This window comes from Pseudoalteromonas sp. T1lg65, from assembly GCF_051930985.1.
In the GTDB taxonomy this organism is placed as follows: Bacteria; Pseudomonadota; Gammaproteobacteria; order Enterobacterales; family Alteromonadaceae; genus Pseudoalteromonas.
This window is the reverse complement of record NZ_CP196837.1, coordinates 112,501-170,171: the sequence shown is the minus strand read 5'-3', so window position 1 is coordinate 170,171 and position 57,671 is coordinate 112,501. Positions and strand designations below refer to the sequence as shown.

Annotated in this window: 48 protein-coding genes and 2 rRNA genes (2 of these 50 only partly in view); 22 read left to right on the top strand and 28 right to left on the bottom strand. The window is 45.0% G+C overall.

What is annotated here, in order from left to right; all coding sequences use genetic code 11:
- Positions 1 to 515, top strand: partial view of an S-methyl-5-thioribose kinase gene (gene mtnK, locus ACSLBF_RS00755; protein WP_440054741.1) — the 3' end only. Its footprint begins 712 nt before the window's first position; 515 of the gene's 1,227 nt are visible here — the last part of the coding sequence; the start codon falls outside the window, past its left edge; it ends in the stop codon at positions 513 to 515.
- 75 nt (positions 516 to 590) lie between these two features.
- Here the strand turns inward: mtnK and ACSLBF_RS00750 are convergent, their stop codons facing one another.
- Positions 591 to 2,309: a DUF885 domain-containing protein gene (locus tag ACSLBF_RS00750; RefSeq protein WP_440056171.1), complete on the bottom strand. Its 1,719-nt coding sequence runs from the start codon at positions 2,307 to 2,309 to the stop codon at positions 591 to 593.
- 601 nt (positions 2,310 to 2,910) lie between these two features.
- On the opposite strand from ACSLBF_RS00750, the gene ACSLBF_RS00745 reads away from it, so the two are divergent.
- The 11 genes from ACSLBF_RS00745 (at position 2,911) to hemB (ending at position 12,553) form a co-directional block, all read left to right on the top strand.
- Positions 2,911 to 3,912 (top strand): GGDEF domain-containing protein, encoded by a 1,002-nt coding sequence (locus tag ACSLBF_RS00745; protein ID WP_440054740.1) that lies wholly within the window; start codon positions 2,911 to 2,913, stop codon positions 3,910 to 3,912.
- A gap of 154 nt (positions 3,913 to 4,066) precedes the next feature.
- Positions 4,067 to 4,822, top strand: a complete 756-nt coding sequence (ubiE, locus tag ACSLBF_RS00740) for a bifunctional demethylmenaquinone methyltransferase/2-methoxy-6-polyprenyl-1,4-benzoquinol methylase UbiE (protein ID WP_440054739.1) — start codon at positions 4,067 to 4,069, stop codon at positions 4,820 to 4,822.
- Between the two features lie 9 nt (positions 4,823 to 4,831).
- Positions 4,832 to 5,443 (top strand): ubiquinone biosynthesis accessory factor UbiJ, encoded by a 612-nt coding sequence (locus ACSLBF_RS00735; protein ID WP_440054738.1) that lies wholly within the window; start codon positions 4,832 to 4,834, stop codon positions 5,441 to 5,443.
- Position 5,444: 1 nt separating this feature from the next.
- On the top strand, positions 5,445 to 7,049 hold the full coding sequence (gene ubiB, locus ACSLBF_RS00730; RefSeq protein WP_440054737.1) for a ubiquinone biosynthesis regulatory protein kinase UbiB: 1,605 nt from the start codon (positions 5,445 to 5,447) through the stop codon (positions 7,047 to 7,049).
- Between the two features lie 58 nt (positions 7,050 to 7,107).
- On the top strand, positions 7,108 to 7,341 hold the full coding sequence (gene tatA, locus ACSLBF_RS00725) for a Sec-independent protein translocase subunit TatA (RefSeq protein WP_440054736.1): 234 nt from the start codon (positions 7,108 to 7,110) through the stop codon (positions 7,339 to 7,341).
- A gap of 26 nt (positions 7,342 to 7,367) precedes the next feature.
- A complete protein-coding gene (gene tatB, locus ACSLBF_RS00720; RefSeq protein ID WP_440054735.1) occupies positions 7,368 to 7,655 on the top strand; it encodes a Sec-independent protein translocase protein TatB in 288 nt (95 codons plus the stop codon).
- Between the two features lie 22 nt (positions 7,656 to 7,677).
- Positions 7,678 to 8,421: a twin-arginine translocase subunit TatC gene (tatC, locus tag ACSLBF_RS00715; RefSeq protein ID WP_440054734.1), complete on the top strand. Its 744-nt coding sequence runs from the start codon at positions 7,678 to 7,680 to the stop codon at positions 8,419 to 8,421.
- Positions 8,418 to 8,930 (top strand): hypothetical protein, encoded by a 513-nt coding sequence (locus ACSLBF_RS00710; RefSeq protein ID WP_440054733.1) that lies wholly within the window; start codon positions 8,418 to 8,420, stop codon positions 8,928 to 8,930. Before tatC ends, ACSLBF_RS00710 begins: the two co-directional genes overlap by 4 nt.
- Positions 8,930 to 9,709 (top strand): TatD family hydrolase, encoded by a 780-nt coding sequence (locus tag ACSLBF_RS00705; RefSeq protein WP_440054732.1) that lies wholly within the window; start codon positions 8,930 to 8,932, stop codon positions 9,707 to 9,709. The genes ACSLBF_RS00710 and ACSLBF_RS00705 overlap by 1 nt, the downstream gene beginning before the upstream one ends.
- A 2-nt stretch (positions 9,710 to 9,711) precedes the next feature.
- On the top strand, positions 9,712 to 11,541 hold the full coding sequence (locus ACSLBF_RS00700; protein ID WP_440054731.1) for a diguanylate cyclase domain-containing protein: 1,830 nt from the start codon (positions 9,712 to 9,714) through the stop codon (positions 11,539 to 11,541).
- Position 11,542: 1 nt separating this feature from the next.
- Positions 11,543 to 12,553: a porphobilinogen synthase gene (gene hemB, locus ACSLBF_RS00695; protein ID WP_440054730.1), complete on the top strand. Its 1,011-nt coding sequence runs from the start codon at positions 11,543 to 11,545 to the stop codon at positions 12,551 to 12,553.
- 59 nt (positions 12,554 to 12,612) lie between these two features.
- On the opposite strand, the gene ACSLBF_RS00690 is transcribed toward hemB, so the two are convergent.
- The 5 genes from ACSLBF_RS00690 to ACSLBF_RS00670 form a co-directional block, all read right to left on the bottom strand.
- Positions 12,613 to 13,005: a hypothetical protein gene (locus ACSLBF_RS00690; RefSeq protein ID WP_440054729.1), complete on the bottom strand. Its 393-nt coding sequence runs from the start codon at positions 13,003 to 13,005 to the stop codon at positions 12,613 to 12,615.
- Between the two features lie 485 nt (positions 13,006 to 13,490).
- Positions 13,491 to 14,537: an OmpA family protein gene (locus ACSLBF_RS00685; RefSeq protein WP_440056170.1), complete on the bottom strand. Its 1,047-nt coding sequence runs from the start codon at positions 14,535 to 14,537 to the stop codon at positions 13,491 to 13,493.
- Between the two features lie 148 nt (positions 14,538 to 14,685).
- Complete coding sequence (locus ACSLBF_RS00680) at positions 14,686 to 16,470, bottom strand: ABC transporter ATP-binding protein (protein ID WP_440056169.1); 1,785 nt, start codon at positions 16,468 to 16,470, stop codon at positions 14,686 to 14,688.
- Between the two features lie 4 nt (positions 16,471 to 16,474).
- Positions 16,475 to 17,914, bottom strand: coding sequence for a protein adenylyltransferase SelO family protein (locus ACSLBF_RS00675; RefSeq protein WP_440054728.1), 1,440 nt, complete (start codon positions 17,912 to 17,914; stop codon positions 16,475 to 16,477).
- Positions 17,915 to 17,952: 38 nt separating this feature from the next.
- Positions 17,953 to 18,633: a DNA-3-methyladenine glycosylase I gene (locus ACSLBF_RS00670; RefSeq protein WP_440056167.1), complete on the bottom strand. Its 681-nt coding sequence runs from the start codon at positions 18,631 to 18,633 to the stop codon at positions 17,953 to 17,955.
- 199 nt (positions 18,634 to 18,832) lie between these two features.
- Here ACSLBF_RS00670 and ACSLBF_RS00665 point away from each other — a divergent pair, with 199 nt between their 5' ends.
- On the top strand, positions 18,833 to 20,047 hold the full coding sequence (locus ACSLBF_RS00665; protein WP_440054727.1) for an isochorismate synthase: 1,215 nt from the start codon (positions 18,833 to 18,835) through the stop codon (positions 20,045 to 20,047).
- 60 nt (positions 20,048 to 20,107) lie between these two features.
- On the opposite strand, the gene ACSLBF_RS00660 is transcribed toward ACSLBF_RS00665, so the two are convergent.
- Positions 20,108 to 22,264: a TonB-dependent receptor domain-containing protein gene (locus ACSLBF_RS00660; RefSeq protein ID WP_440054726.1), complete on the bottom strand. Its 2,157-nt coding sequence runs from the start codon at positions 22,262 to 22,264 to the stop codon at positions 20,108 to 20,110.
- 132 nt (positions 22,265 to 22,396) lie between these two features.
- Between ACSLBF_RS00660 and ACSLBF_RS00655 the strand changes: the two genes are divergently transcribed.
- Positions 22,397 to 23,356: a helix-turn-helix transcriptional regulator gene (locus ACSLBF_RS00655; RefSeq protein ID WP_440054725.1), complete on the top strand. Its 960-nt coding sequence runs from the start codon at positions 22,397 to 22,399 to the stop codon at positions 23,354 to 23,356.
- Between the two features lie 9 nt (positions 23,357 to 23,365).
- Here ACSLBF_RS00655 and ACSLBF_RS00650 read toward each other — a convergent pair whose 3' ends face one another.
- The 8 genes from ACSLBF_RS00650 to ACSLBF_RS00615 are packed head-to-tail and all read right to left on the bottom strand — an operon-like array spanning position 23,366 to position 35,825.
- Positions 23,366 to 24,547 carry an MFS transporter gene (locus tag ACSLBF_RS00650; protein ID WP_440054724.1) on the bottom strand — a complete coding sequence of 394 codons (1,182 nt, stop codon included), beginning with the start codon at positions 24,545 to 24,547 and terminating at the stop codon, positions 23,366 to 23,368.
- Positions 24,544 to 26,106 carry an amidohydrolase family protein gene (locus ACSLBF_RS00645; protein WP_440054723.1) on the bottom strand — a complete coding sequence of 521 codons (1,563 nt, stop codon included), beginning with the start codon at positions 26,104 to 26,106 and terminating at the stop codon, positions 24,544 to 24,546. Before ACSLBF_RS00645 ends, ACSLBF_RS00650 begins: the two co-directional genes overlap by 4 nt.
- Positions 26,106 to 27,359 (bottom strand): aspartate aminotransferase family protein, encoded by a 1,254-nt coding sequence (locus tag ACSLBF_RS00640; protein WP_440054722.1) that lies wholly within the window; start codon positions 27,357 to 27,359, stop codon positions 26,106 to 26,108. The genes ACSLBF_RS00645 and ACSLBF_RS00640 overlap by 1 nt, the downstream gene beginning before the upstream one ends.
- Before the next feature lie 15 nt (positions 27,360 to 27,374).
- On the bottom strand, positions 27,375 to 28,148 hold the full coding sequence (gene dhbA, locus ACSLBF_RS00635) for a 2,3-dihydro-2,3-dihydroxybenzoate dehydrogenase (protein WP_440054721.1): 774 nt from the start codon (positions 28,146 to 28,148) through the stop codon (positions 27,375 to 27,377).
- Positions 28,148 to 28,969 (bottom strand): siderophore-interacting protein, encoded by an 822-nt coding sequence (locus ACSLBF_RS00630; RefSeq protein WP_440054720.1) that lies wholly within the window; start codon positions 28,967 to 28,969, stop codon positions 28,148 to 28,150. Before ACSLBF_RS00630 ends, dhbA begins: the two co-directional genes overlap by 1 nt.
- Complete coding sequence (locus tag ACSLBF_RS00625; RefSeq protein WP_440054719.1) at positions 28,966 to 33,273, bottom strand: non-ribosomal peptide synthetase family protein; 4,308 nt, start codon at positions 33,271 to 33,273, stop codon at positions 28,966 to 28,968. Before ACSLBF_RS00625 ends, ACSLBF_RS00630 begins: the two co-directional genes overlap by 4 nt.
- Entirely contained in the window at positions 33,270 to 34,154 is an 885-nt protein-coding gene (locus ACSLBF_RS00620) for an isochorismatase family protein (protein ID WP_440054718.1), read from the bottom strand. The genes ACSLBF_RS00625 and ACSLBF_RS00620 overlap by 4 nt, the downstream gene beginning before the upstream one ends.
- A gap of 18 nt (positions 34,155 to 34,172) precedes the next feature.
- Positions 34,173 to 35,825, bottom strand: coding sequence for a (2,3-dihydroxybenzoyl)adenylate synthase (locus tag ACSLBF_RS00615; RefSeq protein WP_440054717.1), 1,653 nt, complete (start codon positions 35,823 to 35,825; stop codon positions 34,173 to 34,175).
- Positions 35,826 to 36,150: 325 nt separating this feature from the next.
- Here ACSLBF_RS00615 and ACSLBF_RS00610 point away from each other — a divergent pair, with 325 nt between their 5' ends.
- Positions 36,151 to 36,681, top strand: a complete 531-nt coding sequence (locus tag ACSLBF_RS00610) for an RNA polymerase sigma factor (RefSeq protein ID WP_440054716.1) — start codon at positions 36,151 to 36,153, stop codon at positions 36,679 to 36,681.
- A gap of 18 nt (positions 36,682 to 36,699) precedes the next feature.
- On the opposite strand, the gene ACSLBF_RS00605 is transcribed toward ACSLBF_RS00610, so the two are convergent.
- Complete coding sequence (locus tag ACSLBF_RS00605) at positions 36,700 to 37,143, bottom strand: TerB family tellurite resistance protein (RefSeq protein ID WP_440056166.1); 444 nt, start codon at positions 37,141 to 37,143, stop codon at positions 36,700 to 36,702.
- Positions 37,144 to 37,203: 60 nt separating this feature from the next.
- On the opposite strand from ACSLBF_RS00605, the gene ACSLBF_RS00600 reads away from it, so the two are divergent.
- Complete coding sequence (locus ACSLBF_RS00600) at positions 37,204 to 37,596, top strand: hypothetical protein (RefSeq protein WP_440054715.1); 393 nt, start codon at positions 37,204 to 37,206, stop codon at positions 37,594 to 37,596.
- A 141-nt stretch (positions 37,597 to 37,737) separates the two neighbouring features.
- On the opposite strand, the gene ACSLBF_RS00595 is transcribed toward ACSLBF_RS00600, so the two are convergent.
- From ACSLBF_RS00595 to fabR, 6 genes are all read right to left on the bottom strand, one after another.
- On the bottom strand, positions 37,738 to 38,328 hold the full coding sequence (locus ACSLBF_RS00595) for a hypothetical protein (RefSeq protein WP_440054714.1): 591 nt from the start codon (positions 38,326 to 38,328) through the stop codon (positions 37,738 to 37,740).
- Positions 38,329 to 38,414: 86 nt separating this feature from the next.
- Entirely contained in the window at positions 38,415 to 39,014 is a 600-nt protein-coding gene (gene leuD, locus ACSLBF_RS00590; protein WP_440054713.1) for a 3-isopropylmalate dehydratase small subunit, read from the bottom strand.
- Positions 39,014 to 40,414, bottom strand: a complete 1,401-nt coding sequence (gene leuC / locus ACSLBF_RS00585) for a 3-isopropylmalate dehydratase large subunit (protein WP_440054712.1) — start codon at positions 40,412 to 40,414, stop codon at positions 39,014 to 39,016. The genes leuD and leuC overlap by 1 nt, the downstream gene beginning before the upstream one ends.
- Positions 40,415 to 40,428: 14 nt before the next feature.
- Positions 40,429 to 41,502 carry a 3-isopropylmalate dehydrogenase gene (leuB, locus tag ACSLBF_RS00580; RefSeq protein ID WP_440054711.1) on the bottom strand — a complete coding sequence of 358 codons (1,074 nt, stop codon included), beginning with the start codon at positions 41,500 to 41,502 and terminating at the stop codon, positions 40,429 to 40,431.
- A complete protein-coding gene (gene leuA / locus ACSLBF_RS00575) occupies positions 41,499 to 43,052 on the bottom strand; it encodes a 2-isopropylmalate synthase (RefSeq protein ID WP_440054710.1) in 1,554 nt (517 codons plus the stop codon). The genes leuB and leuA overlap by 4 nt, the downstream gene beginning before the upstream one ends.
- A 366-nt stretch (positions 43,053 to 43,418) precedes the next feature.
- Positions 43,419 to 44,036, bottom strand: coding sequence for an HTH-type transcriptional repressor FabR (gene fabR / locus ACSLBF_RS00570; RefSeq protein WP_440054709.1), 618 nt, complete (start codon positions 44,034 to 44,036; stop codon positions 43,419 to 43,421).
- 126 nt (positions 44,037 to 44,162) lie between these two features.
- Here fabR and ACSLBF_RS00565 point away from each other — a divergent pair, with 126 nt between their 5' ends.
- The gene (locus ACSLBF_RS00565) at positions 44,163 to 45,296 is read left to right on the top strand and encodes an acyl-CoA desaturase (RefSeq protein WP_440054708.1); all 1,134 of its coding nucleotides are present in this window, start codon (positions 44,163 to 44,165) and stop codon (positions 45,294 to 45,296) included.
- A 61-nt stretch (positions 45,297 to 45,357) separates the two neighbouring features.
- Positions 45,358 to 46,794 carry a Si-specific NAD(P)(+) transhydrogenase gene (sthA, locus tag ACSLBF_RS00560; protein ID WP_440054707.1) on the top strand — a complete coding sequence of 479 codons (1,437 nt, stop codon included), beginning with the start codon at positions 45,358 to 45,360 and terminating at the stop codon, positions 46,792 to 46,794.
- 48 nt (positions 46,795 to 46,842) lie between these two features.
- On the opposite strand, the gene ACSLBF_RS00555 is transcribed toward sthA, so the two are convergent.
- Both ACSLBF_RS00555 and ACSLBF_RS00550 read right to left on the bottom strand, forming a co-directional pair.
- Entirely contained in the window at positions 46,843 to 48,078 is a 1,236-nt protein-coding gene (locus ACSLBF_RS00555) for a hypothetical protein (protein WP_440054706.1), read from the bottom strand.
- Positions 48,059 to 48,709 (bottom strand): methylamine utilization protein, encoded by a 651-nt coding sequence (locus ACSLBF_RS00550; protein WP_440054705.1) that lies wholly within the window; start codon positions 48,707 to 48,709, stop codon positions 48,059 to 48,061. Before ACSLBF_RS00550 ends, ACSLBF_RS00555 begins: the two co-directional genes overlap by 20 nt.
- Before the next feature lie 177 nt (positions 48,710 to 48,886).
- Here ACSLBF_RS00550 and ACSLBF_RS00545 point away from each other — a divergent pair, with 177 nt between their 5' ends.
- Positions 48,887 to 50,920: a glycoside hydrolase family 97 protein gene (locus ACSLBF_RS00545; RefSeq protein WP_440056165.1), complete on the top strand. Its 2,034-nt coding sequence runs from the start codon at positions 48,887 to 48,889 to the stop codon at positions 50,918 to 50,920.
- Between the two features lie 115 nt (positions 50,921 to 51,035).
- Positions 51,036 to 51,233 carry a hypothetical protein gene (locus tag ACSLBF_RS00540; protein WP_440054704.1) on the top strand — a complete coding sequence of 66 codons (198 nt, stop codon included), beginning with the start codon at positions 51,036 to 51,038 and terminating at the stop codon, positions 51,231 to 51,233.
- 109 nt (positions 51,234 to 51,342) lie between these two features.
- Here ACSLBF_RS00540 and ACSLBF_RS00535 read toward each other — a convergent pair whose 3' ends face one another.
- The gene (locus ACSLBF_RS00535) at positions 51,343 to 52,755 is read right to left on the bottom strand and encodes a glycosyl hydrolase family 18 protein (protein WP_440054703.1); all 1,413 of its coding nucleotides are present in this window, start codon (positions 52,753 to 52,755) and stop codon (positions 51,343 to 51,345) included.
- 244 nt (positions 52,756 to 52,999) lie between these two features.
- On the opposite strand from ACSLBF_RS00535, the gene ACSLBF_RS00530 reads away from it, so the two are divergent.
- On the top strand, positions 53,000 to 53,656 hold the full coding sequence (locus tag ACSLBF_RS00530; protein WP_440054702.1) for an XRE family transcriptional regulator: 657 nt from the start codon (positions 53,000 to 53,002) through the stop codon (positions 53,654 to 53,656).
- Between the two features lie 15 nt (positions 53,657 to 53,671).
- Here the strand turns inward: ACSLBF_RS00530 and ACSLBF_RS00525 are convergent, their stop codons facing one another.
- Positions 53,672 to 54,847 (bottom strand): MFS transporter, encoded by a 1,176-nt coding sequence (locus tag ACSLBF_RS00525; RefSeq protein ID WP_440054701.1) that lies wholly within the window; start codon positions 54,845 to 54,847, stop codon positions 53,672 to 53,674.
- Between the two features lie 186 nt (positions 54,848 to 55,033).
- Here ACSLBF_RS00525 and ACSLBF_RS00520 point away from each other — a divergent pair, with 186 nt between their 5' ends.
- Positions 55,034 to 55,735, top strand: coding sequence for an AraC family transcriptional regulator (locus ACSLBF_RS00520; protein WP_440054700.1), 702 nt, complete (start codon positions 55,034 to 55,036; stop codon positions 55,733 to 55,735).
- 409 nt (positions 55,736 to 56,144) lie between these two features.
- On the opposite strand, the gene rrf is transcribed toward ACSLBF_RS00520, so the two are convergent.
- Both rrf and ACSLBF_RS00510 read right to left on the bottom strand, forming a co-directional pair.
- Positions 56,145 to 56,259 (bottom strand): 5S ribosomal RNA (gene rrf / locus ACSLBF_RS00515).
- Between the two features lie 116 nt (positions 56,260 to 56,375).
- Positions 56,376 to 57,671, bottom strand: a 23S ribosomal RNA gene (locus ACSLBF_RS00510); it runs 1,586 nt beyond the window's last position.

The following is a 57,671-nucleotide window of genomic DNA, read 5'->3' as shown; positions in this document are numbered from 1 at the left end:
CCCATGAAACCAAGGTGATAGACCCTGAATTTGGCTTTTTTGGCCCTATTGGTTTTGATTTAGGCTCTTTTATCGGCAATTTACTTCTAAACTATTGTGCACAACAAGGTCGGATAAAAGCGCTTCCACAACGGCGCAAAATGCAGATCTACTTACTCGACACCATCTCAGTGTGTTTGCGAGAGTTTTACGTCAATTGGCTTAGTCTTGCTCAGCAAGATACCAAAGATCTGGCCCTACAAGCTTCAGGATTTGCAGAGCACTTTTTAATCTCAGTACTTCAAGACAGCGTGGGTTACTGCGGTAGTGAGCTGATCCGTCGAACCATAGGTCTAGCTCATGTTGCCGACATTGACGAAATCGAAGATGAGCAAACTCGATTATTGGTACAGCAACAAGCGCTGTTGCTAGGAGAGCAACAAGCGCTGTTGCTAGGAGAGCAACTGATCCTGAACGCTAAAAACTGCCAATCCGTTGAGGACATCTACCAGTTAATCATCGGCTCTGTGCAATAGTTTGCGCGGTTGAAAATCACATTAGGTCGCTCAAAACATCCCAATCAATGGTGGACATTTTGAGCGACAATACGATTACCTTTTTGCTTTCTCTGCTTGAATATATTTATCAATCTGTGCTTCAAGTACATATAGTGGCACCGAGCCGCTTTTTAACACTTGATAATGAAATTCTCTGATATCAAAATCCTCACCTAGAGCTTGTTCTGCTTTTTTACGCAATCGCTTAATCGTCAATTCACCGATTTTGTATGACAACGCTTGGGCAGGCCAAGAAATATAGCGATCGGTTTCAGTTTTTACGTTATGCAGCGACAAAGCGGTATTGTCTTTCATAAAATTCATCGCTCGCTCACGACTCCAACCAAACATGTGCATGCCAGTATCAACGACAAGTCTAGCAGCTCTCCACATCTCGTAAGTTAAGCGGCCAAAATCACGGTAAGGGTCCTGATAAAAACCCGCTTCAATACCTAAATATTCGGAGTATAATCCCCAACCTTCGCCAAAAGCTGAGATATACTCATTTCTTCGGTAATCAGGCAAATGCTCAAGCTCGGCATTTAAGGCAATCTGCAGGTGATGCCCAGGCACTGCTTCATGCAATGTTAACGCTTCTAATACATACAGAGGACGTTTGTCTAAAGCATACGTATTCACCCAATAATAGCCAGCTTCGGTATCGTTGCGCGGCCCTAAGTATCGGCCAGTGGTGTATTTAGGAGCAATGCTTTCTGGAACAGGAGCAACCCCATACGGCTGTCTTGGTAAGGTATGGAAAAGCATGGGTAACTTAGCATCCATTTTTTTGGCAATGAACGACGCTTCCTTGAGCAACTCCTCTGGCGTTTTTGCATAAAACTGAGGATCTGTTCTTAAGAAATGTACAAAATCAGCAAACGAGCCTGTAAAACCCACCTTTTCAATGATCTCTTCCATTTCTCCACGTATTCGCGCAACTTCTTGTAAACCAAGCTCATGAATTGCTTTCGCTGTCATCTCTGTCGTGGTGTAGTACTTAGCACGATTGGCGTAAAATGCTCGACCATTTGGAACACTTGAAATAGCGATATTCTCTCTCGCTGCTGGGCGATATTCATTTACAAAAAAATCTCGATATTGACGATATGAGGCTATGACTTGACCAGCAATGATGTTTTTCGCCTTTTCTTGTAGTTGCTTAAATTCACTTTCAGGTATGCCGGCTTGGTTCTCTTTAAACGGAGCAAAAAACTCAGATTGCGTGACATCATCGACGATAAAAGCTTCGATAGAGCTTTCATACCCCTCTAATACCACCTTAGGTTGCGTCCAGCCTGTTTCTATGCCTTTTCTCATCCAAGCAATATTCTGGGCGAAAAAACGCGGAGTCTGCGCAAGTCTAGCCAGATAGAGCTCATACCCGTCGCGTTTATTAAAGTTGTGCGCACTAATGTAAAATGCCAGCTCTGAATGGAAGCCATATTCCGAAGTCAAGGGCATATAGTGGCTGTTGAATTGATACTCATCCACCTTATTTTGAATTTGAGCTCGCAAGATAGCCAAGTTAATCTGGTTTTCGTCGCTAAGTTGTGATTTTTCCAAATTATCTAGTCGTTCAAGAAAACTGACTCGCTGTAAATTCACATCCGTAAGGTAGTCGGCTGTCAAGTTGGGCAACAAATACGCTTCATCAGGCTGTGAGCGACCGTAAGCATTTTGCTGTCCTCTAAACGCCATAATTTGCTGAGCGATTTCACTAAATTGTTGATCATGGTCAACTGAGGTTGTTACACATCCAGCCATCGAAAACATCAAGCCAAGCGCCAAGCTTGTATGAATTCCCCAACGTTTAATTTTTAATTTTAGCACTCTAGCTTCCTCATTCTTTTGATCATATCAATGGGTATAAACGTCTAACATCGTTGACGTGTGACCGTTAAGTATTTGTGTTTACAACAGTCAAATTGAATAAGCTCAATCTCGTTAGCAACACTGTGTAAACTCCCAACAAGCCCACTTCTGTAATAACAGTTGCCATCAGTGACGAGTTTGTCACTGAGCTCCCCAAAAGCGAGAAATTAATATCCAAGATACAGTTGGAAAACAAATCGTAAACGAGGAGACTCATCTATCCACGAGTGCACGCTAAGCAAGCTTAAGCTTAGATGCAACTTAAATCGATAGACTGACAATGCTAAAAACTGAACGCAAATCACACAAACTACGAAAAACAGCTTATAAAAAAGCCGATTAAACAAAAAAATGTAAATTTTCTATTTCAAACACCAACATTTTGCTTTTAAATTGGGACAAGAGCGATTAATGTAGCTTTAAACGAGTAGGACAGTTTGTACGCCCAAGGATATGTTGGTAGTTTGTAAACGTTTTATATTCCATTGTTGCGGTAACCTAAATGATGTTTCATGACTCTATGTCTATTGCCCAAGAAAAAATGACACAAGTTTGCCTGTTTTTAGAGCAACATCAGCTGCCGCCCACACCGATGAACTATCAGGTTGCGTATACGCACGTCAGTAAAGTCAATAAAGACTTAGACAACGCTATAGAAAGATTTATAAACAGCAAACAAAAAATCGATTGTATCTTTATGGAGCAGCTTTATTATCAATTTTTAGATAAAGGCCAACAGTTGCAAACAGATATAATCGATGGTGTTGACTCGGTGATGAACAAATTAGACGAGTCTACACAACGTTCACAGCAGCACATCGCCCAATTTGCTAATCAGGTTAGTCATTGTGTACACAGTTTAGATGCAAATAATGTCGAGAAAAGCAGACGAGCTCTTAATGCTCTAACCAAACATACCGAAACTCTCCTGCGTCAGCATAAGCAATACAAAGTTGACCTACTTCAGGTTCAACAGTTGCAAGAAAAGAATCAGCGTCTATTAAAACTGCTCCGTAAAGAGCATTTGTTAGACCCTCAAACTGGTTTATACAAGCGTCATTATCTGTCTAAAAAAGTTGAGCTATGGCAATCTCAGCAAAAATCCGTTTGTGCACTCTCTATTCAAGTTGAAAACTTAGATGAATTTATCTCCAAATTTGGCGACGTTGTAGGCGAGATCGTGCTTAATCGAGTAGCAAATAACATAAAGCGCTATGTTACCGAAAGTGGCTTTCCTGGTAGAACTGGTAAGCAAGAATTCACCGTACTACTGGCCGATGTCGATCTCGATACTGCGGAAATGATTGCTGAAAAAGTGAGAAAAGGAGTAGAAAAACTCAAGTTCGTCAGTGCTAAAGGAAAGCTACCGTTACCTCAAGTTACTATATCTCAAGGCATTGCTAAAATGCATGAAAGCCAAGGCTTTGACACGTTAGCTAAAAGGGCTGGCAGCGCAGCACAAAAAGCGTTATCCATGGGCACTTCTTGCTACATTGGGCATTAACAGTTAACTCGCTCTAAGTATCGCAGCCACGGTACCATCGGCTCCATTGACATATCTGCGCTGAAATCTAAGCTAATCGTTGCTAAGAAATTGCACCTACGTCCGCCAATCAAGTACACTAAGCACAATCAAGCTGAACTACGATGAGAAGCCAATGAAAGAGTCGCACGAGAACACTACCCACTTCGGTTATCAAACTGTCGCCACTGACGAGAAAGCATCCCTCGTTGCTGATGTTTTTCACTCCGTTGCTGCCAAATATGACGTTATGAACGACTTAATGTCGCTAGGTATACATCGCTTGTGGAAGCGTCAAACAATTGCTTGCTCGGGTGTAAGAAGCGGACACAAAGTACTCGACTTAGCCGGTGGAACTGGTGACTTAACAGCAAAGTTCAGCGATCTAGTCGGAGAAAAAGGACAAGTCATCCTAGGTGATATCAATGATTCAATGCTTAAAGTGGGCAGAGATAAACTGCGTGATTTAGGCTTAGTCAGTAATATCGAATACGTTCAAATGAACGCAGAAATGCTGCCCTTCCCGGATAATACCTTTGATGTCATCACCATCGCTTTCGGACTCCGCAACGTCACAGATAAAGATAAAGCCTTACGTTCTATGTACCGAGTGTTAAAGCCAGGTGGTCGCCTATTGATTCTTGAGTTTTCTAAAACAGATAACGAGATGCTATCTAAGCTATATGATCTCTACTCATTCACGTTACTTCCAGCAATGGGTAAGATAGTCGCCAACGACAGCGAATCCTACAAGTACCTTGCTGAGTCCATTCGTATGCACCCTGATCAGGAAACCCTAAAATCCATGATGGATGAAGCCGGATTCGAGCAAACCGATTACCAAAATATGACCGGTGGTATTGTTGCCTTACACCGTGGTTTCAAATTCTAGGAGTAAATTGTGCTCATTACCGCTGTTGCTGCGTTACTTGAAGGGACATTGAGACAAGCGCTGAAACTTGATCCTGCACTTCACGTTTCTCTAGAGCCTGTTGCTAATAAAATATTATGCATAGAAATTAGAGACTTAAATACGCACATGGCTTTCCAGTACAGTGCTCAACGTATGCACGTATTGGCGCCGTTTGATGGGCTGGCGGATTGCGCGATTAGTGCTGACTTAAATACCTTAACTCAACTAAAAGATCCGAGCTCACTGACAACGCTGATTCGCAGTAATAAGCTCGATTTAGAGGGTGATTTACATATTGCTCAGCACTACAGCAAAGCATTTGCCAATATTGATATTGACTGGGCCGAGCATTTTGCTGCGTATTTAGGCGACGGCCCTGCACAAGCCCTACTAGACAAACTTAACCGACTGACTGATAGAGCGAAGAAAGACACTGCGGTGTTGCAGGAAACATTTTCTTCGCTATTACAAGATGAGTTAAAAACCGCGCCTCATCCAAATGAGTTTATTAATTTCAAACAAGATCTTAGAGCACTAAACAGCGACCTAAATGCGATATCTGCTCGTATCGATACATTAACCACGCAAAAAGGAAAGTAGCTTGTCTTTACTTCGCTTGCACCAGATAACCAAAACCTTTCTTAATTACGGTCTTGATGAACTCTTACCTGACAGCAAAAAGCCGTGGTATGGAAAGCTTGTCCGTAGCAGCTTGTTCTGGATGCGTAACCAACATAAAGACAAGCCAACAGGCGCAAGATTACGTTTAGCCTTACAAAGCTTAGGCCCAGTATGGATCAAGTTTGGACAAATGCTATCAACACGTCGCGACTTGTTACCACACGAAGTAGCGCTAGAACTGGCGCTATTACAAGATAAAGTACCACCTTTTGACTCAGAACAAGCTCAAACACTGATAGAAAAAGCGCTAGAAATTGACAACATACATCAATATTTTATTGAATTCGAGCAAACTCCATTAGCTTCCGCTTCTATTGCGCAAGTACATGCAGCCAAACTACAAATTGCTGACGAAATAAAAGATGTGGTCATTAAAGTCATTCGTCCTGACATTGAAAAACAGATCCTCGCCGATCTATCACTGATGGAACGATTTGCCAAATTGGTCGCAAACTTGTTTAACGAAGGAAAACGATTACGTCCTGTAGAAGTGGTTCGTGAATACCGAAAAACCTTACTTGATGAATTAGATCTAATGCGCGAAGCCGCTAATGCTATTCAGCTGAGACGAAATTTCGAGGGCTCTGATTCTCTTTATATTCCAGAAGTATATAGCGACTTATCTCGTAAAAATGTACTGGTGATGGAGCGCATTTACGGTATCCCCGTATCTGACACCGACGCACTACTAGAGCAAGGCACTAATATGAAACTGCTGGCTGAACGCGGCGTAGAAGTGTTTTTCACCCAAGTGTTCAGAGACAGCTTTTTCCATGCAGATATGCATCCTGGAAATATTTTTGTGTCACGAGAAAATCCGCATAACCCCCAATATATAGGAATTGACTGCGGAATTGTCGGTACCCTAAACCGCGAGGATAAACGCTATTTAGCGGAGAATTTTATCGCATTTTTTAATCGCGATTATCGTCAGGTCGCACAATTACACGTCGATTCAGGTTGGGTACCTGCTGACACCTGTGTAGAAGAATTCGAATTTGCCATTCGCACTGTATGCGAGCCTATATTCAATAAACCACTGGCAGAAATATCATTCGGGCATGTGCTGGTGAATCTGTTTAACACCGCACGTCGGTTTAACATGGAAGTACAACCCCAGTTGGTATTGTTACAAAAAACACTGTTATATGTTGAAGGTTTAGGGCGCCAACTTTACCCTCAGTTAGACCTGTGGAAAACAGCAAAGCCATTTTTGGAGCAATGGGTGCAAGATCAAGTCGGCCCCATTGCCGTCGCGAAAAAGCTCTATGCAAACTTACCTTTTTGGGCTGAGAAAATGCCTGAACTGCCAGATTTGATTTATCAAAGTCTTAAACGCCCAGTACCTCATACTGTAACACAACAGCAATATAATTCAGCTAAACCTATTTTGTTAGGTATTGCTGCGAGCACATTTGCACTGCTGGCAGGGTTATGCTTTGTTGAAGAAAAGGCGGTTGCAAGTGGGCTTTTTGCATTTACCTCAATCGTGAGCTTTCTCTTTGCATGGCGTAAAACAGGGTGATTTTTTACCCACTCAGCGTATAATCACTAATTAGTAGTACTTAAATTTCGGAGATCCCATGGGTATTGGTGGAATTAGCATCTGGCAACTCTTAATTATTCTAGCAATCATCGTTCTTATTTTCGGCACGAAAAAGCTACGAGGTATTGGTAGTGACTTAGGTGGAGCGGTTAAAGGCTTTAAAAATGCAGTCTCTGAGTCTGATAACGATGAACCTGAGAAATTAAAAGACAATACGACCCACAGTTCTCAAAACGCGTCTGAAAAAGAACAACACAAAGACAAGGCTTAACTCTAATGGGCATGTGGGAGTTAGTAGTGGTTCTGATTGTCGGGTTGATAGTGCTTGGTCCCGAGCGATTACCCGTTGCCATCAGAACCGTATCTCGATGGATTAAAACCGTAAAGTCTGTCGCCAATTCGGTTAAAGCAGAAGTCAATGAAGAACTCAGAGTTCATGAGTTGCACCAAAACTTAAAAAAGGCCGAACAACAAGGCATGCAAGATCTTGATCCTAGTTTGCGCCAATCTGTAGAAGAATTGCAACAAGCAGCAGAGTCTGTCAGACATTCTTATAAATCTAGCAGCCCAGAAAACAAAAAATAACCTCTATACGAGTCTTAATTTCATGACCGAATCTGTTCAAAGTGGCTTTATTTCACACCTCGTCGAGCTTCGTAACCGTTTGATGAAAGCGTTGATAAGCATCTTGCTTATTTTTGTGGCATTAGTCTATTTTGCCAATGATATCTATGCCTTTGTAGCAGCCCCATTGGTTGAGAGCTTACCAAGTAACGCCAGCATGATCGCAACCGACGTAACAGCCCCTTTTTTCGCGCCATTTAAACTCACCCTCTTTGTCGCGTTATTTGCCGCCATTCCATTTATTTTACACCAAATCTGGGGGTTTATTGCTCCGGGCTTATATAAGCATGAGAAGCGCATGCTGATCCCTATTCTACTCTCTAGTGTTTTATTGTTTTACTCAGGAATCGCTTTTTGCTACTTCGTTGTCATGCCAATTATATTGAGCTTTTTTACCAGCGTGGGACCTGAAATGATGACGTTAAGCCCTGATATTAGTAGTTATTTAGGGTTTATCCTGAAACTGTTTTTTGCTTTCGGCGTGGCATTTGAAATTCCTGTTGCAATCATGCTGTTATGTTGGAGCGGCGCGACAACAACAACCAGCTTGAGGGAAAAGCGACCCTATATTGTGGTCGGCGCTTTTGTGGTTGCAATGTTTTTAACACCGCCAGACGTTTTGTCACAGACACTTCTCGCTTTACCTATGTTATTGTTATTTGAGCTGGGCTTGATCTTAGCCGCTTTTTACACAAAAAAACCAATTCAACAGGAATCAGAAAAATGAAAAAAATAATAGTAGCCACAGTTACGGTTGGCTTTTCTGTATTCAGCCATGCGCAATCAGTGAACGTTCAAGCCCTAGAGGTGTGTACATTAATCGACAATGATTTCAAAAGACTGCATTGTTTCGATAAAGTGATGGCCAACCAGCCAATTAGCCACTCTGATCTAAAGCAAGTGCCTGCAAATTCTAGTCAGCAGGCACAACATCATACCGCCCCAACTTCAGCAGTTCAGCGAAACGATACTACAAAAGATTTTGGTTTGGAAAACCGCAGTGACAAAACAGAAGCACTTGATAGCTTGGTAGCCACCATTTCAATGCTCAAAGATAATGGCCGAGGTACTCATACTTTCACCCTAGACAATGGCCAAATATGGAAACAAATCGGCTCAGATCGCTTTCCTGCTAGTAAAGGGGACAAAGTTGAAATTAACCGTGCTTCATTCGGCTCTTTTTTGATGAACAAAGTGGGCGCAAACAGAAGCATTCGAGTAAAAAGAGTCAATTAATGAGCGAGCTTATTGACGCCGGTGTCAATCTCACCAGCGCTCAGTTTGATGATGATTTAGAAGACGTTATTCAACGCGCTACGGATAGCGGCGTAGTCTCAATGCTCGCGATTGGCTGTGACATAGAAAGTAGTAAGCGTAGCTTACTGCTTGCCAACCGCTATAACTTGCTAACGACCGCTGGTATTCATCCTCATGACGCTAAAAGTGCACCCGAGAACTTTGTTGATCAACTGAAGCCGTTGCTAGATAAGCCCGAAGTCGTAGCCGTTGGAGAGTGCGGACTAGATTTTAATCGCGATTTTTCTCCACGCAGTGTTCAACAAGATATCTGCCAGCAGCAGCTTGAACTTGCAAACGCATTAAATATGCCAGTGTACCTACATGAACGAGAAGCACATAATGCCTTATTTACGTTACTAAAAGGCACGCATGTTTCGGGTTTGCTACACTGTTTTACTGGTAATAAAGAGGCGCTTAAAAATTACCTAGATTATGGCTTGAGTGTCGGGATTACAGGCTGGCTATGTGATGAACGCAGAGGTCTTGAGCTACAAGAGTTGGTCCGTTATCTTCCGTTAGAACGTATGCTATTGGAAACTGATGCGCCGTACTTAATCCCACGGAATATCCAGCCCAAACCCAAAACTCGTCGTAATGAGCCGGCTTATCTTCATTATATTGTCGCTAAAGTCGCCGAGTTAAAAGGCATCTCTGCGGAGCAGGTTATTCAGCAGACCACTCATAATTTCACTCAATTATTCGTTCGGCAGGGATAAAAATGCAGCGTTTTTTCCTGATCCTAGTATTGTTTTTTACACCCGCGAGTTCAGCCGTTGTCGAGATCAATGAACGCTTTGGCCATCTCAATGAATTTCAACTGGCATACAGTTTTTCAGAGCATGAGAACATCTCCCAATTACTCGATGCTGACACTCAATGGCAAACTCACAAAGCGCTGCCACTAGGCTTGCGAACGAATGATACGGCTATTTGGGTACGTTTTCCACTGCGCAATACCAGCAGTAGGGATCTGTCTATTTTGGTTAGCGTTGACAATAATTTGCTCGATTCTGTGACCGCATTCCATGTTGTGCCAGATCATCCCATTTTGAAAATTGGCATGGGCGATACCCTACCGTTGCTAAAACGACCAATAAAAAACGAATCGCTGATTATTCCATTAACACTCGCAGCGTATGGTGAATCAATGCTGTATCTGCGTATCAAACATCATGGTGTTGTCTACGCGCCTATAAGCATATGGCAGCCTAACGAGTACCTAAAATTCAAAAGCAAATTTAATTTGTTATATGGGATTTTAGCTGGTTTTGTATTAGCGCTAATGGTAACTAACCTTACCCTCTTTACGTTAAGCAAACAGCATTTCTTCCTTGTTGGTACCGCTTTTGTCGCCAGCGTTTGGTTGCTTAACGCGCATCTATATGGTTTTAGTTACCGCTACCTTTATGGTCAATGGCTTTGGCTACAACAACATGGACAGGGGTTATTAGCCACGCTTTCGACCTTATTATTGCTCTTTATTTCCAGACAAGCGCTCAAACTATCACTATCACAAAGCTATGCTCGTCTGCTGCAACTCAGCGTAGTCTGTGGACTGATATTGAGTATCGTGTTGCCAGTTAACCTTGTCAGTATTACCACTCTAGCGCTATGTACCCTTGTTTCAGCCATACTCTTTTATCTTGTGGCTCGTCACAGCCAGCAATATCGCGGTTTAGGGATCTGTATTGTACTCTTACAATCGCTCACGATTAGCTATCAATTGGTTGTCGAATTGGGTATTCAGCCAGGCAAGCTGTTAATTCAACCCGGCGTTTATTTGTTATATTTGCTACAGTGCACCGTGATTAGTTACTTACTTGCAAGAAGCTATATGGCGAAACGCGATAATGCATTAATGAAACAGCAGCAACGACTCGCTCATACGCAAGCAGAAGATGCACTACTTAAAGAAAAGCTCAAACTACAAGAGCAATCTCAGCAACTGCTTGAAAACAACATTGAAGAACGCACCTTCGAACTCCAAGTAACATTGCGTGAACTAGAAGAAAAAAACCGCGAGTTAGAAAAGCTCAATACGGAAGATCCATTAACTAAAGTCAAAAATCGCGGTTACTTCGATAAGCGCTTGCAAATGGAAGCAAGACGTTCTCGACGAGAACAAACTTGCCTAAGCTTAATCATTTTTGATATCGACCACTTTAAAAAAATTAATGATACCTATGGTCACCTCGCAGGCGATCATGCAATCTGTCAGTTTGCCAACCTCATCAAACAACACCTTCGTAGACCTTCTGACGAAATTTTCAGATATGGTGGTGAGGAGTTTATTATTTTACTGCCAAACACCTCATCTGAGGGGGCTTATGAGCTTGCAGAGCGGATCAGAATCTATACCGCCGAACAAACTTTGTCAGTTGGTGAGCAAAACATTAAATTTACCGCTAGCGCAGGTATTTATAGCGCCATAGTTAGCGATCCCAATACCCCAAGTATTTTTACCGACAACGCTGATAAAGCATTATATCAGGCCAAACAAAATGGCCGTGATCAAGTTGTCGTTTTCAACCCCGAACAGGAGATATAACGTGGCTCAGTCAGGTTTAGACCTATTCCCACTTACACGTATGCGCAGAATGCGCCGCGATGACTTTTCAAGACGCTTAATGAGTGAAAACGTTTTATCAGTCAATGACCTTATTTACCCAGTATTTGTGTTAGAGGGAGAAAACTGTCGCGAATCAATCCCCTCAATGCCAGGGATCGAGCGCCTTTCTATTGACCTACTAGTTGAAGAAGCAAAGCAACTGGTAAGCTTAGGCGTACCTGCGGTTGCTATCTTCCCGGTCACACCTGCTGAGCAAAAGTCACTGCTTGCGGAAGAAGCATACAACCCTGAAGGACTCGCGCAGCGCACCGTTCGAGCTTTAAAGGCAGCTTGTCCAGAGCTTGGTGTGATCACCGATGTCGCCTTAGATCCATTCACCGTACACGGTCAAGACGGCATTATTGACGAAGATGGCTATGTGCAGAATGAAGAAACCATTGAAGTGCTTGTCAAACAAGCGCTGTCTCACGCCGAAGCAGGCGCGGATATCGTTGCGCCATCAGACATGATGGATGGCCGCATTGGCGCTATTCGTGAAGCACTAGAAGAATGTGGCTTTATTCACACGCGTATCATGGCGTACTCTGCTAAATATGCCTCAAGCTATTATGGTCCATTTCGTGACGCCGTTGGTTCAGCCGGAAACCTAAAAGGCGCGGATAAAAAGACCTATCAGATGGATCCCGCAAATTCTGACGAAGCGTTGCGTGAAGTTGCCCTCGATTTACAAGAGGGTGCAGATATGGTCATGGTGAAACCGGGCATGCCTTATCTTGATGTAGTGAGACGCGTCAAAGACGAGTTTGGCGTACCAACCTTTGCCTATCAAGTTAGCGGTGAATATGCGATGCATAAAGCTGCGATAGAAAATGGCTGGCTAGCAGAAAAGCCTGTGGTAATGGAATCACTACTAGCCTTTAAACGCGCAGGGGCAGACGGCATTTTGACCTATTTTGCTAAACAAGCCGCTATTTGGCTAAATGAGAAGTAGCAGATAAAGAAAAAGGAGCACTTGTGCTCCTTTGATAACGCGCGTTTAAAAATAAAAATTTAATCAGAGAGCAATGTGCTTGCTCGCTGTTGTTGTTGGTCGGTAATAGACCAGCTATAAAATGTCTTACATTTACCATCAACTAAATGGACCCGTGGCACTTTAACCAACCCTAACGAAACCTGTTCAACTTTCACTACGTCTTCTTTTGCCAAATATCGGGTTCTACCCAACCATCTATAGCTTACCCCTGCTCTATCTACATGCAAAAAACGCTTGTGGGTTAAGCCCAAAATCAAAAACAATAATACAAATGCAGCCCCAGCCATTGCCAATACTTTCATTAAAGTCACAGCAACACCAACAGACATACCAACGCTATAAACAAAGAAAACAACACTAAATGCAACTACAAAGAACAACCAGTTGACATTTAAATCCAGGGTTTTCATTTCGGATCCTTATACAGCAGCTTAGACAAAACGCTTTCACCAACACTGAATGAAAAAGCATCATTATTGTTATTATCTAATGATAAAGTTCTTAAGTACCTAAATCAACAACTTTAAGGTGAACAAAATGAAAGCAAAAAGTTTCATTGGGTTACATTTATCCACATCTACAAACGCAGTGATTTAAAGTTAATTAAGCGCCATTAAAACAATAAATTACAAACATGAAAATTACATGGGATTACACAACTATCAGATTCTGATTGGTGACAGTGTAGGGAAAGTGGATAAAGTCGTCGCCAACCAGCAGACCTGGAATAATACCACAACAAGCAACAAAAATACTCAGCCAATAATTAGCAATTAACTTATGAATAAACCAAATGGATGCACCAACACATCACATACCAGAAATAAAAAATGCCAGCTCGAATTACAGGCTGGCATTGTTGTTAGTACGATTTCTCGTGAATTGAAATATGTTGCTATTTGCGTTTAACTTTTACTTTTTCAGATGCAATAGCCTGAGCTTCAACACGGCGGTTTTCGGCATGGGCCTCTAGTGTATTGGCTGTATTTTTAAGGCGCTCTTCGCCAAACCCGATGGTGGTAATGCGCGATGCGTCAATTCCCTTCTCCATCAATTGTTTTGCTACCGCTTTAGCACGACGCTCAGAAAGCCCTTGATTATATTCAGCATCGCCAACCGCTGAAGCATGACCTTCGAGTACGACATCTGACGCAGTGTGGGCCTTTAAGAATCGAGCCACTTCAGAAATGTCGTCCATATATTGCTTCGAGACTTTACTACCATCGTGAGCAAAACGGACAAGTAAAGTGACCGACTCTTCCTTCATCTCGTACAATGTACAACCTGACGCATCGACAGCGTCACTAATAGGCGTGTTTGCACACTTGTCTTCACCATCCATAATGCCATCTTTATCACTGTCTTGCGGCGCCTTCTTCACAGCTGGCGCAGGAGCAGCCTCTACAGGCGCCGTTTTTGCAGCTGAGCCAAATGAATAGTTCAACCCAAGCTTACCACCAACATCGGTATAGCTTGCTTCTAAGCCTTGATATACTGCGGCTTCGGCATTGACGAAAAAGTTTTCGGTAAAATAGTGACGATACCCAGCTCCTAAATTCACAAACGTATTATCGCTGATGACGTCTAAGTCCATTTTTTTAACCCCAGCAATCCCGTAAAAAGGACCACCGTCAAAATGATACAACGCATCTAAACCAAAACGCTTGCCATCAAGAGAGCCATTGCTGATACCTGACAAATCAAAGTCCATATCCGCATACTCAAAACGGCCAGTCCAGCTTTTATTGAAACGATAGCCTAACTCAGCACCCCAAGACGTAGAGTCTTCAACATTTAAACCCGCGAAATCTCGCACGTTTTGCCATTCTGCCTCGTATCTTTCACCGAATACGCCAACATGAAACCCTTCTGTTGGTTCACTTGCATGTGCACCTGCAACAGATGCCATCGCAACCAGTAAGCTCAAAGTTTTAATTTTCATCATTCCTTCCCATTTCTATTGTCGACAGTAACTTGTGCCGCTAAAGGCGAAGTCTAGCAGAAAAGTCACCGTTACGATTAAGTTGCCTCGATAATAGTAGTCATTCTCTTAATCTTTACTTAATGATAAAGCAGAATATTTTATTACCTTAATATCCTTCATTGCCATACAAGACCTGATAGAGGCCTTCTTCACCTAATAACTCGTTGTGCTTGCCTGATTGAGTGACCCGACCATCATCTAGCACATAAATGATGTCCGCTTGCTTTATCGCACTGAGACGGTGAGCAATTATTAACGTCGTTCTGCCAGCTAGAAAGGTTTTTAGGTTTCGATGGATACGTGCCTCGGTTTCAATGTCTAATGCGGACGTCGCCTCATCTAAAACCACCACTTTAGGATCAGACACGACCATTCTGGCAATTGCCAAACGTTGCTTTTGACCACCTGATAATCGAATTCCACTGCGGCCTACAATGGTATCAAGTTGGTCTGGCATATCTTCCACCGTATGTTGTAATTCTGCCACTTGCAGGGCTTGCCAAAGCTGCTCATCCGTCACCTCTGTGCCCATCGTAAGATTGTCGCGGATGCTGGCATTAAACAAAATAGGTTGCTGTAGAACTGTCGCGATATTTTCACGCACCTGTTCGTAACCGATCTGCTCAACAGGCACTTGATTGATTTTGATGTCTCCTGCTTGCTTTTGGTATAAGCCGAGTAATAGTTGTACCAAGGTCGACTTACCTCCGCCAGACACGGCAACAAGTGCCACTTTTTTTCCAGCAGGAATGGATAAAGACACTTTTTTAAGTACTGGCTGATTTTCTACATATTCAAAATCAACGTCACAAAAATCAATTGTGACTGCGTTATTCTCAAAAACCGGAACCGGACTCTGAGTTCTTGTTTCCGTTTCAAAAGCAAATACTTGATTTAATCGACCCAATGCGGCAGTTGCACCATAATACGAATACTGGATACCCAAAAGCTCCTGAATTGGTCCCATCATAAACCACATGTAACCAAACACAGCAAAGATCTGCCCAACGGTCAGATCTGAAAACACCACCATTAACATGGCAATAGCACGAAAAACTTCAAAACCCAGCAAAAACGCGGTAAAGCTTAACCGATTGACCGCATCGGTCTTCCATTGTGACTGAATCGCATAATGTTTAAGGTCTTTGGCCGCTCCTTTTACCGTGTCAAAGTAGCTCGACTCTCGGCGGATGGCTTTGAGCTGAGAGATAGCATCCAGTGTCTCAACCAGTGAAGTTTGCAATGCTTCGAACGCGGCATTTTCTTCTTTTTTCAGCTTCTTAACTTGTTTGCCAAAGCGATTTGCGAAGTAAATAACGGCAGGATTCAGAGTTAAAATAATTAACCCCAGCATCCAATCCAACCACAGCAAGATAATAGCGGTGCCAATAATGCTGAGCATACCAATTAAAAAGCGCGATAGGGTCTGACTAATAAACGAGTCTAGCGTTTCGACATCGGTAATACAGCGAGAGCTGATAGCAGCAGCCCCTTGCGTTTCATATTCCTTTAACTGAACCAACGGTAAGTGGTCTAGTAGTCGCTTTCGGATCTCGTAGCTAATATCTTTACCTATGATAGTAAACTGTCTCGCCTGCAAAACGCCCAACACCAAGGTTGCTAAACGCATCACAATAATTAGACCAAGAATGGTAAAAATATAGGCTGTTGGTCCATGCCAAGATTCAGGTAGCCACTGATCCATTAAAGCAACCGCCGTGCCCGGTTGCTGAAGTAATACTTCATCAATAATCAACGGCATCATCAATGGCACAGGCACACTAACAAGTGCTGCAAAAAATGCCACGATATGCGCGATGATCAGCGCTCGTTTGTGCGCCAAAATTTTGGTTTTCAGTTCTTGCCATGTTAAATCACTAGAGTGCGCCATTAGCTTAAGTCCCGCAAAATGTTTGATAGCCTTTGGCTGAAGTTGAGTACAACCAATTACTCGGATAGTTTTGATAATCATAAGGTGATTGCAGTGCATCAAGCCAGGGGGCCAATGTGTCACTTTCACCCTGCTGAATAAATCGTTCAATCTCAGCTTCAAGTAACGCATTTCTGGGTACCAGAATCGGGTTTGCGTTACGCATCAACTCGCCAGAAATCGTTTTGTCGACGCGCCGTTTAAGCCATTTCGAGCGCCAATCATTTAATACACTGGGTATGACTAATTCCCCATTGGGCTGGTCGAGTGTCAAATTAGTCAGTGCGGCGAAGGTATTGGTAAAGTCTAGCTGCTCTTTTTGCATTATATCCAGCAGCGACTGCAACAGCAGCTGATCCCCCTCATGCCAATTCTCTATACCAAGTTTTGCGGCCCACATAGTTTGATATTTAGCATGAAAGACATTATCAAAATCATTCAAAATTCCGCTAAAAACTTCCACTGCTTGCTGCTCGTCATCCCACAACACCAATAGCGCTTCCGCTAAACGCGCACAGTTCCACTTCATGATATTGGCTTGATTACCATAGGCGTATCGACCTTGCTGATCGATAGAACTAAATACGGTGTTGAAGTCAAACGCTTCCATCATGGCGCAAGGACCGTAATCAATGGTTTCACCGCTAAGTAAAATATTGTCTGTGTTCATCACGCCATGGATGAACCCAACTCTCAGCCACTCAACAACCAACCCTATCAAGCGTTCGCAAATCAAACGAAACAGTTCTGCGACCTGAGTTAACGTTTCAACTTTGAGATCATAAAAGCGCTCGCCCAGCTCATTTAACTGCGACCACATTTCTTGCGTTTGTTGTTGCATCGCTAAATACTGTATCGTGCCTATACGCACGTGACTTTGCGCTACTCGGCACACTACGGCTCCCGGCTGCTCCCCCTTTCTCAACACGGTCTCTCCAGTCGTCACAACCGATACACAACGTGTGGTCGGAATATTTAAGCTATCCATAGCTTGGCTCATCACAAACTCACGCACCGCCGGACCAATACCGCACAACCCATCACCACCTCGAGAAAACCGTGTGGCCCCAGAGCCTTTGAGTTGCAATTCGTACTGTTCGCTAGCGGATGATTTAATCCCCCCGATCAGATGTGCTCGGCCATCACCTAATGTTGGATTAAAATGACCAAATTGATGACCGGAATATGCCAAACTGGATGGAGCAATCGCTCCTAGTTTGCTCTGTCCGCTCAAAATCGACGCTAATGCTTGAGGGTCATACACATCTAGTGCTAATTGCTTTAATAATGCCTGATTAGTTAACAGCAACGACGGTTTAATAAACCGTTTGGGATGCTCAGAAAAACTCAGCGCTGAGTTTTCGTAAGGTTGAAAATATTTACTTTCTGCTTGTTGAGAAGACATGTTTAACCTTATCTATTTGAGTTGTTTACCTTTTTACGCTAGCGAACATTTTCACCGACACTCATGGACACAATTTGACTAAGTTCTTGTAAGCTAAGACCACTTTGTTGTTGTAGCTCGTTAAAGAAATGCTGTGCCGCGGTCAATGATTTTTTGCTCTGTAAACCACCCTCGATAATTTCTTCTGAGCGCAATACGGTTTCCACATCTTTGCTTAACAAAAACGTATCTTTGCCCATCATTCTTAATGCATAAGGACCCGTGTTCCCACCCAACCGATCACCGTGTTTCTTTAAATACAGCCACAAACCAACAATGTCGTTTTCTGGCCAATCAGCGATAAACTGGCTAAAGCTGCCATGCTGCTGTTGCACCTCGAAAATCATTTGGCAGTTATGCGCAATGCTTTTTACTTTTTTAGCATTACGAATAATACGTTCATCTTGGCTACGTTGTTCATACATTTCGGGTGACATCATCAATAACTTTTCAATAGAAAAGTCCCAAAATACTTCTCTAAAGCCCGGCCATTTATTATCAACTACTGACCAATAAAAGCCGCTTTGGAACACTTTGCGGGTAAATTCATCAAGCCACGCGTCATCGCTTAATGACAACAATTGTTTTGCTTCTAAGGGCTTTGTTAAACGCAGTGCTAATTGTGCTTCTCCACCCTTACGCTGTGCTGCACGCTGATAGATTTTTTCAAATAACGTCATCTTGTTTTTCTTCATAGCTCCCTGTTGCCTACAGGGTAACTGATCTCACCATTGGATGTGAGGCTTTTATTGAATTTCTTAGTGATTTTCAATAGCAAAAAAATAGATTCTTTCACACGGTAAAGACTAAATATTTACTCGCTGAATACGTCGATAAGTAAACAATTATGCGCAGATGTATTGGAAATGAGGACACATCATGTTAGACGAATTATCGGCTCTAAAATTAATCATCACGCCAGATACCCCATTTGATGCAAAACGGCATGCGCTGTTTGTATCTGGCGAACAATGTTATATCACTAAACAAATTCATAGTCGGTTTAAGGCGTCTATCGATAACAGTGAAGCACTTGTGGATAAAGTGAACTTTGCGCTTAATCAGTGCCAACAAGACAATGCAATCGCCTTTGGTATTTTACCTTTTTGTAAGTCACAACAAGCCGAGTTTATTGTTGCCGAGCAAGTTGGGCGGTACGACAAAACGTTGCTTAGCGATTGGCTTGCGCTGTCACAAAAGCATGCTGACATGCCAACACTACAGCACGCCTATCACCGTCAATCACAGACCCACTATGAAAATGCAATACGTAAAGCGAAATGCCTGTTTAGTAGTAAGCAACTGGATAAAATCGTGCTAGGCAAACAAGTCGATTTAACCTTTACAGACAAGCTTAAGCCAGAGTTAGTCCTTGCCAACTTACTACAACAGAGTAGAAGTGGGTTTCACTTTTCCTTTCCGACTGAGCAAGGCGCGACTCTGATGGGTGTAAGTCCAGAGCTACTGCTTAGAAAACAAGGAGACCAATTACTCAGTAATCCACTCGCAGGATCTGCCAAACGTACCAAAAATAGCGCTATTGAATTTCAACGTAAACAAGCCTTGATGAATTCTAAAAAAGACCGCTACGAACATGCTGTGGTATTGGTAGAAATGTCACAAGTCCTCAAACCTTGGTGTCACAAACTCACCATTCCAAGTGCTCCCTCATTACTAAGCACTGCCACCATGTGGCACCTTTCAACTGAGGTTGAAGCGCAACTGCACGATCCAAACACCCATGTTTTAGCGCTTGCCAATCGTTTGCACCCTACTCCAGCATTGTGCGGTAAACCCACCGCGGCGGCTTATCCATGGGTACAAAAATTGGAGGGAGAAAGCCGCGACTTTTTCTCTGGGATCGTTGGCTGGTGTGATAAACACGGCAATGGTGAATGGGTCGTTATTATTCGCAGTGGTGAAGTAAAGGATAATCACGCGAGGCTATTTGCTGGCGCAGGTATCGTCGCCGCTTCTAACCCAACCTCTGAGTGGTTAGAGACCGAAGCCAAGTTATCCACCATGCTCAATGCCCTATCTGCACGCCAACAGTATCAACAGCTCAAACAAGCGCCTTCGCTAGAAACCGCATAACGCTTTTCCAAGTCATAAAAAAAGCCCTGAAAAACAGGGCTTTTTATACACTGTTAGTGGTTAAAACTGATAAGAAACACTGGCTTTAATATTACGGCCCGGTTCGTAGTCCATTAGGAATAAACCTGCTTCACCTGCTAGCGGGTGATCCGTCACACCTGTTTTTGAAGACTGAGACGCATAGAACTCATCAAACAGGTTCTCTACACTTAAACGCAAGCTTAAGTTTTCAATGCTGTTTGGTTGCCAACTCGCTGACACGTCATGCACCGTGTAACCGTCTTTCGAGTTATCTTTTGTGGCGCCACCTAAGAACTTACCTGCAGGCACATCATCGACGACTTGCATTTCCCAGCTCACATTTACGTTATATTGTTCAAAGTAATAGCCAAGTTCAGCGGTGATCGAATCGCCTTGGGTACGCTCTAACTGATACTTGTCTAGGTCGATATATTGCTTATTCGCCTCTAAGTCACTCTCTGCTTTGGCATAAGTGAACTGAGCTGAGAATGCCCCTACATTGTAACCAGCATATACTTCATAACCCGTTAGCTGCATATCACCAACATTGGTTTTCCATGTATCCCACCATTTGGTCGCATTGGGACGTGTTGCACCATCATAGATGTAATTTTCGATGTTAGTGTCAAATAGTGTCGCGCCAAGGCGGATATCCGTCTCATTACCAAACTCGCGCTGAAATGCTAAAGACAGCTCGGTATTAACACCGGTTTCCGCTTTGATATTTGGGTTTTCTACGTCCTTTAACCCGGCACCCACAAACACTTCCCCAATCTCAGGGCCTTTGAACAGCTCTGTGCTGCTTAACTTAACCAAGAAATTGTCGGTCACTTGGTATTCAAGCGCCAAAGATAGTGAGAACTCAGAAAAATCATTATCGACCACTTTAGAGTCAATATCGTAACTGTCATGACGAACACCTGGGATCACCACGAAGCCGTTGGCAAACTCAATGCGGTCTTGTACAAAAAATGCTAGGTTCTTTGCAGTTTCTTCCGATTGAAGCGCGCCGCCATCTAACACCGCATTGGCATCAACGGTTTTTAGCACATAATCTGTATCATGTTTGATATAGTCCACACCATAAGTGAACGTATGTGATTCATCGGCAAACAGCGCATCCATGTTGGTTTCAGCCAGTACGTTAAAGCCCGAGTTCTTCGCTTCGCCCGTTACTAAACCTGCGCTACCATGATATCTCGCAGGCGCTTGCAGCCAGCCTTTTTCATCACGGTATAACTCACTGGTGTTTGAGAACAGACTTGCTTTTACGGAAGTCATGCCTAACTCAAGGTCGTAACTCAACGTCACGGTATCGCGAGTAAATTGCGTATCCCAGAGTAACGGTGTACCTAATCCATTGGTAAACACCATATCCGTAGCCAATCCCATGTCCGGACGATAGGCGTAGTTTCCTTCGTCTTCGTAGGCTTCATAGCTCAGCGCTAAGCGTTGGTTTTGGTCAATATTCCAGCCAAACTTAATTAAAGCATCAGACACATCGCCTTCTAAGCCTTTTACTTCGCCATTTGTACCTTCAATGACTTTGTCATTTTGGTCTAGGATTTTACCGCCGCCAACTTCGTAGTTGTCACGCTCAACGTGGTTGTAATAGGCAAGGAAATCGATGTCATCTGTCAGTAAACCAAATCCGGTCAAGGAATAGTTTCGACCGGCATTAGTTGCCGCGCCCGCGGAAACACGCACTGCATAACGGTCATCACCTTGCAATAGTTCACGCGCTTCTTTGGTTTCAAAACGTACCGCACCGCCTAAACCACCGTTAATCACCGAGTTGGTGCCGGTTTCAATATCTACTGATTTAAGAATGTCCGCATGGATCTGCAAGTTACCCATGTGGTGGTACATATAAGTATTTTGCGCCGCACCATCGATGGAGATTTTTAAATCTTTGTCATCCATGCTGCGAATGGTAATACGTTGGTTTAATGAGTGCGCACCGCCAACATCCACACCTGGAATTGAGCGTAGTAGATCGGAAACATGGTCTGCCTGTTTGTCTGCTATTTCCTGCTCTTTCAAATACAGCGCTGAGGTTTTTACCGCCGTTGACCAAACTTCTATCACTTCAATTTTGTCTGTATCTGCCAGTGCTGGGGCAGACATAATACCTGCGAGTGCAAATGCGACAGCAGAGCGGCGAAACCCAGTCTGCTCGGTGCGAGAAACCAACATATTTATCCCTTTAATTTAGATGTTAATACGAATCACTCGCAATATTATACATCTTTAGTTTTATTGCACTCTAAGTTTTAATTATGCAAAATCGTCTAACTGTTATGATTTTTGAAAATAAATGGCGCCTTCATGGATGGGAATATTTTAAGTACTCAGCTTCGCGATAACCTGCTGCTTTGTAGCGGACTGGATAGTCGTTTTATTGCAACCAGTCACAACAAGCCAATTGCCAGCGGGCGGTTGTCATTTATCTCATTAAGCGACGACTTGCAATTACATATTTGTGATTACATAGAGCAACAACAAGCGAGTAACTGTGCAGAGGTTTCTCCCAGTGTAAACATTACTTTGTTACTGGCAGGACAAGTTGAGTTTAGGGTAAACAGTAAATACTACCACTTCGACGCTCGCTTCGGTCCTGTGGCATTTGCCAATATTGTCGCACAGCAAGAGCCTTTTACCCGTTACTTTCAAACAGAACAACATGTCCATAAACTCACTCTAAGCGTGAGTAAATCTTGGCTTCAAGAACGATTGGATGGCCATTGTGAACAGCTATTTCAACTGAGCAAGGTACTGACACTGCCAGTCTCTTCCTCTTTGCTTTCCTTAGCAACGCAATTACAGCAAGTACCAATCTCGCCAAATCTAACTGAGCGGCTACGCTGTGAGGGACTCGCCATTCAGTGGCTTAGCTCGTTATTAACGGAGTTAATCGCCGACTCACATCACCATCAAGCGGCATATCGCCTTCCGCCCGATTCGGATATAGAAGCCAAAAAGAATAGGATTGTCGATCTGATGAACTCGGGTCATAGTATTGAGCAAGTAGCAAAGGAGCTGGCGATGAGTTTAAGTAGCTTGTCGCGATTTTTTAAACGTCATTTTGACACGACACCGAAACAATACATCAAACTGGCAAATCTTAACAAAGCGCGTCATGCCTTGTTAGTTGAGGGGTTATCGATTGGTGAAGCGGCCTACTTGGCGCATTATGATCATACCTCTAATTTTATTGCCGCGTTTAAAAAGCACTTTGGGATCACCCCAATGCAATTTGTCAAAATGCATCGAAGCGATCCCAATTAAACGTCGGGATCAACACTGTTCGCGTTTTGGTTGTTTGCTAGACAATATCAGCATGCTAAAACTTGCGGTTAAAATACAAAGAAAAATAGCGCCAGCGAGCACCAAAAAGAATGACTTCATACCAAACCAAGCCACCGCTGGTTCAAATAGAATTGGACTTAAAAACTGCCCTAAGAAGTAACATGTCGTCATCATGCCCATGGCTTTACCTCTCAGCGGTGGTGGTACAAATTCAAATAGCCATACCACCAAGTTTGGTCTGACTAAGCCTAGCCCTGCGCCAATCACAACAACTGTCATCACCACACCAAGCAGCGTAGGTATCAACCCCAGAGCGGTAAATCCGATGGCAACGATAACCCAACCAAGCAAGTGAGTTTGTTGGACGTTCAGCAACCGTCTAACGCGACCATAAAGGAGAGAAACACAAGACATAGACAACAAAAATGCAGCGATTATCAAACCAATACTCGACGCAGAAGCGCCGTAACTGCTGAGGTAAAATGGTAAATGAATGGTCAATCCATACAACACCACAATTTCTACTAACGCCAAGACGCAACACAACAGTAATGCACGACTGAACAAGGTCACGGGTATTGTTTGCTGCTGCATTGAAGGGTTTTGTTGCACGGGATCTCGGACCCATAAAAACACCCCGGGGATCACCAACAACGCTAATGAAAAAATCGCAAAGACCCACGTCCAATGCCCTTCCGCTAAAAATCCGGCTAAGGATAAAAACAGCACACCGCCAAAGCCACCAAATGCGGCCTGTAGGCCCATGAACTTTGCAAATTCAGGACCTGCAAAATAGCGCCCGGCTAATGTCGTCCCGCTGACCATAATAAAAGCGACAGCGACACCCATTAAGGCTCGACTAAACAAGATCAACCATAACGACTCTTGCCATAGATAGCCAAGTCCACCGCTAAGTGTGAACAGAGCAAGCGCAGTGAGCAGTAACTTTTGACAATTGAATTTATCAACCAGTCCACCAGCAAGCGGGGCGCATAACGCTATCACCAAGCCCGGCAAGGATAACGTCATTTTGCTCCAAAACTCAGCATTGTCGATCTGTGCAAAGGCCTTTGTCATCGCAGGTAACGCTGGGGCCAAGGTCGCACTAGCCAACACCGTCATAGTGCTGGCCAACAGTAAAAACCAGGTTGCTAATCGCTGTCGAGTCATCCCGGTCTCCCAATGCGTTGACGCGCACTCGCTACCGCTTTTTGATAATCTTCGTACAACTCTGTTTCATCAAATCGCGTGCTTTTTCCAGCACTTACCACAATGTCTCCGGCTACCATGACGGTATCTACATCATGACTCGAGCCAGTGACGATGAAGGTTCGGAGTGGGTGCTGTGAGAGCTTGTAGCGGTAATCATCATTATTCACCAACACCAAGTCCGCCTGCTTGCCAACTTCAATAGAACCAATTTGTTGATGCCAACCAAGGGCTTTAGCGCCATACAGTGACGCTGTTTTCAGTGCTAATGTTGGCGGACAAGCGGTGTTACAGTTTTGTGCTTCGTTATGTCCAAGGTGTGCGCCGCGCATGGCTTCACACATACCACCAATAAAAGAAATGTCACCATCGGTGCTGCTCGATACCCACACCCCCTCTTTGAGAAACCGTCCTATTTGCCCAGTTTCGCTGATGGTGGCTTCGCCCAACATGCCGTAGTGGGCTGGTGAATGACAAATATTGACATCGGTTTCGATTAAACGTTGATATTCCGCTTCGTTGGCGTAGGCGGTGTGTACGGCAAGCAGTCGATCGGTCAATAATCCCATCGCATCGAAGCGTGCGATGGGAGAGCAACCAAATACACGTTCCACTTCTTGGCGTTCGTGTTTGAGTGGTGCGAGATGCGTAGCGTAAGGCACTTGATATTGCTGCGTAATACTCGCCAGTGCTTCCAGCTGTTTATCCGAGCTGCCAAACGCCCCCATCACCGAAGGCATTGCACCAACAAGTCCTGAGCTGTGATTGTCCCACGTTTCAATAAGCGCTAGCCAATCCGCCGTTTGTGCCTCCGTATCGGCGATAATCGTCGCTGTTGCTTTATCCGCCTCAAGCATGACATCTGAGCCCCAACGGCTTACCCGCAGCCGCATGCCCAAGTCGATAGCCGCCAGTGCCATTGCATCGGCTTTATTGGCAGAGCCTACGTCACCGAGTGCGGTGGTGCCGGACCGTAGTTGTGTCCACATACTCCAACGGGCAATAGCCAGTCCTTCTTCAAGAGTTAGCTTATCTCCAACTGTGGAGATAAAGCCAAACATTGAACCCAACGCTTGGATATTTCCCCCTCCTGCATAGGCCGTTGGTTCTATATGACTGTCATCTGCCGACTCATGGTTTGGTGCCACAAAGCTTTCATGCCAGTGTGGATTAATCAGTCCCGGCAGTAGTAGCTTTCCTTGACCATCGATTGCCTTATCATAATCCAGTGGCAACGCACTTTGCTCACCCAACGCGACAATTTGTTTACCTTGAACCAGCACCCAGCCTTTTGGAAATACCGTGTTACTTTCATCCGCTGTATAGATAAACACATTGTGGATCAAAGTGCGAAGTTGGTCCTCTATCGGCTTTCGAACAACCGCTTTCAGGCCATTTAGCTCACTGACACTGGCACTGCCAAACTCATGCTCAGTAGCATTTGAAGCCCCAGCCAATGCCCCTGCCAATGCCCCTGCCAATGCCGCAAAGCGCTTAGATGATAAGCACGAACAAGCCATTAGCTCTCGTCCTTATTAGCAAACAAGCCCGCTTGTTGCATCGCTATTAGTGACGCTTTCACCGCCGCAATGGTAGTGTTGATATGTTCCTCAGTATGCACACCACAAATAAAGTTCACTTCACGGCGCATTAATACGCCACGTTTGGCCATTTCAGCAAGAAAAGGGATCGCCAATTGCACATGCGCTTGCGGATCTTTGGCAAACAAAAACATCGGAATTGGGTCATAGCCAACCACCTTCAGCGGCGTGCCTAACTGTTCAGAGATTTGGTTCACTTCCGATTTTAATATTGCTCCGAGTTTGGCAATGTGCGTGGTAAAATCGGTACGTTGATATTCTTTCAACACCGCATCACACACCGCTAGCGATAACATTTCACCGCCAAATGTAGTGGATACCTGTAGCTCGTTCATACGCTGCATTAATTCGCGCTTACCTGCTACAGCCGACAACGGCATACCCGCTGCAATACCTTTTGATAACGTCACCAAGTCAGCATTTACTGCAAAATATTGCTGAGCACCACCCGGTGCCAGTCTAAATCCCGTCACTACTTCATCAAAAATCAAGATCACGCCATGCTCTGTGCATAGCTCGCGCAGCTGTTGCAAAAATGACGCTTCTAACACTCGATTGTAAGGCACGGATAACAATACTGCCGCTAATTGTGTCTTACGCTCTGTGATCTTCTCTAAGATTGGCGCTTCATCGTTTGGTGTAAACAACGGCATTCTATGCGTGAGCTCGGCAATCACCGCGGGCACACCCGGTGTGTCAAACATGTAGTGATCATGCCATCCATTGTAGCCAATGGTCATGATCTCATCGCGTTTGGTAACATGGCGCGCCAACCTTACTGCCGCTGAATTGGCATCCGCACCGGTTTTAAAAAAGCGCACTTGTTCGGCATTAGGAATAACGTCAATCAAGGTCTTGGCGGTCTGCACTTCGATAGGTGTTGGTAATGAGTGAATAAGACCATGACTTAAATGGTCGGTAATCGCGTTGACCACCACAGGATGATTATGGCCCAACGTATTTGCCGCTAAGCCACAAATAAAGTCGATGTATTGGTTACCATCGACATCCGTAACCAAAGCGCCTTCACCTTTTTCGATATATACAGGAAAAGCACCGGGAGAAAACTGCTCAGGCTTTTTCATCATGGATTGTGTAAAACCAGCAATAACCTGCTCGCCTTGCGCTTGTAGCTGTTGTGACTTAGTAAAAGAAAGTGGTTGATTATTCATAATTTCCTCGAAAATTTAGTGTCCTAGTGTCGCGCCGCCGTCCACCAACAGGTTGCTCATGGTGATGTGCTTTGCAGAGTCACTAAGTAAAAAAACAATACTGTTGGCAATATCATCGACAGCGGCAATTCGCCCCAGTGGAATGCCCAATTTAAAGCTGGCAAGGTCGCCGTTAATCGTTTGCTTTGCTCCATGCTCGTCTTGCCAAAGCTGGCGCTGCATATCTGTATCGGTTGAGCCCGGCGACACCACATTGCAACGAATGTTGTGTGGTGCCAGCTCCAATGCCAGATTTTTCACCATCGCAGTCAGTGCTGCTTTCGACGCGCTGTAGGCGCCCATGTTAAGTCTTGGTGTTGATGCAGCATTGCTGCCGACCGCTACCATTGCGCCGCGTCGACGATGCTGCATTTTGTTGGCTATGGCTTGGCACAAGAAAAAGGGTCCATGGCAGTTCACTGCAAAAGTGTGTAACCACGTTTGTTCGCACTGTTCGCGCATCGACGCCATGTGCAACACGCCAGCGACGCTCGCTAAGTAATCAATTTCACCCAGTTGCTGCTCGACTTGCGCCACGAATTGTTGCACCGCAACGTTATCGGTAACATCCAGCTGGATGGTAAAGTAGCTTTCTGCTATTTGTTCAAATTGAGTATTTTCAAAAGCAATATCCACCGCGACAACGCGTGCACCAAGTGCTGCCAACTGTTCAGCAACCGCTTTACCAATGCCTTGATGGGCGCCAGTTACCACCGCGATACGGTGTTGAAATTCCGCTGCAGAAACCATCAATACACCTCATCCATGATCACATGGCGCTGCTCGTGGTAGGTTTCTTCATCTTGACCTCGTCGCCAATACGGGATGGCATAGAGTTGCTTTTTGGTCAGCTTAAAGTCACGGATCAGTTGCTTGCGACACGCCAATACCGCACTATTTTCACCCGCGATAAATGCACTAATTGAAGTCGCGTTGGTCGGGACGGTGGTATTCTTTATGGCTCTAGCCAATTGCTCATGATCACCACGAATACGTTGCAGCCAATGCACATTCACCCCTTTCGGGTGTTGCAATGTATGCTGCTCAGCTAAGCTATCGACTTCAATAAACACTTCTGCTTGCGCCGATTCGACAAGCCCTTCCAACAAAGCACTGATCGCAGGCACTGCGGTTAAATCCCCTGCCAACACATGCCAATCGGCTGCGGCCAGTAACGGATCTGGTCCCCCAGGACCTGCGACGCCTAATTCAGAACCAATCACCGCATGCACCGCCCAGCCTGATGCCGGACTTTTATCGCCATGCACCACAAAATCGATATCTAATTCATTTACCTCTGGACGATAGGCACGCACCGTATAGGCGCGAGTCACTGGACGATTTTCCGGCCAATGAATTTTTCCTTCCGCATCTCGGATCGGCAGCTCCAAAGTGCCCGACTCACGATTCGCGAAAAATAGTTTGATATGCGCTCCACCGTGCCCTGTCGGAAAGCCTTGAAGCTGCTCACCAGACACAGTGATCCGCAATAAGTTAGGCGTGATATAGCGCTTGCCGACACAGTGGACGCGACGAGGACCTGAGGGTTTAATGGGTTGTTTTGTCGTCATAATAATTCCTCATGTTCCTGAATAGATGTTTGTTGCTCAAAAAGTCGTTGCTGGGCATAGGCGTGTTGTTTGCCATCCAGTAGCCCAGTAACAAAAGCAAAGCGAAGATAATTGGCCAGATCGGCGCGAGTAAAACCATCAAGTTGACTCTGGTGATACTTTGCGGCTTGCTGAAAAGCACGATTATCAGCCAGCAATTTGGTGGTTTTAGTCGATTGCGCAGATTGTCCGGTAAAAAAGCTTGCAATGGCTAAGTCATCTTCATCCGACGACTGAGTAACCACCTCTAACCATTGCTCAAGCGATAAACTAGAAAATACCAAGCCATAATCCGCCAACCATTGATAAAGCTGAGATAAACAGACGAGTTCATCGGGCGTGAGATTAAATACCTTTACCGATGCAGCGCTAAGAGATTGCTGTGCCACAAACTTGGCAATGACATCAACCGGCGTCCAAGGTTCTAGCACCGACAATTTGGGTAACGCATTGAATTTAAGCCCCGTGCGTAATATCCGCCATACCAAATCGTTGTGGTTGATATAGCCGCTGCGCTTTGCACCAACGACCCTCGCTAAGCGGTAAATCTGACAGCTAAGTCCGCCATTTTGGGCAATCTCGACCATGGCCTCTGACGCCCATTTTGATTGCTGATAGCCATCCTTTAGCCCTGAATGGAACGGTACAAAGGCTTCTGGGAGCGGTTGCTCAGACGCTTCGGCCACCGCAATGGTCGAGATGTGATTAAAGGGAAGCGAAAACTGCTTGGCAAATATCAATAGCTGCGCTGTCGCCAAGGTATTCGCCGCGCGTAAACTTTGATAATCACGCAACACTGAAGTATGTGCAGCATTATGGATAACATGGGTAATTTGTTGTCCAAGCTGCAAGTACGCTTGCTCAGAAAGACCCAGATTGGGGGCTGCAATACCATTGGTGATAACGGTAACACGGCGACTATCGAACTCTGGTAGTTGCTGTTGTTTGAAAGCCGACTGCAAGCGCACAAGGCCATGCTCCGCATTATCGGCTCTGACGTGACAAACCACAGTAACTTCGGGTATGCGCAGCAGCTGCTGCAACAATTGCGCGCCGACAAAGCCCGTCGCACCCGTCAACAATATCACCGGTGAGCGTACCAATTGCGATCGTTGAATAGCTTCGCAACTGTTGAAGGTTGTTCTGAAACTATCAATATCCGTTTGGATTAAAGTCGCAACATCTTGTTGTTGCACATTGCCTTGCAATGCCGCGCTCAAGTCACGAAGCTGCGGATGAGCGAACAAAAACGCTACGCTAATTACGCGATCGAGACGCTGGCTTAATCTTGAAGCAACCTGAATGCACTGTAATGACTGTCCGCCAATCGTAAAAAAGTTGTCTTCTGGATGAATATTCACAACGCCTAATACGTCTTGCCACACTTGTGCGACGAGTTGTTCAAATTCATTCAATACGACAGCTGATTTTTCTGCTGACGACTGTGCGCTTAAGCGCTTACGATCTATTTTATTGGCTGGCGTTGTTGGTAGCTTAGCGTAGTAATGCACTTGTGATGGACACATTACCGATGGTAAATGCTTACCAACTAGTTCACGCAGCTGTGCCAAGCTCCACTGGCTGTCACTGACAAGATGCGCAGATAACGCTTTGGCTTTGCCTTGTGTGTCGGTGATGATAGTAACAGCAGCTTGTTGCACGCTCGGTAAACTAAGTAAGACGGCCTCTATTTCACCAAGCTCAATGCGAAAACCACTGAGCTTTAATTGCGCATCTGCGCGCCCAAGGTATTCCAGCTGTCCATCACTATGCATCCGCACCATATCTCCGGTACGATAGGCTTTATGGAAAGTTTTACTGTCTGGCCGCCAAAGTTCCACGAATGCGGCCTGAGTTTGAGATTCTAGTCCCAAATAACCCGAAGCTAAGCCCGCTCCTAGCAGCCAAAGCTCACCGCGTTCACCATAATTTGCGATTGAGTGAGTATCGCGCATCACCACCGCGCCTCGTCCCGGCAACGGTTGACCAATTGATGCGCTAGCAAGCGTACTCGCAAGATCTGTATACGTTGCGACTACCGTTGCTTCGGTTGGGCCATAGGTGTTAAGCACCCGTACCGTTTGAGCAAACCGCTCACGCCACGCCTCAACCCGCTGACGATTAACCGCTTCGCCACCGATAATAATGGTATGTACCATGTCTGGTAAATTGAGTGATGACTCACATAAATAACGACAAAGTTCATGCCAATAGGCGGTAGGTAAATCTAAAATGGTAATTTGTAAACGCTCGACTTCAGCAAGAAATGCTTCGAACGAGGACAACATATCATCATTGCGAAGCACCAACGTGGCACCCACGGTCAAGGTAACAAAGACTTCTTCAATACAAGTGTCAAAGTGGAAAGGTGCAAATTGCAGCACCCGATCTTGGGCTGTCACACCGTAGGCAGCAGTTGCTCCAGCAACAAAGCCAGATAAGGCAGAATGACTAATTTGTACACCTTTTGGCTGTCCTGTTGAACCCGAGGTGTAAATTAAATAGGCCTGCTGGGCATCGGATAAAGTTGGTAAAACCCTTTGCTCTGTCGCAGGCACTTGCTGAAGTAAGTCGATGTTTAACACTGAACAGCGGCTATTAGCCACTACATCAAGATCAGCAGTCTGCTGATCGACTAAGGTCAAAAATGGCTCGGCATCTGTGATGATTAAGTTGTTTCGGGCCTCTGGTGCTGCAGCATCAATAAATACGAATCGATGGCCGGCGAGCAAAGTTGCCCACATCGCCACGATGGTATTAACGCTACGAGGTAATATCAATAACACGGTGCTGGCAGCTACCTGATGTTGCAAAATGTGTTGTGCCAGCGCGCTGACATGCTGTAACAGCTGCTGATAACTCACTACCACACCGTCCGTCGTCATTAACGCGGTGGCTTCAGGTTGAGTTACTGCCAAAGACAATAAATGCTCAGTCACATTCACGCTTTGTGGCAATGGTTCACTGTAGTGAATGGCGAGACTAGATGTTTCCAATGTCAGAGGAATCGCCAGATGGTGTTCCAGCTGCTTGATAATGCTTAGCAAACTTTGTTGTAACGACAACAGCTCAGACTGATTATAGCCGCTTTGATTCGCTTCTATCTCAAAGCGCACACTGTCATCGGCTTGGCGAATAAAAATAAACGCCAAATCCTCAACGGGACCAGCAGAAAGCGTATGACTTTGCACGGGAGTATGTTGAAAGTTTGCTTGCCGATGAAAAGGTAAAATATTGACCGCTGTCGCGAACAACTGCTCGGGCAGACCTTGTGCTACTGCTTCTGACTTTAGTGCTTCATAGCGATAGCGAAAATGACGTCGCGACTGGCGAAGTGTGTTACTCACCTGCGCTAGAAGCTGAGTAAAATCTTCGCATAGAGTAAAGTTCACCACGATTGGCACTATGTTCATATGCATACAGGGTGTATTTGCGGCTTTTGATGCCATCCGGTTTGCAACTGGCATAGCAATTACGGTTTTAGCCACTCCGGTACGCTGAAACAACAAATACCCGACTGCTGCAAACAGTAACTCTGACCAATTACTGGTGATGGTTTTAGCTCGCTGATCTAACGCGTTAACCGTCTCAGCACTAAGTGTTATGGCTACTTTTTCTTTTTGCTCAGCAGTTGTCAGTGAAGCATTTGCCAAGCTAGTCGCGTTGCCCATACCTTTGAGCTGTGACAACCAGTAGCTTCTATCTTTTGCCAACCCACTGCTATTTTGATAGACCTCGTCTTCTTCTAAAACAGCCCGATAGCGGGCATCATCTGGCTCAAATGCTTGGCCAGCATAAGCTGCTAGCACCTGATTTGTCAGTAATGCAAAACTATATCCATCCAGCGCAATATGATGCGCACCCAATGCCCAAAAATAATGCGTATCCGTTAATTTGATTAACAAGTGACGATATAGCTCACCAGTCGCTAAATCGTATGGTGCGGATTGCCATTTTTGCAGATACTGTTGTGCCGCTTGCACCGGTTCAGCGGCCTCAGAAAAATCTAGGTACTCGCCCAGCTTTGCCTGTCGCTTTGATTCGTTAAGCGGTTGCTGTTCTGGACTACCTTGGCGCTCAAAGAAACGCACATTCAGCGCCGTGGTATTACGCAGTACCCCTGAGGCTGCTAACAACCACGACTCTGCATCAACCGACGCATGCAACTCGATATATTCAGCGGTATTGTAACGGGTACTATTTGGCTCCTTAACTTGACCAAGCCAAATCCCTAGCTGTGCAGCAGTGAGAGGCCAACTGCTCATGCGGCATTTACCTCCTGTAACAGCGCCTGATTCATGATTTGATGCCACTCATTGACAGTGGTCGCTTCTGCTAACGCTTGCAGAGTGATGTCTATCCCTTGCGCTCGCCATTGGTCCACCAGTGTCATAACGCGAATAGAATCGAGTCCCAAATACAGTAGATTTTCATCAGGGTCGACGTCTTCAACATCCATACTCAGTACCATTGCAATCGCTTGTTGAATATCCTCAACGGAGAGAGAAGTCGGTTGTGTGGCTGGTCGACATACGGCAACCACTTCATCTAAAAGCTGGACTTGTCCACAACGGGTTGCCACATACTGCAATGCATCAAGGTGCTCTTGTTCACTGAAGTCAGCCACCGCATCTGCGACAACAAACGCCTTAATGTCATACATAAACGCATCTAACGCCGTAGAAAGCACACCAATATGGGCGTAAATACCACAAATAATAAGTTGGTCACGGCCTTGCTCTCGCATATCTTCTAACAACGTACTGCGCTTAAATGCACTATAACGCCATTTGGTATACACCTTGTCTTCTGGCTGAGGCGCTAATGCAGGCAAAATGGCGGTATCTTGTTCGCCGAGTCCTTTGCCCCAAAAGTCTGTGAGCAAGGCTCGGTCTTGACGACTTTGGTTTGCTGGCTGAGCGGTGTAAACTACCGGAATGCCAGCCGCTTTTGCTATGCCTATCAACTGCTGAATATGCTGCACTAACGGTTGCATCGGTGCCGTTTCTACGTCGTAGAAATTGACAAAATAAGACTGCATATCATGTACTAACAATACCGCTCGATTTGGATCAAGTTGCCAATCTGTGCGGTTTTCTGGACGCTCGGATGGTAATGGGTAAGCTGAAATACGTGGAATAGCCATGAGTGTTTCCTAATCTTGTTAAGCCGTTTGGGGAGCTGAAAGACGCTCTGCAATAAGTTGACGAAGCGCACGTTTATCGACTTTGCCTACCTTGGTTTTGGGAAGCTCATCGATAAACTCGTAACGATCTGGGTATTTATAGTCAGCAAGACCTTTGGCCCGAATAAAGCGATTTAAACTACCTCGAGTGATCGGCTCTAGGTCGTTTTGCTTTGCAACCACAAACGCGCAAACTCGTTCAGTAAGTATTGGATCGGGCATTGCCACAACCGCACAGTCATGCACTCCAGGGTGTGCTAGCAAATAGTTTTCGATTTCTTCTGCGGCGACTTTTTCACCACCTTTGTTGATTTGATCTTTGTCACGTCCTTCTACAATTAAGTCTCCCGCTGCAGTTTGTCTAACGATGTCACCGCTGCAATAAAACCCATCTTCAGTAAACGCAGCGAGGTTATGTGCTTGTGCATTTAAATACCCGCGAAAGGTGTAAGGTCCTTTTGTGGTAAGTAGGCCGGCTTCTCCAACTGAGACGGGCCGGTTATGCTCATCAACAATGCGCACCTGATCGGCTTCGCTCATGGGGCGGCCTTGCGTATTGTGTCGAGTCCATTGATCGTCATCGAGACGCGTATAATTAACTAACCCTTCAGCCATACCAAACACTTGCTGTAACGTGACTTCAAGCTCATGTTCGAGCCTAGCCGCCAATGTAGCGCTGAGTTTGGCACCACCTACTTGGATAACTTGCAAAGAGCTCAAATCGTGTTTTTCGCGCTCTTTTGAATCGAGCCATAAAGACACAGCAGGCGGTACCAAAGCAGTCCAATTGACACGGTGTTGTTGAATTAAAGGAAAGCAGCTTGCAGGCGATGGATCTGGTGCACAAATTAACGTACCACCAGCATAAAAAACCCCTAATGCGCCGGGGGAGCTCAACGGAAAGTTATGTGCAGCAGGTAGGGCACACAGATAACGGGTATCCTCATTCCACTGACAAACCGCAGCACTCTGCCGCACGCTGTAGTAGTAATCGTTATGCGTACGAGGGATCAGTTTCGGAGTACCGGTACTCCCGCCTGAAAGCTGAAAAAATGCAACATTATCAGCTTGATGTTTGCGAAATGGTGGGGCTTCAAAGTGCTCGAAGCTTGCCGAAGCATGTAGTTTACTCGCCAGCTCTTTTGCCCAGTCACTTTTACCTCGCAGCAAAACATGCTGAAGATTTGGTGCGAACTGCGCTAACTGTTGAGTAAATTCGTCATTTTTGAACAGTCTATGTGCAACATCCGCAATGACCAATGTCGGATTAAGCGCTTGTGCATAATGACTTAGCTCAGCCTGATTATGGTTCATCAGTGCATTCACCGGCAGTACAGCGAGCTTTTGCAAGGCAAAAAATACCACATAAAATTCGTAGCAATTGGGCAATTGAACAATGGCGGTATCTCCCGCTTTTAATCCCAAAGCGTTCAAGTAGCCTGCCAACCTTGTTGATTCTTTATCCAAACAGGCGTAGGACTTTGCTAACCCGTTATCGATTACCGCTATTTTTGCTGGATGCAATTGTATTTGTCGCTCTAAAATCTGACTGAGCTCTTGTCCTGTCCAGTAATTTTGCCTGAGGTAGTATTCTCGTTCCTCATCAGGCCAGACGAAACAACTTTTTAACATAAATAAAATCCTAGCTTCTCGTTCCCAACCACAGTTATGCGACCTTTAACTTGTACCTAATGACCAACCATCAAAAAAAGATCTAATTTTTATGAAAATTAAACAGTTAAAAAAATAACTCTGTTAGCAGCGCACTAACGCAGATATGACGATTGATAATGAGAATAATTTACAGAAAAAGTAAAAATATTTTTTACTCTTATAAAAAAGGAACAAAAGTTACTTTTAAGTAAACAAAAATTATCTTTCACGCATTGACAGTGATTGACTTTAGATCATAGAATCTAACTGATAATTATTTGCATTAATATTTATTGGTGAGGGAATGACGACTGCATGCAACATTGAAACAGGTCAAAACGCAAACTGGGCTGAAGTGATTGAATCAAACCGAGATAAGCTTATTGTCTATCTCACGTCGATTTTAAACTGTCAGTATTTTGCCGAAGACGCACTGCAAGAAACCTATATTCGCTTATCAAGGCTACCGATTGAACAGAGCTTTGCTATCAGCAATAGAACAGCCTATTGCTACCAAGTGGCACGCAATATTGCGATCGACATGTTACGGAAAAAGTCTAAAGAAAGTTGGGTAGGTCTGGAGTATGCCCAGCCAAACCATTGTGCTGCAAAGCACTTAGATGTTGAGGACAAGCTAATCGCACAAAACTTGGATACGCGGATGACACAAGCGGTAGACGGGCTGTCAAAACGTCATCAACAAATTTTGAGCTTGTATAAGCGAGGTGACTTTAAACAAAAAGATATTGCTAAAATCTGCGCAATTTCACCAACGTTAGTCAACTTTATCTTGCAAGAAGTCGTTGCCACCTGCCAAACCGTGTTGGCTCACTAAAAGCAAGTCACAAACAATTTACTCGCCTTGCGCGGCGAGTTTTGCGGCAATAAAGTCACTGTGCGCAACATAGAACAGCCCTGCGATTTTTCTAATAATGTGTTCTTCATGACTATCTAAGTGACCGTCAGCTAATGCCACATGCCAAAGCAGTTCAATCACCTCGATGCGCTCAATATCTGATGTGTGGTTATTAATTTGTTTCGCGAACGCATACATGTCTATGGCTTCTTCCACTAATGATTGCGCTTTAGCTATTAGAGGCTCTATTTGTGCGTCGCTCAACGCACAGCGAGACGCTAAGATTTCCGCAATACGCTCGAGTTCGCTTTGTTCAAACTTGCCATCAGCACGCATCACTTCAACCAGTAATGCCGCCAATGCGGTGTTAAAGTCGAGTTGTTGGTCTTGTTGTTGTTCATCTTGCCAACGATTGAATAGGGCTTTGATATGACTTAACAACGACATTTCTCCTGTGTGATACAATTTATATTAAGCATAACAGCAAGGACATTTACGACCGTGCAATTTATCAGACCTTCCACGTATAAATTAGGTTCAACCATAGTCGCGGCGTTACTGTGCAGCGCTTGCCAAACAACGACAGCTAACGGCATCAGCGAAAAGCTTTATGACTTTGACCATCAAGTACATTACGAGCAAGTCACCTACACAGGTCATCACTACTTGTTAAAAGTAAAATCAGACAGTTACCAGCACTTTACGCGTCAGAGTGTATTTTTGTTGCGTCATAGCAAACGGCTTTGCCAAGGTCTCATACCGCAAATGACCATTTCTTCCGGCATTCAAGAATTTGATAAACTACCATTAACGCCGCGACCTTATCAAAATGATTTAATCGCGGAAGTTCGCTGCGTGACCGAAACAAAACCTTATACCAATCCTCTTAATTAGTTGATCAATTTTGAGTCGAGAAAAGCTAGTTGATAACCAGGCAAAAATTTTGCTATTTAGTTGTTCTAAATGAGAAATTTTTAACGCAGTTAGCAGCAGATTTTATCTCTCAAATTGACCAGATATTTAAGCGGATTGGTATTAGTCAGAGTAGCCCCAAGGTGCGGCTGGTGCTTCGATTGGTTTAGTTAAATCAAAATCCACTCTGAATTCTCTCCCTTCTCGCACTAAACGATAGGTAAATTGCTCAGGGTATATGTACATTTGCCATGTATTGCCCACTGACTGTGGAATGCCCTGCTGTACAAACAGCTGCTTAGAATATTCATCGGCAGGAAATGATTGTACAGTGTTATAACCCGCATCAATCGTATGCCCACCATACATGGTAGAAACATCATCGGTGCCATCTTGGTGACGATGATCGTGTTTTAGGCTCAAGCCGCTACCGGTTTTTGTGATTATCCATGTACGCGAGGCATCTTCGCCAACATGAAACGGGACTTGTAACTCGCTCTGGGTGCATTTGCGTACGTGCATGACCAAACGCGACTCGTTAAATTTACTTGGCCCTTGGTTATCTACCGTGACCTTACCTTCAAAGGCTTTACCACAGAGCTGTTGTAAACTGCTAAAGAACGCATCATGTGTTGGGATAGACACCAGTGGCGCAGGACGCGCGAAAGCTGGTATTGCGCTAACAGCCAAGGCCGCAACAATTAGTTTATTCATTATTATTCTCACAAAAAATAAAGCCAGAGCTTACTGAGCATCTGGCTTTAAGGCAAAAAATTACGTTTAACTGTAATGGTTGCGTGTTATTGCCATGGGCGCTCTACAGCTAGCTGTTGTTCAAAGGCGGTGATGTTGTCAGCAAGCAGCTCGGTTTCACCAATAAAGTCTAAGCCACTGAGTAACCGCGCTTTAATATCTTCTCGGATCTCGAAGTCGATAGCGGTGAGCCCTGCACAACGCAGCTGCTGAGCTTGCAAATCTACTTCTAACTGCATGGACTCGTCTTGCTCACACCGCGCAAATAACACATCCAGTGTTTCCGCAGGTAAGGCAATGCACAACATTTGGTTATTGCCACAGTTATTGAAAAAGATATCGGCAAAGCTTTCAGCCAAGATCACCGTAAATCCATACTGTTTCAGCGCCCAAGGTGCGTGCTCTCGTGATGAACCACAACCAAAGTTATCCCGAGTTAACAGAATGGAAGCACCTTGGTATTTCGGATAATTCAGCACAAAACTTGGATCTGGTTGGCCATCTTCTAAATAGCGCCAATCGTAAAATAGCGCCTTATCAAAACCATCTCGACTGGTAGATGTGAGGAACTGCTTTGGAATGATCTGATCAGTATCGACGTTGTTTTTGTCTAGAGGTGCAACAAGTCCTTGATGATAACTAGCCATTACGCTTCTCCTCGAATGTCACTAAAACGACCAGCGATGGCAGCAGCTGCTGCCATCGCTGGACTCACTAAATGCGTGCGCCCACCACGACCTTGACGACCCTCAAAATTTCGATTTGAGGTTGACGCACAGCGTTTACCCGCAGCTAAGCGATCGTCATTCATTGCCAAACACATTGAACAACCTGGCTCACGCCATTCAAAGCCAGCAGCCTTAAAGATATCAGCCAACCCTTCCTGTTCAGCCTGTTGTTTAACAAGTCCGGAGCCCGGTACAATCAATGCTTCTACGCCTTCTGCAACGCGTTTACCTTTGACGATTGCTGCGGCTGCACGTAAATCTTCAATGCGGCTATTGGTGCAAGAACCAATAAATACCGTGTCTACTTTAGCATCACTGAGCTTTTGTCCGGCTGTTAACCCCATGTATTGCAAAGCACTACGCATCGCATCGGCTTTTACTAGGTTGGGCTCGTCATCAGGATTTGGTACCACTTCGTCAATGCCGATCACTTGCTCAGGGCTGGTTCCCCAAGTTACTTGCGGCTGGATTTCGCTAGCTTCAAGTTCCACCACACGGTCAAATTGCGCGTCATCGTCACTGTGTAACGTTTGCCAATATGCCACCGCTTGCTCAAAGGCTTCACCTTTTGGTGCAAAAGGCTTATCACGTAAATACTCATAGGTTTTTTCGTCTGGTGCAATCAGCCCAGCTTTAGCGCCCATTTCAATGCTCATATTACACAGCGTCATACGGGCTTCCATCGACAACGCGCGGATCGCCGGGCCACAAAACTCTGCCACATACCCCGTGCCACCAGCGGTGCCTAGTTTACCAATCACCGCCAAGATTAAATCTTTCGCGGTTACTGTCGGACGTAATGTGCCATTAACTTGTATTTTCAGTGAGTTGGCTTTTTTCTGCTGCAAAGTTTGAGTTGCTAAGACGTGCTCTACTTCAGAGGTACCGATGCCATGAGCCAACGCACCAAATGCGCCATGCGTTGAAGTGTGGCTGTCACCACACACAATCGTGGTACCTGGCAAGGTAATACCTTGCTCAGGCCCCATCACATGCACAATGCCCTGATTAATCGAATTTAAGTCATACAACACAATGCCAAATTCTTCACAGTTATGCGCCAACGCTTGTAGCTGATTTTTGCTGACTTCACTGGCGGCATCAATAGAGCGACTTTTTGTCGACACGTTATGATCCATAGTCGCAAAGGTTTTTTCAGGACAGCGCACTTTACGGTTTTTTTCCCTGAGTCCTGCAAAGGCCTGTGGAGAGGTCACTTCATGCACTAGGTGACGGTCAATATAAAGTAAATCTGTTTGTTCATTCACCTTGGCAACCACATGAGATTGCCAGATTTTGTCATATAATGTTTGTGCCACTTGCTCAGTCCTTCTTATAACCTGTCAACAATCGCCTGCGCGACATCCATTGTGGTGCAACCTGCTAATGGATAAATATCGGGCGTCCCCACACCATCTTTCACCGTTTCAGCAACCGCTTTTTCTATCGCTCTAGCCGCTTCATCTTGTGATAGAGAGTAGCGCAGCATTAATGCCGCACTTAAGATCTGTGCAATCGGGTTGGCAATGCCTTTACCCGCAATATCTGGGGCCGATCCGCCCGCTGGTTCGTACAAGCCAAAGCCTGACTGATTTAAACTCGCCGATGGTAACAATCCCATTGATCCTGTGATCATCGCGCACTCGTCAGACAAAATGTCGCCAAATAGGTTATCGCACAGTAATACATCAAACTGACTCGGCTGCTTAACCAGCTGCATTGCAGCATTATCAATATAGATATGCTCTAACGTCACATCTGGATATGCCACAGCGACTTCTTCCACCACTTCACGCCACAGTACGCTGGTCGCTAATACGTTCGCCTTGTCCACAGAAGTCACATGGTTGTTACGCAATCTGGCGGCATCAAAGGCAAAGCGCGCAATACGCTCAATTTCAGCACGAGAGTATGTTTGCGTATCAAACGCGGCTTCTTCGCCACCAGTGCCTGAGCGTCCTTTATCACCAAAGTAAATGCCGCCGGTAAGCTCTCGTACACACAAAATATCAAAGCCTTGTTGGCTAATATCGGCTCGCAATGGGGATGCTGCGCTCAATGCGGGTAACAACTGCGCTGGACGCAGATTACAAAACAACTGAAAGTGCTTACGCAATGGCAGCAAAGAAGCTCGTTCTGGTTGTTGCTCAGGGGGTAAATGCTGCCACTTAGGACCACCCACCGAGCCGAATAAAATGGCATCAGAAGCCTCCGCCGCTTCTAATGTTTCAGCGGGTAAAGCTACACCATGTTGATCAATGGCTGCACCACCGACTAAGTGTGAACTCTTGTTGAGCGTAAAATTAAATATTTCCGATACCTTATCAAGGACCAATTCCGCAGCCTGCATAACCTCAGGGCCGATACCATCTCCGGCTAAAATGGCGATTTTGTATGATTGACTCATCCTGCTTTCCTTTGTTGTTTTAGACTTGATACTCGTTGTGCTCTATCAATTAAGTTATAAACGCGGATCATGGCGCGCACCGACGCCTCGACGATATCTGCGGCTAGGCCCATACCGTGGTACTGCTTGCCATCGTATTTAGCGATAATATCTACCTGCCCTAATGAACTCGCCCCTTGCCCTGTCGCATCTAAGTTGTATTCAATCACATCCACTGCCATGCCAGTGATCCGCGCGATGGCCAAAAATGCCGCTTCCACGGGACCGTTACCAGTAGCAGCTTCTTGTTTCAAGTCGTCTTGAATGGATAGACCAACAGTGGCACTAGCGATGGATTGTGAATTAGAGGAAGCATTGACGAATTGCAACTTGTAACGATCGTCTTGGGCATTGATTTGGTTGAAGTAAATCATCGCCTCTAAGTCGTAGTCGTACACCGTCCCTTTTTGATCAGCCAACTCTAGAAAGCTTTGGTATAAGCTGTCCATGTCGTAGTCTGATTTTTGATAACCTAGCTCGGCTAAGCGATGTTCAATGACATGACGGCCAGAGCGCGACGTCATATTCAATTGATTGCTTGGTACGCCGACAGTTTCTGGCGACATGATTTCGTAAGTGTTTTGCGCTTTTAGTACACCATCTTGGTGAATACCTGAACTATGCGCAAATGCGTTTTCACCAACAATAGCTTTGTTTGGCTGTACTGGCATGTTGCAAATTTTCGCCACTTGACGTGAAGCACGATAGATTTCTTCGCTGCGAATATCGGTGTATACCTGTAAGTGGTCATGACGCATTTTCATGATCATCGCCACTTCTTCTAACGAGCAATTGCCAGCGCGTTCACCGATGCCATTGATAGTACATTCAATTTGTCTCGCACCGGCTTGCACCGCAGCAATCGAGTTAGCAACGGCTAAGCCTAAATCATTATGGCAATGAACACTCAGACGCGCTTTATCGATATTTGGCACATTGTTGCGAATATGGTGGATCATCGCAGCATACTCATCGGGCGTAACGTAACCGACGGTATCAGGCAAATTGATGGTCGAAGCACCTGCGTCAATTGCAGCTTCCACAATACGACATAAATCAGCATGTGGCGTACGTCCAGCATCTTCACAAGAAAACTCAACATCATCGGTATAGTTTCTCGCTTGCTTAATCGCTTTCACTGCCATGCTGGTTGCATCAGCAAGGCTCATACGCAGTTTATGTTGCAAATGAAGAGGACTGGTCGCAATAAAAGTATGAATACGACTTTGCTCAGCGGGCTTTAGCGCTTCTCCGCACGCTTCAATATCTTTTGCCACAGCTCGAGCGAGCCCGCATATAGCAGGACCTTTCACTTCCGCCGCAATACGTTGTACAGCACGAAAGTCCGCCGGGCTAGAAACCGGAAAACCAACTTCCATCACGTCAACGTTAAGTCGACTAATTGTGTGCGCCAGTTGTATTTTGTCTTCTTCTGTTAAGCTGGCTTTTAATGCCTGCTCACCATCCCTCAGCGTCGTGTCAAAAATCCAAACTTTATCTTGCATACCCATTCCTCAGCCAAAAAAAACCCCGCGATGTGCGGGGTGTCTAATGTTTATGTTGCTCAACTTACACAACTACACTCCACCCCTACGGTTTACCAGTAGCAGGTTAAGGAGAAGTGAAATGCGGTTAAAAAATGTCATTGAGCTTGAGTTACCTGTTGATGAATTGGCTATGTTTTAACATGCTTCAGAAAGGCATTACAAGCATAAAATTTCCATTTTTTGGATTGAAAACTGTTTAGAAAAGGAAGCTTAAGACCTAAAAAAACAAATTTAGGAATAAAAAACACCCATTGATTGATATCAGTGTATAGCTGGCAAGTAATGAGACTATCTTATGGATTTTATTTACTTACCAGAAAAGTTGGATTTTTATTGGCTTGAGGACGATTTGGCGTAACCACTTGCGCCTTTGGCGATATATCGTAACTGCCATTTCAACCGTTCGGTTAATTCAGCACGCTGCTGCGGATCTTGATCTAACGCTTCAGCACCGGCACTAAATACCAATGTCACCATCGCTTCCGCCTGCATGTGAGCGTGATAAGCATCGACATGCGTTTCAGTTTCAAGATAGTGGGCCAACTCTAAGATAAAGTGTTTGATTTCTCTGGCTACGGCGGCGCGAAATGCTTTTGAAGTACCTGAACGTTCGCGCAACAATAGTCGAAACTGGTTACTGGACTCTTCGGTAAACTCCATAAATGTGTGTACCGATGTATTAATCACACTGCCCCCTTTGGCAATACGCTGCCTAGCTTGACGCATTAGCTGTCTAAGCGTCAATCCAGCCTCATCAACCATGGTTAGTCCCAGCTCATTCATATCTTTAAAGTGACGATAAAACGAGGTCGGGGCGATACCTGCTTCACGTGCAACTTCACGAAGGCTCAAATTAGAAAAACTATGCTCAGCACTCAATTGGTTAAACGCCGCTTCTATTAAGGCTTGTCGTGTTTTTTGTTTCTGCTGGGCACGTACTCCTGCCATCAGTCCTTCTCCGGTCAGTTCGTTTTTAAGGGCAATAAACCGCAGTCTAATACTTGACGGGAGAAGAATGAAATATTATTTTAGCGTACAGCTGTACGCTGAAATTTAAATCTTTAGAGAATCTCGATGAAAAAACCACCTCTCATTTGGACAAACGTGCTGTTTTTCAGTTTGTCTTTTCTAGCAGCCGTAACCCTAGTTCCGTGGTACGGATTTGAATATGGTTATACCACCAGCCATTGGTTCGCCTTTATTGGCTGCATGTTTTATGCTGGCCTGTCGATCACAGCAGGTTATCACCGGTTATGGGCACACAAAGCCTATGATGCCCATCCGGTTGTCCAATTTATTTTTGCATTAGGTGGCGCGTTTGCACTACAAAACAGCGCCTTACATTGGAGCAGTGATCACCGTGTTCACCACGGTCAAGTGGATGATCCCGTCAAAGATCCGTATGCTGCAACCAACGGCTTTTGGTACAGCCACATTGGCTGGATGTTACGTGATTACCAGGGGGAGAGTTATGGTGACTACAGTAACGCCAGAGATCTACAGCGCAATAAAATCGTGATGTGGCAGCACAAACATTACATGAAGCTAGTGTGGACCACTAATATAGGTATTCCACTGCTGTTAGGGTTGTTACTTGGTGATATATTCGGCATGTTGTTGCTAGCCGGTGTACTGCGTTTGGTGTTGAGCCAGCATTTCACTTTCTTTATCAATTCTCTCGCCCACATTTGGGGCAAACGCCCATACACAGAAAAAAATACGGCTCGCGATAACGGCTTCTTAGCGCTACTCACTTATGGGGAAGGTTATCATAACTTTCATCACATTTTTGCCAGTGACTATCGCAATGGCATCCGCTGGTACCACTACGATCCAACCAAGTGGCTGATCCGTACTTTTGCCGCCGTTGGACTAGCCAGTAAACTAAAGCGCACGCCGGTTGAACGCATTGAAAAAGCCAAAGCTGAAACCTTACTGCAAAAGACCCGTGTCCGATTAGCAACATTGCCTTTAGCACAAGATAAACTTACATTGTTACAACAAGAGTATGATTTACTTCTCAAAAAACTTCAGACATTCTGTGCTATACAAAAGCAAGTATTAGAAGCGAAGAAACACGCGATGCTCGAGCAATGTGAGCAATCTGCGTTACGACAACAATACAGAGAATTAGAACAAGCTTGGCAAAACCAAAAACAAGCTTGGCTAGCATTAAATTCGAGGCTGCTAAACCACGCAACAAGTTGATCAAGGTAGCCTCCACTTAGCCGCTCAAGGCGGCTAAGTTTTAGTTCAAAGGGGCAAATTCGTGAGTAAAAAAGTCACCGAGCAAAATAGTGAATTAACGGCATCCTATCAATACGATGCCGTTATTATTGGTACTGGTCCTGGCGGTGAAGGCGCGGCCATGAACCTATCGAAAAGCGGTAAAAAAGTCGCCGTCATTGAAAAGCAACATGCTGTCGGCGGCGGCTGTGTGCATTGGGGTACGATCCCATCAAAAGCCTTACGTCACTCAGTCAGCCGCTTAATCGAATACAAAGCTAACCCACTTTATCGCTTTACCGAGCGTCCTCAGCGACATACTTTCCAAGATATTTTGCATCATGCCAGCGACGTGATTTCCAAGCAATCCACGCTACGTTCGAGCTTTTATGAACGTAACCGCATCCACCTATATCAAGGTGATGCCAGCTTTATTGATGCACATACCATCAAGGTAAGTCACCAAGATGGCAGCCACGAGACGCTCACCGCGAAAACCATCGTTATCGCAACCGGTTCACGCCCTTATCGCCCACCTGGAGTAGACTTCACACACCCGCGGGTGTATGACAGTGACACAATTTTAAGCCTGACTCACAATCCACAACGGGTGTTAATTTATGGTGCGGGGGTTATCGGTTGTGAATATGCATCTATTTTCAAGGGGCTAGGCGCTAAAGTTGACCTAATTAACACCCGCGACCGCTTGTTGGCGTTTATGGACGCTGAGATCTCTGATGCACTGAGCTATCATTTTTGGAATAGCGGCATCGTGATCCGCCATAATGAAGAGTTTGCCAAAGTTGAAACCCACGATAATGGTATTGTGTTACACCTGCAATCAGGCAAAAAAGTACGCGCCGATTGTATTTTATGGGCCAATGGCCGTTCTGGTAACACCGAAACCTTAAATTTAGACTCGGTCGGCTTGAAGGCAGATAAACGCGGTCAGCTCAAAGTGAATGAGCATTATCAAACCGACGTTGATAATATTTATGCGGTTGGCGATGTTATCGGATACCCCAGTCTAGCAAGCGCGGCATTTGACCAAGGCCGAATCGCAGCCAACGCCATTGTCCATGGAACTTGTGATGACCGGTTAATTACCGATATTCCGACGGGTATTTATACTATTCCAGAAATGAGCTCAGTTGGTAAGACCGAACAAGAGCTCACCGCGGCCAAAATCCCTTACGAAGTTGGACGCGCACAGTTCAAACATTTAGCGCGCGCGCAAATCACGGGCACAGAAGTTGGCAGCCTGAAAATTTTATTCCATGCGCAAACGAAAGAAATTTTAGGTATTCATTGCTTTGGTGAGCGGGCCTCTGAAATTATCCACATTGGCCAAGCCATTATGGAACAAAAAGGCGGTGGCAATAATATTGAGTACTTTATTAATACCACCTTCAACTATCCAACCATGGCAGAAGCCTACCGTGTTGCCGCTTTAAATGGCGTCAATCGACTGGTGGATTAACAGGTTAAGTTTTGGTGACCGTCGCATGCGATGTGAGGGTCATCATGACTAGAGGTGAAACCGATAATCAACCCCTAATCGCCAGACTTGCTCTGTCTGATTAACCTTCGCACCGAGCCCAGTGCGGTTAGCCACCATCGAGTCGACATACAACCACTCTGCACCTAGTTGCCATGCTTGAGTGACTTCATAACGCAGCGATAAGGTGATACCTTTTCCATCGCTTTGGTTAGGATCAAATTGCCAAGTGTCTTTATCAATGACTTTGAATTGTTCAACCCGGGCGGAAAAACGAAACTGTTGCCAACGGTGGCTAAGCAGTGCAAACCAACTATGAAAGTCGTTATCTACCCCTCGTCTCGGTCCCATTGCGGTATTACCACTCAGACCTTGTACCAACAGTTGAGTTTCTGGTGTGAGCTTGTAACGCCAGGCCACACTTAAAAATTTGCTATCCCAAGCGTATTGCCCTGTTTTATAGTTTACTGCGGCTGGATCGCCGTTGTTATCATACCAGTACACATTAAATTCTTGTCGAACAGATACCTGCCGATGATAGCCTAAGTAGTAACCAAAGCGACCGTCCACCTCTGTGAACGGCTCATCAAACTGTGCCTGATTGGCCAACTGTGGCGCATTTAGTGCGGCAATACCTGCAAAAGCGATCCGCTCGTTAAACACCGTTTGCCTGTCGTGAATTGCAAAGCCACGCCATGCCAATAAGGTCCCTGCAGGATCATTGCCTTTAAAAACCCCCAGACTCGTTTTCCACCCTTGGCCTCGACTACGGCGTGTTTTTGGCTTTTCAAGATTAACTTCGCCGCCAAACGCCCTTACCTCTTCACCCATCCAAGCATTGATAGCTGAATAATGGTAGGTGTAGGGCGATGACCAACCTATATCTGGATTTTCAATAGAAAACTTAGGATAAAAACCACCCACTCTTGCCGACCAGCGAATGCCATTGTTTGGTAATGTTCGATATTGAAGATACAACTCAGTAAAGCCAAGCTTATCGTCTGGATCGGGCTGATATTGCGTAACGCCATGTACGGACCAGCTGCTACCAGCGTCTACACGCCAGTCAAGCACAGCTCGGTTGAGAAGAATATCCGATTCTCCCTTACCAAAACGAGTATTCCCCCACCCTTCATTGTACCAAGCCCTATTATCATCATCCTGCTGCCAACTGGCTTGAACTTGTCCTTGTCCGGAAAACTCAAGTGCGAATACACCCTGACTCACCATCAGCCAAGGAATAAGTTTAATAATCGTCGAATTCATCACTGAAGTCCTCAATAGGAGCCAATAGTTGCTGTTGCAGTTGATAACGGATAACTTGCAGCTCTCTTACCTCAGGTAACAGCAATGACTCTGGCAGCTGTAAGTCTGTAAATCGCTCGTGCCAGACTTGCATGGTCACATTTTTGAGAGCGCTGTTTTCTACCGCTAGAGTAGCCCGCCCATTAGCATCGGTTATGGCAAAAGCGCCAGCGTCTACAACGAGGATATACCCTAGCATCCAGTCATGAATGTTACAGCCCAACTCAACGATACCGGCTTGGTCGAACAAAATGTTTTTAGGATCATCACGGTAGAGCTTGATCTCGAAAGGCTTTGCAGGAGAAAACGAATAAACATGGTGTAGGATAGAGTCAAAGTTTGGAAAACTAACCTGAGCACCTTTGGGCACTATTAATAAATGAGGCGTGAACGCTTTCTCTTTCTGTCCCATGTGGTATGACTCAGCAGCCACAATAGGCGCCAGCCCTTTAGCATTTATCCATACGGCAGCATTTGCCAACGGTGCTCCGTCACGATTAGTTATTTGCACTTCTAGAGCGAATAACGGCTTGCAAAAAGCAGTAAGAAGCAAGCCTAAGCTGAACAACCTCTGACAACTGCGCTTATTCATATATCCTTCCTCTTGTTTTCAATCCCAGCACGCTATCAATTTATGAGACCGGACTGCTGAAACTTCCCATTCATCGCATTTTTCTATGAATACGTATGCAGATTTTTCTGTTAAATCAATATCCAACAGTAAGCTTAGTGTAAATAACAAAGATCACTAGGGACACACATGCGTGCAATTGCATATAGTTTATTAACATTGGGGACCATCAGTACCACCAGTTTGGCGGCGTCATTAGAAGTAACTTCTCCCAATGGCGAGATCTCTGTCGTCATTAGCGACGACAATAATCAACCCAGCTATCAGGTTAGTTTTAATAAACAACCAATTATTAACCCTTCCAAACTCGGTTTTGATTTTGCCAAAGCCCCTTCGATGCGAGATGGCTTAGCTATTGGCGCACATCAACGTAATTCTGTTGACCAATCGTGGCAGCAACCATGGGGTGAATCAAGCGTTATCCGTGATCATCACAATGAACTTGCGGTTACCCTAGTGGATACCGAAAACAATCAGCCCAAATATACGCTACGTTTTCGAGTTTTTGACGACGGCTTAGGGTTTCGCTATGAAGTTGCGCAAAACCAAGCATTAAATATCGTCAGAGAGCTCACCGAGTTTGTTTTTGCTGAAAGTGATAAAAGCACGGCCTGGTGGATACCCGCCAGAGGCTGGAACCGCTACGAATATGTGTACAACACGACCGCGCTGCACGATGCTGTACATGTCCACACGCCATTTACAATGAAAAACAAAAATGGCGTGCATATCAGTGTGCACGAAGCCGCGTTAGTAGATTACGCCGCGATGACTCTAAATCAACGCCGCCCGGGCACTTTTGTTGCCGACCTGACACCTTGGTCAGACGGCATTGCGGTTAAAACTAATGGCAAGTTCAACACACCGTGGCGCACGCTGCAAATTGGTGGTGAGGCCAAAGACTTACTCAATTCTCATCTTATTCTTAACCTGAATGAGCCGAACAAGCTAGGAGATGTTTCATGGGTTGAACCGGGTAAATATATGGGGATTTGGTGGGGAATGCACATCAATAAACACACTTGGGGGAGCGGCGAAAAACATGGCGCAACGACAGAGCGCACTAAGCAATATCTAACATTTGCAGCAGAAAATGGCTTCGATGGGGTATTAGTTGAAGGGTGGAACACCGGTTGGGATGGTGATTGGTTTTTTAATGGAGATGTATTTAGCTTTACTGAGGCATACCCAGATTTTGATATCGACGCCATCGCCAAACATGGCGAGAAAGTCGGTGCTCGTTTAATTGGCCACCACGAAACATCAGGAAATGTCACAAATTATCGAAACCAAATGGAAGCAGCGTTTGCACTCTATGAAAAGGCGGGTGTACGCCAGGTAAAAACTGGCTATGTTGCCGATGGTGGCAACATCAAACGCATAGATGCCAATGGCAATGCCAGATTTGAATGGCATGATGGTCAATTTATGGCAAATGAGTATTTAGATAACGTAAAACTCGCTGCAAAGCATAAAATTAGTATCAATACCCATGAACCTATCAAAGATACAGGCCTGCGTCGCACTTATCCAAATTGGATTGCCCGAGAAGGCGCCCGAGGTCAAGAATTCAATGCGTGGGGAACACCACCTAACCCACCAGAACACGTGCCAATGCTCGCTTTTACCCGCATGTTATCTGGCCCAATGGACTTTACTCCAGGTATTTTCGATATGGGCTTTAATGGTCTTGGTGATCAAACCAACCGCCCACAAACGACTTTAGCGAAGCAGCTTGCTCTTTATGTGGTGTTATACAGCCCAATTCAAATGGCGGCAGATTTACCAGAAAACTACCTTGCCAAACCAGATGCCTTTCAATTCATCAAAGACGTCCCAACAGATTGGGAAAAAAGTATTGCGTTAGCTGGGGAAGTCGGAGACTACGTGGTTTTCGCTAGAAAAGAGCGCAAACATAAACACTACAGCGGTAACGATTGGTTTTTGGGCGCAGTTACCGATGAGCACTCTAGAAATATCCCGATCTCGCTAGACTTTCTTGAGTCGGGTAAAACGTTCGAGGCTCAGATCTATGCAGATGGTGAAAAGGCAGAATGGAAACAAAACCCGTATGAGATGAACATCTATCGTCAAAAAGTAACCAGCAAAGATAAGCTTACCTTGCAACTAGCACCGAGCGGCGGTGTTGCAATTCGCTTTAAAGCGCTTTAACTACCGGGCGGTCGTGTCACAAAGATACGACCGCCGCATCTCGCTATACATTTATTGTGCAATACAGTAGGGTGGAAATGTCTCTTGAAGACATACACATTTAAAGGAAAATAAAATGAAACTTACCCTAGCTAAGAAAAACCTAAAACAATTAGATTATAAAAACAGCCACCTCGCAGTAAAACTAACACCACAAGCGGCAGGTGGTCGTGGTCCAGAAACCGGCAGGTGTGATACCACAAACAATGTTTATTGGTGCCAACGCCCCAGCTCACCCTATATGACATGTAGTGTAATGGAACGCTGTTTGTAAGCAGTGTTTTGAGGCTAGATATTGAAAAATATGCTGTCAGCCTTCTTTTTGAAAATACCCAGCAACCAAAACTCCCTTCCCGATTGCTGAGTCTTTAGTCATACCGTAATTATTGACAGTTATAACTTGGACTTAAGCCTTTCGCGACTTCCCACTTCGCCGTCAATAACGATGCTGGACCATTACTGTCATGTGATAATTCCCAGTTCATGATACCGCCAGCGTTTAACTTGGCGTACTCAGTCTTAGCCCGAATTGTTGGAATACCATTGTAATAGCTACTGCCATCGGTATCTCGACACGCATTTGCTGAGTTTTCTTGTAATAACGTTTTATAGGCTTTCCATGTTGGCCTTGCATAAAATGGCACACCTAACACCGTTTTTTCCTTGGCCAACCCGCGTGCCTGCCAATAAGCAATGGAGTCTTTTGCATATTGCATTGAAGCATGGTTTGCATTGTTAGCGTCATAAGCCATCAAGTTAAGAAAATCGATGTCATCAAATACGGATTCCAACACACCGCCGCCGGTATAACCCAAGGCAACAACTGCGGCGGTCAAAAACTTATTTTCTTGATGCAACGCTTGGCCTAACTCTTTCATCAACAGCGCATAGTTTTCAGCTGATGCGCCAGGATCTGGGTATTCCCAATCCATATCCACACCATCGAGATTGTGACGCACGACAAATGCCATTACTTCCTGAACGAAGCGAGTACGCCCTTGGGCTGAATTAGCGAAGGTTTCAAATGCACTATCATCGCCACCGTTCCATCCACCAATAGCAATGCCAACTTTAACACCTTGGCCATGAGCCGCTGTGACAAGCGCTGTCATTTTATCTAAATTCTCTAATGGTTTTAGGGTGCCGTCTGCGTTCGGTAGCAAAAATGAATAATTAATATGTGTTAGCTTATCAAACTGAATGTCATCCACGCTGCCTTGCCAGCTTGGAAAGTACCCCACAATTTTGAATCCATCGTCAGGAATGGGGTCGTCTGTCACAACGCTGAATGACACCTCGCTTGACTCACTCATCATGTCACTAGCGTCGATTGCTTTAGCATTCAAGGTATGTTGCCCTAAACCTTGAGCTTGCCAAAGATAGGTATATGGCGAGGTTTGATCGGTTGCAACGAGTACATTGTCCATATAAAACTCGACGCGTTCGATTTGTACGCCCTGCGGATGGCTTGCTTCAGCTGATAAGGTTACTGACGATCCAAGGACTAACCTTGCACCAGCGTTAGGAGTCGTAATTTTCACCTCAGGCTTAGGTTGGACTGGCTCACAATCATCTAAATACCTCCAAACATCCCAGGGACCTGAATTGGCAGACGGATCTTGGTTTTGGTTCCACCATTTAGCTTCATAACGTTTAGCTAAATGTTTAACTAGATTTCCGCCTATGTATACCTGCGAAGAGGACCAAGTAGGTAGACCAGTACAGTCTGCCGCTAACACTGGGTGCACCGCTGTGACAAGCGGTATTACCGCTAATAATGTTGTTGTAAATTTCATAACCTTTATCCATGTTGTTGGCCAGTTAAAAACAAGTCACGCTGGCATTTGTTGAATTATCGACTTGCCAGACCAGCGTATCGTATGGATGAATTTTGTACACCTCAGACATATTCGACCATAGTCGAATGCCAATATTAAGAAATACGCTCAGCCTTTAGCCAATCAAACTTGGTACGCTATACAATGGCAACAACTGTCAGTAAGCTTCGCGATAAAATAATCCAATCGTTATCATCGTCTTATGAGTTCTGCTTTTTCTCGTCGATTTGTCACTCTTGTTGAGCAGTTTGCTGGTGGTAATAAACGTCAGTTCGCCCTGCTCACTGGTAAGTCACCCTCTCATATTTACCGTATCTGCAAAGGGCTTAGTCGGCCTTCAATGCAATACCTAGAGCATTTATATACGCTCTTTTCAGTTGACTTAAATTGGTTACTCACAGGGGAGCAACCATCTGAGCAATCTATTAACCAAGTTGCAGACGACCTCACTTTAATTCCTAAGTTAGACATTGAAGCCAGTGCAGGTATGGGAAGCGTCAATGGCTATGAAGAAATCCGTGAGCAATTTGCTCTCAATACCCGCTGGCTCAACAGTCAGCTTGGGGTCTACTCCGATCAACTCGCATTCGTCTCTATTCGCGGCGAAAGTATGCAACCCACTTTGTTTGATGGCGATATGGTGTTAGTTGATTTGTCACAAAACCAGCCCCGCAATGAAGGTGTTTATGTGGTGCAAACAGAAGATGGATTAATGGCAAAGCGTATCAAACCAAAACATAACTTGTTTGATGTGATAAGTGACAACCCTGATTATCCAAACTGGCAGATTAATGCTGAAAACGCGGCACAACATGGTATTGCAGGCCGCGTGGTTTGGTGTGGTAGAGGTATAACTTAAGGGAAGTGAGTTACCTCATACGCCTTTCACCAATTCAACAGGCTGCTTGTCGGTGCTAACGAACTGACTAAGCAGCAAAGAGCATAACGCTAACGCCGCGCCAAAATAGAACACCAAAGATTGATCATATAACCATACAATACCGAAACTAGCAGGGATAACGACAGCTGCGATATGATTGATTGTAAAGCTGACCCCTGCGGTGGCGGCGATGTCTTCTGGTTGCGCAATTTTTTGAAAGTAGGTTTTTAGTGCTATTGCCATGGCAAAGAATAAGTGATCGATAAGATACAGTGCCGCTGCAAAAACAGGAGATTCAACGAGCGCATAGCCAACAAATACCAATATCAATCCAATGTATTCAATGGACAATGTTTTTCGCTCACCAATGCGTGAAATCATCTTACCAATTCTCGGCGCAACAAAAATATTGATAACATGATTTAGCATATATAGTGCGGTGATCTGCGCAACATCAAAGCCGAACTTTTCGACCATTAGAAACCCGGCAAACACCATAAATATCTGCCGTCTCGCACCAGAGAAAAAAGTGAGTACGTAGTACAAACTATATTTTTTACGTAAGATAAGTTTTTTATGTTGAGTAGCATGCTGTGTAAATTGTGGATAGCTTAACGCCATATATGTTGTCAGTAACATACCAGCGATACCAAAAATTGCATAAGTCCATACGTAACCAAGGTTGAACCAGGTAAAGGCAATCCAAATCAATGCGAAGGTCAGTAGCGAAGCGATTGATTTTATCGACATCAGCTGGCCTAGCTTTTCTGGTGCTTCTTCTTTGTTAAACCACTGCAAACTGAGTGACTGATTTAACGTTTCAAAATAATGAAAACCCACAGACATCAGAACCGTTGTAGCATATAAACCATACACGGTCGGAAAAAAGCCAGTCAACGTGACACCGATGCAAAGTAAGCACAAGCTGATCAACGCAAAGCTTTGCTCTTTTAATACCAATAGAATGAATACTGCTGTAAATGCTAAAAACCCAGGAACTTCTCGAAGTGACTGAAGCATCCCAATATGTGCACCATTAAATGCAGCTTGCTCAACAGCAAAGTTATTCAGTAATGCGTTCCAAGCTGAAAATGTCATTGCCATCACAATAGTCGCTAATGCCAAAAAACTAAATGGAGAAGGTGCTAAGCTATCTCGCGTCTGTATCATTATTAATTCCTTCAATTGGTTGCCGATGAATGTTCACTTGGCTAGTATACGAGCATCCCAACTTGTCCTTAATTTGAATTTATGACAAAAGATTTATCAAATAAGACAACCTCACCTTGGTTATCCGTTCAGACTCGATTTCGTAGAGAATCACTAGGCAGACCGGTTATACCTAGAGCTCTGACCATGCCAGCAAAGGAACATGTACAATCACACAGTCATAGATGGGGACAATTAACTTACCTCAGTGATGCAGTAATGACGGTACAAACACCACAAGGCACTTTTGTCATACAACCTCAACAAGCGCTGTGGATACCGCCCAATTTGGAACACGAAACCTTCTGTCGATATGGAGGACACTTTCGTAGTGTTTATATCGATGAAAAGTATGCTGATTTATTAGGGGATTCGGCAAAATGTATTGTTGTTGATAATTTACTAAAGGAAATCATTTTAGAAATATGCACATGGCAAGAAAATTATGAGCAGACACCGTACGTAGAGCGGTTTATTCAAGTCTTTATCGATCAGATAGAGCAAGCGCCTACTAGCGCCTTTTTTATCCCAAAAGCCGAAGAGCCAAGACTTCAAGCGATTGTGACTGAACTCTACTCAAATCCAGGTTGTAATTTGACATTGGCACAATGGGGCGAACGGGTCGGCGCATCTTCAAGAACCCTAAACAGACTATTTGATAAGTGCTTTGCAATGTCTTTTAGTCAATGGAAACAAAGATTAAGGGCAATTCGAGCGGTAGAAATGCTCGCTGCAGGTGAGACACAACAAGCGATTGCGGAGCAGCTTGGATATGAATCCAGCTCAGCATTTAATACGGCATTTAAAAAAGTCTTTAATCAACCGCCCGCAAGATATATGAGAAAGTAGTATTTGTCACGTCGGATGGTGCTGCGCTTATGTCGACCGACCAGGTGTGGTGATGAAAGTATTTTGGTAGGTTGGAAAAGCGAAGCGCCTTCCAACATGGTCAGGTTTGCAAAAGACAAAAAGCAAAAAAACCCGTCGCATTGCTGCAACGGGTTTCTCTTATAAGGCCCTGGCGATGTTCCGCTCTTTTAAATAGAGAGCACATGGCAGCTGCCACACTATCATCAATTGCTACATTGGTTATCGTTGTTTGACGTCGGATGGCGCTGCGCTTATGCCGACCTACCAGGTGTGGTGATGAAAGTATTTTGGTAGGTTGGAAAAGCAAAGCGCCTTCCAACATGGTCAGGTTTGGTAAAGACAAAAAGCAAAAAACCCGACTCTTTCGAATCGGGTTTTTCTAATAATGCCCTGGCGATGTTCTACTTTCACATGGCAGCTGCCACACTATCATCGACGCTGTTTTGTTTCACTTCTGAGTTCGGCATGGGGTCAGGTGGTTCCAAAACGCTATGTTCACCAGGAAATTCTGTTCATCAACAAGCATCCGCTCATCGATATAAAATCTGGAAAGCTTAATTAAATTCTTCGTCTACTTCAGTTTCATCAACTTCTGTCGCTTAAACCACTTTGGCGTTGTATGGTTAAGCCTCACGGGTAATTAGTACGAGTTAGCTTAATGGCTCACACCACTTCCACATCTCGCCTATCAACGTTGTAGTCTTCAACGGCCCTTTAGTGGAGTCGAACTCCAAGTGAGAACTCATCTCGAGGCTCGCTTCCCGCTTAGATGCTTTCAGCGGTTATCGATTCCGAACGTAGCTACCGGGCAATGCAATTGGCATCACAACCCGAACACCAGCGGTTCGTCCACTCCGGTCCTCTCGTACTAGGAGCAGCCCCTCTCAATTCTCAAACGCCCACGGCAGATAGGGACCGAACTGTCTCACGACGTTCTAAACCCAGCTCGCGTACCACTTTAAATGGCGAACAGCCATACCCTTGGGACCGACTTCAGCCCCAGGATGTGATGAGCCGACATCGAGGTGCCAAACACCGCCGTCGATATGAACTCTTGGGCGGTATCAGCCTGTTATCCCCGGAGTACCTTTTATCCGTTGAGCGATGGCCCTTCCATTCAGAACCACCGGATCACTATGACCTACTTTCGTACCTGCTCGACGTGTCTGTCTCGCAGTTAAGCTTGCTTCTACCATTACACTAACCGTACGATGTCCGACCGTACTTAGCAAACCTTCGTGCTCCTCCGTTACTCTTTGGGAGGAGACCGCCCCAGTCAAACTACCCACCAGGCACTGTCCTCAACCCCGATTAGGGGCCTAAGTTAGAACATCAACACTACAAGGGTGGTATTTCAAGGTCGGCTCCACAGAAACTAGCGTCTCTGCTTCAAAGCCTCCCACCTATCCTACACATGTAGGGTCAATGTTCAGTGCCAAGCTGTAGTAAAGGTTCACGGGGTCTTTCCGTCTAGCCGCGGGTACACAGCATCTTCACTGCGATTTCAATTTCACTGAGTCTCGGGTGGAGACAGCGTGGCCATGGTTACACCATTCGTGCAGGTCGGAACTTACCCGACAAGGAATTTCGCTACCTTAGGACCGTTATAGTTACGGCCGCCGTTTACCGGGGCTTCGATCAAGAGCTTCGCATACGCTAACCCCATCAATTAACCTTCCGGCACCGGGCAGGTGTCACACCGTATACGTCATCTTACGATTTTGCACAGTGCTGTGTTTTTAATAAACAGTCCCAGCCACCTGGTCACTGCGGCTCTCGTCTGCTTACGGAGCAAGTCCTTCACAAACAAGAGCGTACCTTCTCCCGAAGTTACGGTACAATTTTGCCTAGTTCCTTCACCCGAGTTCTCTCAAGCGCCTTAGTATTCTCTACCTGACCACCTGTGTCGGTTTAG

What these genes read in the sequence shown, in the direction of transcription:
- ACSLBF_RS00750 (WP_440056171.1), bottom strand. Translation starts at nt 2,309, where the DNA reads ATGTTTTCGATGGCTGGATGTGTAACAACCTCAGTTGACCATGATCAA.
- ACSLBF_RS00745 (WP_440054740.1), top strand. Translation starts at nt 2,911, where the DNA reads ATGATGTTTCATGACTCTATGTCTATTGCCCAAGAAAAAATGACACAA.
- ubiE (WP_440054739.1), top strand. Translation starts at nt 4,067, where the DNA reads ATGAAAGAGTCGCACGAGAACACTACCCACTTCGGTTATCAAACTGTC.
- tatA (WP_440054736.1), top strand. Translation starts at nt 7,108, where the DNA reads ATGGGTATTGGTGGAATTAGCATCTGGCAACTCTTAATTATTCTAGCA.
- tatC (WP_440054734.1), top strand. Translation starts at nt 7,678, where the DNA reads ATGACCGAATCTGTTCAAAGTGGCTTTATTTCACACCTCGTCGAGCTT.
- ACSLBF_RS00710 (WP_440054733.1), top strand. Translation starts at nt 8,418, where the DNA reads ATGAAAAAAATAATAGTAGCCACAGTTACGGTTGGCTTTTCTGTATTC.
- ACSLBF_RS00705 (WP_440054732.1), top strand. Translation starts at nt 8,930, where the DNA reads ATGAGCGAGCTTATTGACGCCGGTGTCAATCTCACCAGCGCTCAGTTT.
- ACSLBF_RS00700 (WP_440054731.1), top strand. Translation starts at nt 9,712, where the DNA reads ATGCAGCGTTTTTTCCTGATCCTAGTATTGTTTTTTACACCCGCGAGT.
- ACSLBF_RS00690 (WP_440054729.1), bottom strand. Translation starts at nt 13,005, where the DNA reads ATGAAAACCCTGGATTTAAATGTCAACTGGTTGTTCTTTGTAGTTGCA.
- ACSLBF_RS00685 (WP_440056170.1), bottom strand. Translation starts at nt 14,537, where the DNA reads ATGAAAATTAAAACTTTGAGCTTACTGGTTGCGATGGCATCTGTTGCA.
- ACSLBF_RS00680 (WP_440056169.1), bottom strand. Translation starts at nt 16,470, where the DNA reads ATGGCGCACTCTAGTGATTTAACATGGCAAGAACTGAAAACCAAAATT.
- ACSLBF_RS00675 (WP_440054728.1), bottom strand. Translation starts at nt 17,914, where the DNA reads ATGTCTTCTCAACAAGCAGAAAGTAAATATTTTCAACCTTACGAAAAC.
- ACSLBF_RS00670 (WP_440056167.1), bottom strand. Translation starts at nt 18,633, where the DNA reads ATGACGTTATTTGAAAAAATCTATCAGCGTGCAGCACAGCGTAAGGGT.
- ACSLBF_RS00665 (WP_440054727.1), top strand. Translation starts at nt 18,833, where the DNA reads ATGTTAGACGAATTATCGGCTCTAAAATTAATCATCACGCCAGATACC.
- ACSLBF_RS00660 (WP_440054726.1), bottom strand. Translation starts at nt 22,264, where the DNA reads ATGTTGGTTTCTCGCACCGAGCAGACTGGGTTTCGCCGCTCTGCTGTC.
- ACSLBF_RS00655 (WP_440054725.1), top strand. Translation starts at nt 22,397, where the DNA reads ATGGATGGGAATATTTTAAGTACTCAGCTTCGCGATAACCTGCTGCTT.
- ACSLBF_RS00650 (WP_440054724.1), bottom strand. Translation starts at nt 24,547, where the DNA reads ATGACTCGACAGCGATTAGCAACCTGGTTTTTACTGTTGGCCAGCACT.
- ACSLBF_RS00645 (WP_440054723.1), bottom strand. Translation starts at nt 26,106, where the DNA reads ATGGCTTGTTCGTGCTTATCATCTAAGCGCTTTGCGGCATTGGCAGGG.
- ACSLBF_RS00640 (WP_440054722.1), bottom strand. Translation starts at nt 27,359, where the DNA reads ATGAATAATCAACCACTTTCTTTTACTAAGTCACAACAGCTACAAGCG.
- dhbA (WP_440054721.1), bottom strand. Translation starts at nt 28,148, where the DNA reads ATGGTTTCTGCAGCGGAATTTCAACACCGTATCGCGGTGGTAACTGGC.
- ACSLBF_RS00630 (WP_440054720.1), bottom strand. Translation starts at nt 28,969, where the DNA reads ATGACGACAAAACAACCCATTAAACCCTCAGGTCCTCGTCGCGTCCAC.
- ACSLBF_RS00625 (WP_440054719.1), bottom strand. Translation starts at nt 33,273, where the DNA reads ATGAGCAGTTGGCCTCTCACTGCTGCACAGCTAGGGATTTGGCTTGGT.
- ACSLBF_RS00620 (WP_440054718.1), bottom strand. Translation starts at nt 34,154, where the DNA reads ATGGCTATTCCACGTATTTCAGCTTACCCATTACCATCCGAGCGTCCA.
- ACSLBF_RS00615 (WP_440054717.1), bottom strand. Translation starts at nt 35,825, where the DNA reads ATGTTAAAAAGTTGTTTCGTCTGGCCTGATGAGGAACGAGAATACTAC.
- ACSLBF_RS00610 (WP_440054716.1), top strand. Translation starts at nt 36,151, where the DNA reads ATGACGACTGCATGCAACATTGAAACAGGTCAAAACGCAAACTGGGCT.
- ACSLBF_RS00595 (WP_440054714.1), bottom strand. Translation starts at nt 38,328, where the DNA reads ATGAATAAACTAATTGTTGCGGCCTTGGCTGTTAGCGCAATACCAGCT.
- leuD (WP_440054713.1), bottom strand. Translation starts at nt 39,014, where the DNA reads ATGGCTAGTTATCATCAAGGACTTGTTGCACCTCTAGACAAAAACAAC.
- leuB (WP_440054711.1), bottom strand. Translation starts at nt 41,502, where the DNA reads ATGAGTCAATCATACAAAATCGCCATTTTAGCCGGAGATGGTATCGGC.
- leuA (WP_440054710.1), bottom strand. Translation starts at nt 43,052, where the DNA reads ATGGGTATGCAAGATAAAGTTTGGATTTTTGACACGACGCTGAGGGAT.
- fabR (WP_440054709.1), bottom strand. Translation starts at nt 44,036, where the DNA reads ATGGCAGGAGTACGTGCCCAGCAGAAACAAAAAACACGACAAGCCTTA.
- ACSLBF_RS00565 (WP_440054708.1), top strand. Translation starts at nt 44,163, where the DNA reads ATGAAAAAACCACCTCTCATTTGGACAAACGTGCTGTTTTTCAGTTTG.
- ACSLBF_RS00555 (WP_440054706.1), bottom strand. Translation starts at nt 48,078, where the DNA reads ATGAATTCGACGATTATTAAACTTATTCCTTGGCTGATGGTGAGTCAG.
- ACSLBF_RS00550 (WP_440054705.1), bottom strand. Translation starts at nt 48,709, where the DNA reads ATGAATAAGCGCAGTTGTCAGAGGTTGTTCAGCTTAGGCTTGCTTCTT.
- ACSLBF_RS00540 (WP_440054704.1), top strand. Translation starts at nt 51,036, where the DNA reads ATGAAACTTACCCTAGCTAAGAAAAACCTAAAACAATTAGATTATAAA.
- ACSLBF_RS00535 (WP_440054703.1), bottom strand. Translation starts at nt 52,755, where the DNA reads ATGAAATTTACAACAACATTATTAGCGGTAATACCGCTTGTCACAGCG.
- ACSLBF_RS00530 (WP_440054702.1), top strand. Translation starts at nt 53,000, where the DNA reads ATGAGTTCTGCTTTTTCTCGTCGATTTGTCACTCTTGTTGAGCAGTTT.
- ACSLBF_RS00525 (WP_440054701.1), bottom strand. Translation starts at nt 54,847, where the DNA reads ATGATACAGACGCGAGATAGCTTAGCACCTTCTCCATTTAGTTTTTTG.
- ACSLBF_RS00520 (WP_440054700.1), top strand. Translation starts at nt 55,034, where the DNA reads ATGCCAGCAAAGGAACATGTACAATCACACAGTCATAGATGGGGACAA.